This is a genomic window from Micromonospora sp. M61, from assembly GCF_018070245.1.
Classification (GTDB): domain Bacteria; phylum Actinomycetota; class Actinomycetes; order Mycobacteriales; family Micromonosporaceae; genus Micromonospora; species Micromonospora zamorensis.
Genome location: NZ_JAGPYA010000029.1, coordinates 1 through 57,349, shown reverse-complemented (window position 1 = coordinate 57,349; position 57,349 = coordinate 1). Strand labels below are relative to the sequence as shown.

Sequence of the window (57,349 nt, the reverse complement as noted above, 5' to 3'; positions counted from 1 at the left end):
CACGACGGTCGGCGCCACCGAGTGGTCCGGCGGTGGGTTGGCGGGCGGTCGCAGGGCAGCGACAGTGCCGCCACCGACCAGCACCACGGCCACTGCCACCGCGCCGACGGCCCGGCGGGTACGCCGAGTGCGCCGGGCCCGTTCCCAGCCGGTGACCGCGGGGTGGCTGGGCCGGACGTCCTCGACGCTGACTGTCAGCAGTTGACGCAGGTCCTGCTCGTTCACGGGTTCACCTCCAGGCCGTTGGCCAGGTCGGCGGGGCGCTGGCTCGGTCGGGCATCCCGGGCCAGGTCCGGAGCGACCTCGCGGAGTCGGCGCAGCGCCGCGTGACACTGGCTCTTCACCGTGCCGACGGTCACCCCGAGCGCCTCGGCGGTGGCGACCTCGGTCAGATCCTCGTAGTAGCGCAGCACCAGCACGGCCCGCTGCCGTGGTGGCAGCAGGCCCAACGCGTCGTGCAGCGTCAGCCGCAACGCGCCGTCCCGGTCGTGGGCCACCTGCTCGGGAGGTGTGGCGCTGAGCCACTCCCGCCGTCGGCGACGCCACCACGACACCGCATCGCGGTAGAGGATGGCCCGCACGTACGCGGAGGGGTCGCCGTCACGGACCGAGGACCAGCGCAGCGCGAGCTTCAGCAGGGCGTCCTGGAGCAGGTCTTCGGCCTGGTGCCGGTTGCCGCAGATCAGGTAGGCCGCGCGCAGCAGCCGGTGTTGGTGGCTCTCCACGAAGGCGAGGTAGCCGTCGCGTCCGTCGCTTCTCGTGGCTGCCATCCGCCCCCCTTCCGGCCGTCGCGATGCGCGTCACCTGGCAGACGCACGGGAAGGGGGAAAAGGTTGGGTCAGCTCTCCGGCGTTCCGGTCAGGTAGCGCTGGAGGGTCGGTGCGACCCAGGAGACCAGGTCCTGCGGTGTGGTGTCCACCATGGGCGGCAGGCGGACGACGTACCGGGTGTAGGCGAGGCCGAGGATCTGACTGGCCACCAGGCCGGCGCGTCGGGCGGTAATGGTCGGGTCGGTGCCGAACGTGGCCACGGCCGCGGTGAGCTGGTCGGTGAAGATGCCGCGCATCCGTTCGGCGGCACCGGGGTTGGTGCTGGCGGCCCGCAGCAGCGCCACGAGCGTCTCGTCGCCTTCCCAGCGGGTGAGGAAGTGCCGGACCAGCGTCTCACCGAGCTGCTCGGGTGGCACCGCAGCCAGGTCGGGCAGTCGGAGGTCGAACTCGGCCGCCGCCGCGAAGAGCCCCTCCTTGCTGCCGTAGTAGCGCATGACCATCGACGGGTCGATCTGGGCGTCGGCGGCGATGGCCCTGATCGTGGCCCGCTCGTAGCCGTCCGCCGCGAACCGTTCCCGGGCCGCGCGCAGGATCGCCGCCCGGGTGGCGTCCGAGCGACGGGGAGAGGTCGGTTGGGCCGGCGCTGTCATGTCAACGACCGTAGGCCAACACCTGTTGACATGCAATCGACTGGCCTCTAGCGTCGCCAACAAGTGTTTGCCAACAGATGTTGGCAACAGCCTTCTGGAGGTGGCCATGCTGCCCACGAGCACCGACGTCCTGGTGGTGGGCGCAGGTCCCACCGGCCTCGCCACCGCGCTGACGCTGGCCCGGCGCGGGATCGAGGTGACAGTGCTGGACCAACTGGCCGAACCGCCGATCACCTCCCGCGCGGCCGTCGTGCACGCGTACACCCTGGAGGTGCTGGACCGGATCGGCGCTGCGGCGCCGCTGGACGCCCAGGGGGTGCGGACGCCGCGCTTCACAGTGCGCGACCGGGACCGCGTGCTGCTGTCGGTGCCGTTCCACGAGCTGCCGTCCCGGTTCCCCTACGCGCTGCTGGTCTCCCAGTCGGTCACCGAAGCGGTGCTCGCCGGGCAGTTGGCCGAACTCGGCGTCCAGGTGCGACGGCCCTGCCGGCTGACCGGGTTGACCACCAACGGTGACGGGGTGCTCGCGCAGGTCGACGGAAAGACGCTGCGCGCCCGGTTCGTCGTCGGCGCGGACGGCTTGCACAGCACCGTCCGCCAGTTGGTCGGCATCGGCTTCACCGGCCCCAGCGACGAGGAGTCCTTCGTGCTCGCCGACGTACGGGTGCGAAGCGTTCTGCCCCGAGACGAGGCGGCGCTCTTCCTCGCCCGCTCCGGGCCGCTGATCTGGGCCCCGCTCCCGAACGGGGTGGTCCGACTGGTCGCCGCCGTGGCGACGGCCCCGGCCGAGCCGGACGAGGCGTACCTCCAGGCGCTGCTCGACGAGCGTGGTCCGTCGCGACGCCCCGACCGGGTGACCGAGGTGCTCTGGGGCTCCCGGTTCCGGGTGCATCACCGGATCGCCGACACGTTCCGAGCCGGGCCGGTGCTGTTGGCCGGAGACGCCGGGCACGTGCACAGCCCGGCCGGCGGGCAGGGCATGAACCTCGGCATCTGCGACGCGGTCGCACTCGGCACCGCGCTGGCGGACGTGTTCGACGGTGGTCCGGACGCGCTGCTCGACGACTACACCGCCCGGCAGCGGCCGATGGCCGAGGACGTGCTGAGCTTCGCCGCCGGGCTGACCCGGCTGGCCACCGTCTCCCCGGCCCGCCGGCCGGCCCGTGACGTGCTGCTGCGGCTGCTCGGTGCCGTGCCACCGTGGCGCCGACGGATCGCGCTGCGCCTGTCCGGGCTGTCCCACCGGGAACGCACGCCGGGCTAGGAGATCAGGTCTCGTGCGACCGGCACCGGCTGGGCACCCGCGGGCGGGTCGACCGGCCGCAGTGTCCGCCACGCGGCCAGTGTGACCAGCGCGAAGATGCCGGCCGCCGCACCCGCCACCGGCGCCGTCCCGTACGCGGCGGCTGCCAGCCCGGCGAGCGCCGCACCGATCGGGGCGGTGAGCAGGCCGACCATCCGCTGGGCCGATCCGACACGGCCGAGCAGCCCGGCCGGCACGTTCCGCTGCCCGTACGACGCCCACAGGCTGTTCCACACCACAGTGCCGGCGGCGAAGACGGCCAACGCGAAGCCGCCCGGCACCGGATGCCGGGCCAGGGCAAACCCGGTCAGCGCCACGGTCTCCGCGGCGAGCACCACGCACAGCGCCGGCGCCGTGCCGAGCCGGGCGGCGAGCCGACCGGACCCGAGCGCCCCCGCCAGGCCCCCGACGATCGCGGCGGCGGCGAACAACCCGTACCCGGCTGGCGGCACCCGCAGCACGTCCAGCGCATAGAGCACCAGCACCGCCATGATCCCGCTGATCGCCAGGTTGCTCGCGGCGGTGAGCAGAGTGACCCGCCACAGGGTCCGGTGCGCACGCAGCCAGCGCAATCCTTCGACGATCTCGCCCCACACCGACCCGCGTCGAGTGCCGGGCCGCACCTGCACGCTCGCGACGGGAGTGGGGGTGAGGGCCAGCACGAGCAGCGCCGCCGCGGCGAAGGTCACGGCGTCGAGGGCGAACGGGAGGGCCGGGGCGACGGCGAAGAGGACACCGGCGGCCGGCGCCCCGAGGAAACCGCCGGCAACCGCCGACCCCGCCTGGAGTCGACCGTTCGCCCGGGGCAGCGCGTCCGGTGGCACCAGCGCGGGGAGCAGCGCGAACGAGGCCGAGTCGAAGAGCGTCCCCAGTGTGGCGAGCAGGAACGCCGCGACCAGCAGCACCAGGACACCAACGCGGTCGAGTGCGACGGTCACGGCCAGTGCCGCCACCACGACGGCACGGATGCCGTCGACCAGGGCCATCGTCCGACGACGGTCCCAGCGGTCCGCGTACACGCCGCCGAGCAGACCGAAGATCAACGGCGGCAACTGACCGGCCACGGTGACCGCCGCGATGACCCGCGGGTCGCGGGTCACTGTCGCCGCCAGCAGGGCCAGTGCCGGCGTACGCAGCGCGTCTCCGAACCGCGACGAGACGGCGGCGGACCAGAGCAGCCGGAAGTCCCGGCCCAGAGCTGAGGAGGTCATCCGGTGACCGTGCGGGTTCGACCGGGTCGAGGGTCAAGCCGCCGGGCGAAAGGGGGACGCGCGTGTCGGTGATCATCGGTACGGTGGGCGCCGGCATTTCGGGACCGGGGGAGAAGACACGCGTGGATCACACCTTCCAGGTCGACCTTCGTGGCGTGGTCGACCTGCTCAGCCATCACCTCTACGGCAGCCCGCGGGTCTACGTTCGAGAGCTGCTGCAGAACGCGGTGGACGCGATCACCGCGCGACGCTCGACCGAGCCGGACGCGCCAGCCCTGGTCCGCATCGAAACTCCCGAGATCACCGGCGACGGCACGCTGCGGGTGCACGACACCGGTATCGGCCTGACCGAGGCGCAGGTGCATGAGCTGCTGGCCACCATCGGTCGCAGCTCCAAGAGGGACGATCTCGGCTTCTCCCGGCACGAGTTCCTCGGCCAGTTCGGCATCGGCCTGCTCTCCTGCTTCCTGGTCGCCGACGAGATCCAGGTGCTCACCCGCAACGGCGAACACCCCACGGTCCGCTGGACCGGCTACGCCGACGGCCGGTACGCGGTGAGCCTGGCACCACCGGAGGCCGCCCGCGCCGAACCAGGCACCACCGTCACGCTGGTGCCCCGCCGCGACGCCGACCAGTGGTTCACCACACCGACCGTCACCGACCTGGCCCGCCTCTTCGGTTCGCTGCTGCCGGTCACCGTCCGGGTCGGCGACGTGGTCACCACCACCGGTGAGCCGCCCTGGCCCACCGCGCCGGGCGCCCCGGTCGACCGGGCGGCGCTGATCGCGTACGCCCGGGAGACGCTCGGCGTCGACCCGTTCGACGTGCTGCCGTTGACCGTGCCGGAAGCCGGGTTGACCGGTGTCGCCGTCATCCTGCCCACCCCGGTGAACCCGGCGGCCCGTGCGGGGCACCGGGTCTACCTCAAGCGGATGCTGCTCACCGAGCATGCCGACGGGTTGCTGCCGGACTGGGCGTTCTTCGCGCACTGCGTCGTGGACGCCACCGAGCTGCGCCCGACCGCCAGCCGGGAAGCCCTCTACGAGGACACCTTGCTGACCGCGACCCGGGAGGCGCTCGGCGACCAGATACGCGGCTGGCTGGTCCGGCTGGCGCGACACGACCCGCACCGGCTGGCCGAGTTCCTCCAGGTGCACCACCTGGGTGTGAAGGCGCTGGCGCTGTACGACGACGAGATGCTCCAGCTGGTCGACCGGTGGTGGCCGATGGACACCAACGTCGGCACGCTCACCCTCGCCGAGTTCCGGGAGCGCTACGGCGTGCTCCGCTACGCGGCGAGCCTGGACGAGTTCCGCCAGCTCGCCGCGGTGGCTGCCGCACAGGATCTGGCGGTGGTCAACGGCGGCTACACGTACGACACCGAGCTGATCGAGCGGCTGCCGGCGGTGGACCGCTCGGTGCTGATCGAGCGTCTGGAACCGAGCGATCTCACGACCCGCTTCGACAGCCTCGACCCGCACGTGGAGCTGGCGCTGCGGCCGTTCCTCACCGCCGCGCAGCGGGCCGTCGAACGTTCCGGCTGCGAGGTGGTGATCCGGGCGTACGACCCGGTGTCGCTGCCCGCGCTCTACCTGGTCAGCAGGTCGGCGGCGTTCAACGACCAGCTCGCGGCCAGCCGGGACCGGGCCGACGAACTGTGGGGCGGGGTCCTCGACGCGCTCGCCTCCACCGCACCACCGGACCGCCCGCAGTTGGTGCTCAACCACCGCAACCCTCTGGTCCGCCGCGTCACCGCGCTGGCCGACCCGGAGCTGGTGGGGCTCGCCGTCGAGGCGCTCTACGGGCAGGCGCTGCTGCTCGGGCACCATCCGATCCGCGCGGCCGACGTGGCCCTGCTGAACGATTCCTTCCTCGGCCTGCTCGGCCGGGCCGTGCCGGGACAGGAGTGAACGTGAGCGACGAGGATCTGTGGCGGGTGCTGCGCGGCATCGCCGACATGCCGTACGGGGCGGGGCAGATCGCCGCGCTGGAGCAGCTGTTGCGTCGGGTCGACGCAACCGACGACCGACACCTTGCCTTCGTCACCCGGATGCAGGCCACCACCGGCTACATCTACGGCGGCGAGCCGGCGAAGTCCTTCGTGACCTTCTCCTGGTGCCTGTCCGAGTTCGACCAGGATCCGCAGCCCTACCACCAGCGGCACCTGCACAACCTGCTCTGGCACTTCAAGTACATGGTCAACGGCCTGCTGAACTTCCCGGAGGTGCCACTCGACCGCACGTACGCCGTGCTGGACGACATGGAACGCCGCTACCGGGCCGGTGGGCACAGCCTGCAGACCGCCCACAAGCATCGGTTCCGGGTCGCCAACCACGTGGGCGACGCCGAGGCGGCCGCGCACTGGTACCGGCTCTGGCAGACCACCCCGCGCGACGCCCTCTCCGACTGCGCCGGCTGTGACCCGACGAGCCAGGTGAACTACCTCGCCGACACCGGGCGGGACGCGGAGGCGGTGGCGTTGTCCGAGCCGGTGCTCGCCGGCCGGCTCACGTGCAACGAGCAGCCGCAGGCGATCCTCACCGCGCTGCTCCTGCCGTACCTGCGGACCGGGCGGGCCGAGTCGGCGCGGGACGCGCACCGGGAGGCGTACCGCCGATTGCGCGGCAACCTCGCCGACCTGTGGGACATCGGCGACCACGTCGAGTTCTGCACGTTGACCGGGAACGAGGCGCGGGCGGTGGAGTTGGTCGAACGGCACCTGGACTGGCTGGACCGGGCACCGTCGCCGGCCGCCGCGATGCACTTCGCTGCGACGGCCGCCGCAGCGCTGCGCCAGGCCGGTCAGAGCGGTGAGGCGACCCTGTACCGCCGGGCTGCCGAGGGCCGACCGGCCGGCGAGGTGTCGGCGTTGGTGCTCGCCGACGAGCTGACACGGACCGCGACCGGGCTGGCGGAGCGCTTCGACGCCCGCAACGGCACCACCCACCAGTCGGAGTGGATCGCCCGCCGGCTCGCTGTGCGGCCGCGCGGCGAGCACCTGCCGCTGTCCGCGAGCGTCCGCCGTCGCCCGCCACGCCCGACGGAGGGCGAGCCGACCACTCCCACGAGCAAGGCCTCTGCGGCGACCGGCAACGTGGTGCGCTCCGGCATGGCCGTGCCGACCGCCGTGCCGGTGCCCGCCGACGCCGGGCCGGACGAGCTGCTGAACCTCGCCGAGCAGAGCTGGGGTCGGCACGACCCGGCCACGTTCCGAGCGGTGCTGGCCGCCTACGACGAGCGGTTCGGTTCGGCCGACCTGCCCCCGCGTACGCTCGCCCACCGGTTGGCGTTGCGGGCGGCCGAGCGCGGCGACGAGGACGACATCCCGGGCGCGATCGAGATGAGCCGAGCGGCACTGGAGGCGTACCGGACGGCGGGCGAGGAGTTGTCCGCCCAGGTGATCGCCGGGCGGCTCGGCGTGCTGCTGACCCGGTCCGACGACGACGCCGACGAGGGGTTGGCGTTGGTCCAGAAGGCAGCCGAGGTGCTGGACCGGGACGGCGACGCCCGGCAGCGGGCCGCCGCCCACGACCGGGTGGCGTTGGCGCTGCTGCACCGGGAACGCTGGGCCGACGCGCTCGCGGCGCTGGACCGGGTGCCGCCCGACGCGGGTGGTGATCCATACCTGGCGGCCCGGGTCGCACTGCACCGGGCGCACCTGCTGGAGCAGGCGGACCGTGTCGAGGAGGCACGCGCCGCCGCCGACGAGTCCCGTCGGATCGGCCGTGAACTGGGCGTCGGTGAGCTGGTCACGGCGGCCTGCCTGGCGTACGCCCGAACGGTGGACGACCCGGCCGAGGCGGTGGCCGCCTGCGACGAGGCACTGCCGCTTGCACCTGCGGACGCGGAGTTGCCGGTTCGCGTCGCCCGTGCCCGCGCGTTGCTCGCCGCAGGCCGGGCCGCCGACGCGGTGGACGACCTCGTCGAGGCGGTGACGCTCTGCGTGGAGCGGGGTGCCGAGGGAGACGCGTTCCTGCGGTGGGAGCTGGCGAACGCGTACCGGATGGTGGGTCGGCTCGGCGAGGCGGCCGAGGTCGCCGAGGAGGCCGTCCTCGGTCTCGACCGGCTTGGCGCCCAGGCCGAGGCGGACCGTTGCCGGCACCTGCTGGCCGGCGTGTACGCCGGTCTCGGCGAGATCGACCCGGCGCTGACCCTGCTGGAGCAGTTGGCCGACAACCTGAATGGTCCCGACAACCTCCCGTATCGGGCGCAGGTGCTGGAGGAGGCCGGCGACATCCTCTACGACGCGGACCGGGACGCGGCCGGCGCAGAGCGGTTCGCCTCAGCCGCCACGGCGTACCGGCTCGGCGGCATGCCGCTGGACGAGCTGCGGGCGCGTCGGCGCGAGGCGTACGCCTGGTTCTGGGCCGACGACCGGCCGGCAGCGATCCGTGCCGTCGAAAAGGTGGACGAGTTGGCGGCGACGCTGGCCGGACAGGCCGAGCCACCGGTGACGTACGAGCTGGCGATGGCGGCCGAGGCCGGGGCGCGGGTGCTGACGGCCGACGGCCGGCTGGACGAGGCGCTGGCGCGACTCACCGGGGTGCCCGACCAGCTGCGGTCGATCGAGGCATTTGGTGAGGCCGCCCAGGTGGAGGGTCTCACCGGCGAGCTGCTGCTTCGACTGGACCGGCCGGCCGAGGCGGAGCCGCTGCTGCGGCGTGTCCTCGGTGGGCTGCCGGCCGACTCGCAGCCGGTCCGCCAGACTGCCTGGCTGCTGGCCCGTGCCCTGGATCTGCTGGACCGGCCCGCCGAGGCCGCCGCGCTGCGGACGGAGCACGACCTCGATCCGGACGACGACTGAGCGCGCCGAGGTGTGCCCAATCGCTGGGTAACCAGCGGCCCCCCGTGGTCAGGTCGCGGTCTACGCTTGCCCGGTGACGGTGGAACAGCAGGCACGGGGTGCGGCGGGCGCGGGCCGGCGCAGGTCCCGCAAGGACGAGATCCTGGAGATCGCGGTCGGTCTGTTCGCCGCCCGTGGCTACCACGGTGTGTCGATGGACGACATCGGTGCGGCGGCGGGGGTCACGGGTCCGGCGCTCTACCACCACTTCGCCGGCAAGGAGGCCATGCTGGCCGCCGCGCTGATCCCGGTCAGCGACGGGTTGCTGGCCGGTGGGCGGGAACGTGCCGCCGGCCGCCCGGACGACCCGCGCGGTGTGCTGGAGTCGCTGATCGACTTCCACGTCGAGTTCGCGCTGGCCAACCCGGCGGTGATCGCGTTGCACCTGCACGAGTTGGATCGCCTGCCGGAGGAGCCGCGACGGCAGATCCGTCGCCTGCAACGGCTCTACGTCGAGGAGTGGGTGACAGTGCTCACCGCGTTGCACCCGGGCATGCCCGACGGTGAGGCTCGGGTGCTCGCGCACGCCGCGTTCGGTCTGATGAACTCGACCCCGTTCCTCGGTGGCGAGGTGGACCGCCGACGCCGTGCCGAGCTGCTGCGCGGCGCGACCCTGGCCGCACTGCTCGCCTGAGGCCGACTCGCTCGCCTGAACCCGACTCGTCAGAAGCCCGTCGCTCATGATTCCCTGACTACCGTCCCACCATCCGGACGCCGGGAGGAAACATGATCGAGTCACTGCTGGTCGCCAATCGGGGCGAGATCGCCCGCCGGATCATCCGGACCGCCAAGCGGCTCGGCATCCGCGCGATCGCTGTGTACTCGGAGGCCGATGCCGACCTCCCGTTCGTGGCCGAGGCGGACGAGGCCGTTCTCATCGGCCCGCCGAACCCGGCGCAGAGCTATCGCAACGCCGAGGCGATCCTCGCCGCCGCGAAGGCGACAGGTGCGCAGGCCATCCACCCCGGTTACGGCTTCCTGTCGGAGAACGCCGAGTTCGCCCGTACCGTCGAGTCGAGCGGCCTGATCTGGGTCGGGCCCGACGCGGACGCGATCACCGCGATGGGCGACAAGATCAATGCCCGGAACCTGATGGCGGCCGCCGGCGTTCCCGTCGCGCCCGGCACCACCGACCCGGCCGCCGACCTGGACGCGGCGGTTACCGCCGCCGCCGGGATCGGCTACCCGGTGATGGTCAAGGCCGCGGCCGGTGGCGGCGGCATGGGCATGGGCGTCGCCGTCGACGAGGCCGCGCTGCGCACCGAGTACGACAAGGTGCGCGCGTTCGCCGAGCGGATGTTCGGCGACGGCTCGGTGCTGATCGAGCGGTACTTCCCCCGGGTGCGGCACGTCGAGGTGCAGATTCTCGGCCTGGCCGACGGCCGGGTGGTGGCGCTCGGCGAGCGGGAGTGCTCGGTGCAGCGACGCAACCAGAAGCTGGTCGAGGAGTCGCCGTCCCCGGCGGTGTCGCCGGAGCTGCGATCTCGCCTCTTGGCGGCGGCGGTGCGCGCGGGTGAGGCGGTCAGCTACCGCAACGCGGGCACCGTGGAGTGTTTGCTCGATCCGGAGACGAACGAGTTCTTCTTCCTGGAGATGAACACGCGCCTTCAGGTGGAGCACCCGGTGACCGAGTACGTCTACGGCGTCGACCTGGTCGAGGAGCAGTTGCGGGTGGCGTCCGGGCTGGCGCCGACGTTCGACCCGGACGCGTTGGCGCCGAGCGGTCACGCCATCGAGCTGCGGATCAACGCCGAGGACCCGAAGCGCTTCCTGCCCGGCCCGGGTGTGGTCAGGACGTGGGTGGAGCCCACCGGCGAGGGTGTGCGGGTCGACTCCGGTTACACCGAGGGCAACACGGTCACCCCGTTCTACGACAGCCTGCTGGCCAAGCTCATCATCAGCGGCGCCACCCGTGACGAGGTGCTGGAGCGGGCGAAGACCGCGGTCGCCGCCTTCCAGATCGAGGGCCCGAAGAACAACGTCCCCTTCTTCGCCGAGCTCCTGACCAACGAAGAGTTCCTCTCCGGCGCCTACGACACGGGCATCGTCTCCCGAATGCGCTGACCGGCCAGGCCGTCGCCCCTGCGGGGAGGCAGGACTGGTTCGTTCGCCCTTTGCTCTGCTTACCTATAGGCGACAGCGGTTGTCCGGATGACGGACAGTAGCCGTCGCACATAGGGCAGCAGAGCAAAGGGGCCGACATGCTGTCCCGATCCGACGTCACAGCGAGGTGACCGATGAGTCAACTGCCAGATTCCGTCTCCATCCGTGAGGTCGGGCCACGGGACGGGTTGCAGAACGAGGACCCGATCCCGACCGACGCCAAGGTGCGGCTGCTCGACGCCCTCTCCGGCACCGGCGTACGCCGAATCGAGGCGGTGTCGTTCGTGCACCCCAAGGCGATCCCGCAGATGGCCGACGCCGACGAGGTGTGGCAGCGGGCGGTCAAGGCCGACGGGGTGCGGTACTCGGCGCTGGTGCCGAACACCCGGGGCGCCCAGCGGGCCCTCGCCGCCGGCTTCACCGAGATCGAAGTGGTGGTCTCCGCCAGCGACACGCACAACCGGCGCAACGTCAACCGGTCGACCGACGAGTCGCTGGACGACATCGCTGAGCTGATCGACCTCCTGCACGGCGCGTCCGCGCAGGTCGAGGTGATCGTGGCGACCAGCTTCGGCTGCCCGTACGAGGGTGACATCGACCCGGCGCGGGTGGCCGGCATCGTCGACCGGGTGGTCCGCGACGGCGCGGACCGGGTCGCGTTCGGCGACACCACCGGCATGGGCACCCCACGCCGGGTCCGCGAGCTGCTGACCGCGGTACGCGACCGCAACGCGCACGTGCCGGTGCTGCTGCACTTCCACAACACCCGGGGTACGGCGCTGGCCAACCTGTTGACCGCGCTGGAGCTGGGGGTGACCGAGTTCGACGCCAGCGTCGGTGGCCTGGGCGGCTGCCCGTACGCGCCGGGAGCGAGCGGCAACCTGGCCACCGAGGAGGCCGTGCACATGCTGCACGACATGGGCATCGACACTGGCATCGACCTGGCGGCCCTGATCGAGGCGGCGGAGCTGGCCGAGGAGTTGCTCGGCAAGAAGCTCCCGTCCGGCGTGCTGCGGGCGGGCCCGCGTACCCGCCTGACGCCGATGCCGAGCTGAGCGGTTCGGACGCGACGAAGGGGCCGGCGCGCGTGCACCGGCCCCTTCCACGTGCCAGGTCGATCAGCTCACGGAGGTGAGCGCGCTCGGCCAGCTGTCGCGGAAGATGTCCGCGCTGCGGTCGGTGGCGCTGAACGTGCCGGCGAAGAGGTTGCTCACCCGGCTCGCCTCGGCGGAGCTGGGGTAGGCGTTGGTGCAGCTGGTGCCGGCGCTGCCGCCGGACATCAGCAGCGCGCAGTTCCCGTTGTAGTTGTCCGGCAGGCCGAGAATGTGCCCGATCTCGTGGGTCATGATCCGCAGCACGCTGTACTGGGCGGCCTGCTGGGTGTCGATGTAGACCCGGCCGTTGCCGAGGCTGGTCCGCTGGGCGTACGAGCCGCCGCCGGTGATCCGGTAGATCCGGAGGTTGGAGCCGCAGTTCGCCGAGAGGGTCAGGTTCACTGTGGCGTTGTTCCAGATCGATGCGGCCTGGTTGGCGACGCTGGCGTAGCTGCCCGCCTGGCTGGTGTTGTAGCAGATGGTCATGGCGGCGGACGCGGGCGACGGGTTGGCGACCGTGACGCCGAGGGTGGCGAGTGCCGTCGCGAGGAACGCGACCGCGAGCCGATTGAGTCGTGAGGTCATCGCTGACTCCGATCTGGGAGGGGGGTGTCAGGAGCCTAGCGATAAGCATTCATCTTTTTCAATGTCTTGCGTCAAGCTTCGCCGTCTGATTCGCCCGTGGGTCGCCGACGGTCGTGCCGATGCGCTAGCCTAACGATCGTTCAGGTCGTTATGGCGAGGGAGTCGGCGTGACGCTCGACGGTGAGGCACTGGAGCAGCTGCGCAAGCGGGCCCGGTCCGGCGGCGCGGACAAGTACCACGCGGCCAACGCGGCCAAGGGCAAGCTGTTCGCGCGAGAGCGGGTCGCGCTCCTGGTCGACGAGGGCTCCTTCGTCGAGGACGGCCTCTATGCCAACACGATGGCCGAGGGGCTGCCCGCCGACGGGGTGGTCACCGGCACCGCCACGATCGACGGCCGACAGGTCTGCCTGATGGCCAACGACTCCACCGTCAAGGCCGGCAGCTGGGGCGCCCGCACCGTCGAGAAGATCATTCGGATCATCGAGCGGGCGTACGGCGCCGGTGTGCCGATGGTCTACCTGGTCGACTCGGCCGGCGCCCGGATCACCGACCAGGTCGACCTGTTCCCCGGCCGCCGTGGCGCCGGCAAGATCTTCTGGAACCAGGTGCGCGCCTCCGGCTCGATCCCGCAGGTGTGCGCGCTGTTCGGCCCGAGCGCCGCCGGAGGGGCGTACATTCCGGCGTTCTGCGACGTGGTCGCCCTGGTCGACGGCAACGCGAGCATGTATCTGGGCTCGGACCGGATGGTCGAGATGGTCACCGGCGAGAAGACCACCCTGGAGGCGATGGGCGGGGCCAAGGTGCACACCGCCGAATCCGGGGTCGGGCACTTCCTCTGCAAGACCGAGGCCGACGCGCTCGACGTGGTGAAGACCTACCTGTCGTACCTCCCGGCGAACTGGACGCAGGCGCCGCCGACCGCCCCGGCCGTCGCCGCCCCGGCCAAGGCCGACCTTGCCGCGCTCGTGCCGGCCAGCGAGCGGCAGGCGTTCGACATGCGGCGCTACGTCAAGGGTCTGCTCGACGAGGGTTCCTTCTTCGAGATCCAGGCCCTCTGGGCCAAGGAGTTGACCATCGGCTTCGGCCGACTCGACGGCCAGGTCGTCGGTGTCGTCGGCAACAACTCGATGTTCAAGGGCGGCGTGCTCTTCGTCGACTCGGCCGACAAGGCGACCCGGTTCGTGCAGCTCTGCGACGCGTTCAACGTGCCGCTGCTGTTCCTCAGCGACGTGCCCGGCTTCATGGTCGGCAGCGTGGTGGAGAAGCAGGGCATCATCCGGCACGGCGCGAAGATGATCACCGCGATCTCCGAGGCGACGGTGCCGAAGATCTGCGTGGTGGTCCGCAAGGCGTACGGCGCCGGCCTCTACGCGATGGCCGGTCCCGGGTTCGAGCCGGACGCCACGATCGCGCTGCCGACCGCGAAGATCGCGGTGATGGGGGCCGAAGCCGCCGTGAACGCGGTCTACGCCAACAAGATCGCCGCCATCGCGGACGAGAACGAGCGGGCCGCCTTCGTCGCCGCGAAGCGGGCCGAGTACGAGCAGGACATCGACGTCGTCCGCCTCGCCAGTGAGCTGGTGGTGGACGCCATCGTCGAGCCGCAGGACCTGCGCACCGAGCTGGTCCGTCGGTTCGCGGCGGCGCGTACGAAGGACCGGCACTTCTCCCGCCGTCGGCACGGCGTCACCCCGGTCTGATCCTCGATCCGGGCCCCCCACAGCGACCCGCCCCGGCGTCACGAGCGCCGGGCGGGACCGTCCTTACAGGAGGATGAGATGGACTTCCGGCTCACCGACGAACAAACGGCGCTGCGGGACAGCGTGCGGGACTTCGCGCGCGAGGTGGTCGCCCCGGTCATCGCCGAGCACTACGAGCAGCACACCTTCCCGTACGAGGTGATCCGGCAGATGGGCAAGATGGGCCTGTTCGGCCTGCCCTTCGGCGAGGAGCACGGCGGCATGGGTGGCGACTACTTCGCCCTCTGCCTGGCCCTGGAGGAGATCGCCCGGGTCGACTCCAGCGTGGCCATCACGCTGGAGGCGGCGGTGTCATTGGGCGCGATGCCGATCTACCGCTTCGGCACCGAGGAGCAGAAGGCGACCTGGCTGCCCAAGCTGCTCAGCGGCGAGGCGCTGGCCGGTTTCGGTCTCACCGAGCCGGGCACCGGCTCCGACGCCGCCGGCACCCAGACGCGGGCGGTGCTGGACGGCGACGAATGGGTGATCAACGGATCGAAGGCGTTCATCACCAACTCGGGCACCGACATCACGGCCATGGTGACAGTCACCGCGGTGACCGGCACGAACCCGGACGGTTCCAAGGAGCTGTCGACCATCATCGTGCCGTCCGGCACGCCCGGGTTCACTGTGGCGCCGGGCTACTCCAAGGTGGGATGGACCGCCTCGGACACCCACGAGCTGACCTTCGACGACTGTCGCGTGCCGGCTGCCAACCTGCTCGGTGCACGGGGCCGGGGTTTCGCCCAGTTCCTGCGCATCCTCGACGAGGGCCGGATCGCCATCGCCGCGCTGGCCGTCGGCCTCGCCCAGGGCTGCGTCGACGAGTCGATCAAGTACGCGAAGGAGCGGCACGCCTTCGGCCGGCCGATCGGCGCCAACCAGGCGATCCAGTTCAAGATCGCCGACATGGAGCTGAAGGCGCACACCGCCCGGCTGGCCTACTACGACGCCGCCGCCCGGATGCTGGCCGGCGAGCCGTTCAAGCGGCAGGCCGCCATCGCCAAGCTGCACGCCAGCACGATCGCCGTGGACAACGCCCGGGAGGCTACCCAGATCCATGGCGGGTACGGCTTCATGAACGAGTACCCGGTGGCCCGGTTCTGGCGGGACTCCAAGATCCTGGAGATCGGTGAGGGCACCAGTGAGGTGCAGCGCATGATCATCGCTCGGGATCTGGGCCTCTGAGAGATCCAGTCGGACACCCGCACCGGGTGGACCGCCAGTACGGCTGTCGGGTTTCGGCGGGTGGGCGTCAATAGCCCGACGTTCGACTGCCGAGCGTCGGAGTCGATCCGTACTCTTCGTGCCCATGACTCCGGATCATGATCGGTCGCGGAGCCCGGCTGGTCGTACCGCCCTGTCGGAGCTGCTCCGCGAGCATCGACGCGCCGCCGGCCTGACCCAGGCCGAGCTGGCGTCCCGGGCCGGGGTGGGTGTGCGGACGGTGCGTGACCTGGAGCGCGGTCGGGCGGTCCGGCCGCAGCGCACCACAGTGGACCTGCTCGCCACGGCGCTGGCGTTGACCGACACCGGCCGGGCGGCGTTCCTGGCCGCGGCCCGCGGCTCCGCCGGTGAGCTGGTCCGCCCGGACACCACCTCGCCAGCGCTCGCGGTCAGCGGCAGAACCACGTCCGCCGACCGGCCGGTGAACCTCCCACCACCGGTGACGCTGATCGGCCGGGACCGCGACATCACCGAGCTGACCGGAATGCTGACGGCGGAGCGCGGGCCCCGGCTGGTGAGCCTGGTCGGGTTGGCCGGGGTCGGCAAGACCGCCCTGGCGACGTCGATGGCGCACGTGGTGGCCTCGGCCCACCCGGCCGGCGTGACCGGGGTGCTGATCGGCGAGGGCTCGGACGGGCCGGACGTGCTCGCCGCCTCGATGTCGGTGCTTGGCGCGGCACGGCTGCCGGACCTGGTGGCCCGGCTCGCCGGGCAGCCGGCGCTGTTGGTGATGGACGCGGTGGAACGCGCCCCGGGGCCGGTGGCCGCGACGCTGCACCGGCTGCTCGCGGCCCTGCCCTCGCTGCGGGTGCTGGTCACCGGACGGCACCCGGTTGGCCTACCCGGCGAGCGGGTCTGGCCGGTCTCCCCGCTCGACGTGCCGCCACCGGACGCCGAACGCTCCGGGCTGGCCACGCTCGAATCGTGGCCGGCTGTCGCGTTGTTCACCGCCCGGCTCGCTCAGGTCCGCCGGGAGACACCCACACCCGACGAGCTGCCAGCGCTTGCCGCGCTGGTTCGTCGCCTGGGCGGGCTGCCGCTGGCCATCGAGCTGATGGCCGCCCGGGGCCGGCTCCTCGACCTCACCGAGCTCCTCGACCGGTACGGCGACCGGGTGCTCGACCTCGCCACTCCCGCCGATCCCCCCGTCCACCCCGGTTGGGACCCGTTGGACGCGTTCACCCCGGGGTCGAGCGGCCCGGAGACCACCCCGGCGGTGGCCACGGTCACCCTGCGCGACGCGGTGGCGACGAGCTACCGACTGCTGGCGCCGGACGAGCGGGCGGCGCTGCGGCAGCTCGCCGTGTTCGGCAACCGCTGGTCGGTGGAGCTGGCCGAGGAGATGCTCGCCGACGAGGCCGACCGGGACGGCACGGTGGCGATCGATCCTGTTCCGCTGTTGGACCGGCTCGTCGAGCTGGGGCTGCTGGGCGTACGCGGCACCGGGTCGTTCCGGTTCCGGCTGCTCGACGCTGTCCGTGACTATGCCGTGGAGCAGGCGGCCGGCGAGGGTGAGCTGACCTGCATCCGGCGGCGGCACGCGGAGGTGATCGCGCGGTTGGTGGCGCGGACCGCGATCGACCTGATCGGCCCACGAATGTCCGACGCGGTGCACCGGCTGGACGAGATGAGCAGTGACATCAGCTCGTCGCTGTCCCACGCGGCCACCGACGACCCGTTGACCGCGCTGCGACTGGCGGCCTGTCTGACCCGCTGGTGGCGGTTCCGTGGGCGCGACGTCGTCGGACGACAGTGGCTGCACCGGCTGCTGGCCGACCCGCGTACCGCCGACGCCGATCCGGTCCTGCGTGGCTGGGCCGCGCTCGGGGTTGCCCGGCTCGCGGCCGAGCACGGCGCGAGCGCCGAGGAACTGCCGACGGCGCGCGCGGCGTTGGACACCTTCCTGGAGGCCGGCGACGTCACCGGGGAGTTGGAGGCGCGCACCGTGCTCGGCAACCTGTTGATCTCCGTCGGCCGGCACGACGAGTCTCGCGAGCAGGCCGAGGTGGTGCTGCGGCTGGCCGCCCGCAATGGGCGGACCCGCGACCTGGCGGTGGCCCAGAACAGCCTGGCCTGGCACGAGATCCGGGTCGGTGACCTGGCTGCGGCCCGACGCCGGCTCGCCGCGGTGGACCGGCTCGCCGCCGAGAGTGGGGAGCAGCGGCTGCGGGTGCTGGCCTGGGCCAATCGCGCCGAGGTCGCCCGCCTGGAGGGCTGGTACGCGGACGCCGTCGACCATGGTCGGCGGGCGATGGCGGGGTTCTCCGAGCTGGGCGATCCCGGGCACCGCCGCCGGGTGCTGGGAACGGTCGGGTTGGCGCTCGCCCAGGACGGGCGTGCTGCCGAGGCGACCGAGGTGCTCACCGAGCTGCGTACCGGGGTGGCCGAGGCTGCGGCGGCCGGGTCGGGGCGGGTCCTGCCGCGACCGCGCTCCGGTGACGCGGCACTGCCCTGGGGTGGACCGGACGCCGGGCTCTGCGCGCTGATCGAGGGGAATCTCGCGCTGCACCGGGGTGACCGGGAGTTGGCTGCCGAGTGGTTCGCCGCTGCCGCCGACGAGGCGGGCCGGGATCGCCGGGACGTGGTGGAAGCGCTGGTGGGGCTGGCCGCGAGCACTGCCGATCCGGCCGTGCTCGACCGGCTCGCCCGGGCCTGCCAGGAGAGCGGCATCCAGCTGCTGCCGCAGGAGACCGGACTGCTCTACGCGTTGACCACCGCCCGGGAAGGGCCGGCGGCCCAGTAAACCCGACCGTGTCGGCCGCCTCGGGCGCGCCCGAGGCGCCCGGGGGCGAGAGTGGCGCGGGCGAAGAGCCCCCTTGGTGCTACCCCTCGCTGATCGCCCGCGCCGTCACCCCCCGGTGATCCCCGGTGCAAGAAGCCTGCCACCGCTGCGACGGCAGAAAGCCGGCTTCGCCCGGATCATCCAGCTTGGCTCAGCCAGTTCTGCCGGTCTTTCTGCCGGTGCTGTCACCCCGCCCACCCTCGGGTGTGCTCAGGACCGGGCGGCGTCGGTCTGCTGCTCGAAGCTGGTGTCGTCGCTGCCGGCGGTGGCGCACGGATGCGCGGCGTCGCGGACCCGGCGCAGCCCGTCGAGAAGGGCCGCCAGTGCCTCGGGGTCGAGTTGGCCGGTGAACCATTGCTCGATCATCTGCAGGTGCCCGGGCAGCGTCTCGTTCAGTCGCTGCATGCCGGCGGCGGTGACCACGGCGTACGAGCTGCGCCGGTCACTCGGACAGGCGCGCCGGGTGAGCAACCCGTCACGTTCCATCCGGTCCACCACACGGGTCACTCCGCTGGTCGACAGGGAGGTCTGCGCGGCGAGGTCGGTCATGCGTAGCTGGTTGCCCGGTGAGCGGGCCAGACGGGTGATGACCTCGAACTCGACCGCGGAGAGGCCGTGCTCTTCGAGTTGGGCGTTGAACCGGGCTGAGAGCCCGGCGTGTGCCTCGAAGAGCAGGCCGACGGCGGTGATCCGGGGATCGTCGAAGACGTTGGTCACCGGTTCATCGTAGCAGTACTTGACACGGGGAATATTGCAGTGGTTATAGTTGCTCAGGCAGTCGTTGGGCTACTAAACAATCTCCTGGAGGACAGCAGCATGACCAGCAGCATCGATGCGGTTACCCGCGACTGGGACGGCCTCACCATCCCGGCGGCCGGCACCTACGCGCTGGACGTGGCGCACAAGCGGGTTGGCTTCGTTGCCCGGCACATGATGGTGAGCAAGGTTCGCGGTGAGTTCAACGAGGCGACCGCCACCATCACCATCGCCGAGGACCCGCTGCAGTCGTCGGTCGTCGCGACCATTCAGGCGGCCAGCATCGACACCACGCAGGCCGACCGGGACGCACACCTGCGCAGCCCCGAGTTCCTGGACTCGGAGAAGTTCCCGACGCTCGAGTTCCGCAGCACCGGGGTCAAGTCCCGTCGTGGCAACGAGTTCGTGCTCACCGGTGAGCTGAGCATCAAGGACGTCACCCGCCCGGTCGAGCTGGAGGTGGAGTTCGAGGGTGTCGGCCGCAGCCCCTTCGGCCAGGACATCTTCGGTTTCTCGGCGAGCACCGAGATCGACCGCGAGGAGTTCGGCCTGACCTGGAACGTCGCCCTGGAGACCGGGGGCGTGCTGGTCAGCCGCAAGATCAAGATTGAGATCGAGGGCGAGGCCGTCCGTCAGGCCTGATCCCTCCCGGATCAACCACGCAGGGCCCGCGCCGCACGTCGGCGCGGGCCCTGCGTCGTCTCTGACATCCGATGCCGAGGTCGTGGTAATTGTCACGAGTTGTTCTCACCGCCATCGGGTCCTGGCGGCTGACGGCGGGGTACAGATGGCGCCACGAGCAGCGTCCGCTCGGGTCGATGTCGGATCACCGCCATTGGCCTCTGGCCCCGGTCAGGTGGGCGCTCTTACCGTGATGGTTCACAATGCGCTTCCGGGACGGCAGGATCCCGACCGCGCCGGTTGTCGGGAGGACACCACATGGGCAGGGACGTCTCGCAGGGCGCCTTCACCCGGGATGATCGCGTCCGGTACCGGCAGAAGGTGCGGCGGTGCCTGGACGTCTTCGCCCTGATGCTGGACGACTTCGGGTTCGACGCCGACCGACCGATGACCGGCCTGGAGATCGAACTCAACCTGGTCGACTCGGCGGCCGAGCCGGCGATGCGCAACGAGGAGATCCTCGCCGACATCGCCGACCCCCTTTTCCAGACCGAGCTGGGGCAGTTCAACCTCGAACTCAACGCCGAGCCCCGGCTGATCGAGGGCACCGGTTTCGCCGAATACGAGCATGACCTGCGCGGCAGCCTCTCCCGGGCCGACGAGCGAGCGGCCAGGTCCGACGCCAAGATCGTCCTGGTCGGCATCCTGCCCACCCTCACCGAGGGGCACCTGGTCGAGGACAATCTCTCCACCAACGAGCGCTACCGGGTGCTCAACGACCAGATCGTCGGCGCTCGGGGCGAGGACATCGAGCTGGACATCCGTGGCGTCGAACAGCTCCGCACGCACACCGACTCGATCGCCCCCGAGGCCGCCTGCACCAGCCTCCAGTTCCACCTCCAGGTGGCACCGGACAGCTTCGCCGACTACTGGAACGCGTCCCAGGCCATCGCCGGTGTGCAGGTGGCGGTCGGCGCGAACAGCCCCTTCCTGTACGGCCGTCAACTCTGGGCCGAGACCCGGATCGCCCTTTTCCAGCAGGCCACCGACACTCGTCCGGATGAACTGAAGGCCCAGGGCGTACGGCCCCGGGTGTGGTTCGGCGAGCGGTGGATCACCTCGATCTTCGACCTGTTCGAGGAGAACGTCCGGTATTTCCCGCCGCTGCTGCCGATCTGCGAGGACGAGGACCCGGTGGAGGTGCTGCACGCCGGCGGTGTGCCGCAGCTCGGGGAGCTGAGGTTGCACAACGGCACGGTCTACCGGTGGAACCGCCCGGTCTACGACATCATGAACGGCCGTCCGCACCTGCGGGTGGAGAACCGGGTGCTCCCGGCCGGTCCGACGGTGGTGGACATGCTCGCCAACGCGGCCTTCTACTTCGGGCTGGCCCGCGGTCTGGCCGAGTCGGACCGCCCCATCTGGAGTCAGCTCACCTTCAGCTCCGCCGAGGAGAACTTCCACGCCGCCGCCCGGCGTGGCCTCGACGCCGTGCTGCACTGGCCCGGGCTCGGTGAGGTGCCGGTCACCAAGCTGGTGCTGGAGCAGTTGCTGCCCACCGCCGCCGTCGGCCTGGACGGGTTCGGTGTCGCCCCGGCCCAGCGGGACCGGCTGCTCGGCATCATCGAGCAGCGCTGCCGGACCGGTCGCAACGGCGCCGTCTGGCAGACCGAGGCGGTCTGGGCGGCGGAGCGGCGGCACGGCATGGACCGGAAGGACGCGCTGCACCACATGGTCCAGCGTTACGCGGAACTCCAACGCACCAACAACCCGGTCCACACCTGGCCAGTCCCCTAACCCCCACCCCGCCCACACCCGCGTCGATCATGAAGTTGTTGCCACGACACGCTGCGTGGGATGGCAACAACTTCATGGTCAACAGAGCAGGGCAGTCCTCAGTCCGTCGTGGGGCGGGTGGCGCGGCGGGTTGAGCGGGTGCGCCGGGCGCTTGACGTCGGATCCTCGGTGGTGGATGGGGCGACAACCGGAACGTCCGGGTTCACGCGTGGTGCGGGCACCCTGGGTGTCGGACCCTCGTTCGGCGGGGAGGCCGCCTCAGTTGCCTGCGGTGCGGTGTCGGCCCTGCTGCGCCGACCTGTGGTGCGGGTCGACGAGTCGGGGGCCGGTGGCGCGGGATCGGCTTCGGCGACCGCAGTGGGCGTGACCCGGGCGGTCGGAGTCGGCCCGCCGTCGGTAGCCGGGGTCAGTTCGGGCTCAACGGTCGAGGTCGGGCCGGTGGTCGTACCCGGCGAGGCCGCGCCGCGGTGCGCCGCCCGGTGCCGGTCGGCCCGCTCGGCGAGGACGGCGGCCAGCACCGAGCCGCCGACCCCGGCGATCACCGCGTACGGGGCGATCAGTTGGGTGGACAACTGCGCGGGGCCCAGGGTCGACCAGTGCGGCAGTGTGGTCAGGTAGGCGAGCGCGACGAGCACCGGACCGGCAGCGCCGGAGGCTGCCGCGCCGACGCGGTGCCCGGCCGGGCGGGCGGCCCGCCGGGCGGCCAGCAGACCGATCAGCAGCGCGGGTACGAGTGCCAGCAGCGCGCCGGGCCAGTAGAGCTGGTCACCGATCCAGTACCGCGAGTGGTCCGGGTCGAGCTGCCAGGTGCCCAGTTGAGCACCGGTCAGCCCTCGCCCGACGCGTACCCCGTCAATGACCGAGACCACCGCGAGCAGCCAGAGCCAGGCGGCCGTCGCGGTCACGTTGACCGCGGCTGCCCGGGAGCGGAGCGCCCAGATCGCGACGAGTACGCCCAGCAGGATCCCGAGCGTCGCCTGGACGGCGGCGGTCCGTTGCGGTGCGCCGGTGTCCGCGCCGGTCGCGACCCGCGCGGGCACGGCGATCAGCAGCACCGTCACCAGGCCGCCGATCCCGGCGCCGAGCGCGAGGGCGACCCGGCGCAGCAGACCGCCACGGTCGTCGGGCGCGGCCACCTTGCTCGCCTGGGGGTCGGCGGCACCGGTGGCAGGTGGAACTCCGCCACTCTGGGACGCCTGATCGAGCACGGTGGCGGGCTCGGTCACCTGTGGCTCGACCGTTGTCGGTGTGGTGCGTTGGTGCAGTCGCTGCGCGCAGACCGCGCCGAGGACCGTTGAGCTGGCAGCGAGCCAGGTCGCCCAGGCGAGGCCATCCGCCCAGGCGGTGTCGGTGGCTCCGGCATCGGTGGGCGTCCAGGTGATGACGCCCAACCCGTAGCCGAAGCCCAGTTGGGCGGCGCCCGCGCCGGCAGCGACCCCGATCGCCGTGGCGATCGACACTCCCCAGCCCTGTCTGGCCATGCCGGGCAGCGTAACGTCCCGTCGTCGGCGCGGCGAGTCGCACGACCCGCCGGTATGAACGGCCCGGCGCAACAGGTTGGGCGACGGGCGGTACGGTCGCCGGTGATGAGGCGGTGGGCGGTATGACGGACACGAACACGGGCCGACAGGATGCCGTCGGTGGTCAGGACGGCGGCGGCGCCGGCCGGGCCAGCGTGCTGCTGGGCGGTGGGCTGGCCGCTGTGCTGCTCGCCGCGGTCGGCGCGACGGGCGGTTGGCTGCTGGCCGGCGAGGACGGCGCATCCTCGGGGGATCCGTTGGCGGTCGCGACGACCGGTTCGCCGACGAGCCGGGCCACCGCTTCACGGCCGAGCACCGGCCGGGCCACACCGTCGACCGTCCGGACCTCCGCCACCGCGACCAAGGGTGCGGGTCTGACCGTGCCACCGGTGATCGGCACCGACTTCGTGCAGGCTCGGGACGCGTTGCGCAAGCAGCGGCTGGGCTGGCGGTTGGTCTTCGGAGGCGGCACCGGCCGTACGGTCGAGAGCACCTCACCCGCCGTGGGCACCGCGGTCACCCGGGGCACGACCGTGCAACTTCAGGTGTCCGGGCCGGCGCCAGCGGCCGAGGTGCCGGACGTGATCGGGGACAACTGCGACAAGGCCGTCAACGAGTTGATCGACGAGGGCCTCTATCCGCGTTACGTCAGTGGACGCAGCGGAAAGGTCACCCGGCAGGAGCCGGCCGAGGATGGCCCTGCCCGCTGGAACGACGAGGTCAGCATCTGGTGTGGGGCGGACGCCCCCGAACAGCCGACCACGAAACCCACGCCCTGACCTCGGTGGGAGCTGATTCTCGGCGGCGGCTTGCGCGGCCCCGCCGCGGATCGGTAGGCCGCGACCGGCGCGACTCGACACGCTGATCCCCACCGAGGGCGCTACGGCCGGCTAGGTTGACGGTCCGAGGGCCATGACGCCCGTCCGGTCCGGGAAGGGACGAGCGATGAGCGACGACCGCCAGGAGCCTCCCGCCGGCGAGCACGACGACGACCGGACCCGCCCTCTGCCACCGGCCGCCCGGCCGGAACCACCGCAACCGGCTCGACCTGCCCCCGCGCCGGATGAGACCGCACCGGTCACTCGGCCTGCGGCTCCGGATGAGACCACGCCGATCGACCGCACCGAGCCGGCTGGTCCCGCCCTGTCGCCGGACCAGACCATGCCGATCGACCGTTCCGCCGGTATGCCGTCGGGCGCCCCGAGCGACCAGACGAGGCGGATCCCCGCCGAGCCGCCGAGCGCGCCGCCGAACCCGCCGTCGTGGTCTGGACGGGCCGAGGTGCGGCCGCCCCGGTCGGCGGAACCCGCCGGGGAGTGGTACGTGGAGGAACAGGGCGGCCGGCGATGGTGGCTGCCGATCCTCTGGGGTGTGCTCGCGTTGCTGCTCGTCGCCCTGCTCGGGGGCGCCCTCTGGCTGGTGCTCTCCAGCCGGGAGAACGATCGGGACGACCCGGGGTCCACCCCGTCGCTCCCGTCCGCCAGCGCGACCAGCGCCGCGCCGACCAGCGCGTCCCCGACCTCGGCGGCGCCTACCAGCGAGACGCCGAGCAGTTCGGCGACCACCACGGCACCGGAGGAGGTGCCGGTGCCGCCACTCACCGGCCTGCCGCAGGCCACCGCCGAGGGGTTGCTGGACCGGCTCGGCCTGGCCCACCGGGTGGTGTACCGGTCGTCGGAACTGCCGCCCGGGACCGTGGTGGGCACCGAGCCGGAGGCGGGCACGTCGGTGTCGACCGACGACGAGGTGTTGTTGGTGATCTCCCAGGCCCGACCCTCGACCGGGGCGAGCCCGACCACGGCGCGCCCCACGGTGACGAACACGCCGTGACCGGTGGTCACCACATCCGACGGCGGGTGCCGACCAGGCCGAGGCCGGCCAGCGAGATGGTGAGGCCGAAGATTCCGGACCAGAACAGGGAGCGGCGGACGTCCGTCGCGGTGTGTCCGGCCGGGGCTGCTTCGGTGAGTTCCTGACGCCCGTCGGACTGGCCGCCGGCACCGTGGCCGGCCGCCGGGGTGGTCGGGTCGGCAACTCCGGCGTGGCTGCTCCGAGCGTCGGCGCCGATCCAGCCGGGGTCGTCGCGCACCGATGGATCTGCGTCGTAGGGAGGGTCGACGTCGACCACGGTGATCTCCGGTGCGGGCACCGGCGCGGTCAGCCGGGTGGACGACATCGCTGGGTCGCGGACGAGGACCAGCAGTGTGGCCATCGCCCCGAGGAGGGCGAGTAGTCCGAATGCGTAGGCGATACGGGAGCGGTGGTGCCGCCGCAGGGCGGGCTGATTGACCATGACCATCCCAGGGTCAGGGTCCTGGACGTACGGGTGGAACGGTGCCGGGGTGGGCGTACCGATTCTATGGCGACGGCACGCCCACCGGCGGCGGATCGGGTCGGTCAGCCCACCCGGAGTGGGGTACGGGCGACCGGCCGCCGGGCCCGCACGGTGTGCGGACGGGGCTCGGGGGCGGCCTGCAGCTGCTCCAGCCCGGCCCGCTGGACGAAGATCGAGCGTCGGTTGACCGCGTCGCCCGCGGCGTTCAACTCGTAGCCGTCGAGCCAGAGCCAGCCGTCATAGGTGGGCCAGTCGAGCACCCGGATCACCCGGAACTTGATAGGCCTGAGGAACTGGACACTCGCCGCGCGAGTCACGTGCAGTACGTCACCGGTGCGGGGAAGCACATGGGCTCCTGGGGAGGATCGGCCGGCCGTGGTGCCGGCGGTGCCTGAACGGGGGACGTCTCGGCCGGCGACGGGGTCGTGCCTCGTGAACCGGTGGTGCGGATGGTGGTGGTCGGGCCGTACTCCGCTGGTGACGTGCCGCCACCCGACCACCACCCGACTGCTTCCGGGAACCGCGCCCGCCGCCGCAGCTTGCCGGCTTGCAGCGGCGGGGTCATCACCCCGGAGCAGGTCTGGGTATCGTCGGCCGGGTCCGCGTCGTGTCCGGCTTCCCCGGCTCGGTGGGGTAACCACTCCGAGGGACCGGACGGAGACGCTGAGTGATCCGTGCCATACGGACAGACTGCATCAGGGACGTGCTTCATGCAAGTTGCACGTCGACTTTTGCCGATACGTGAGCGTGTCGCGCGAAAGGCCTATTGAAGCCATCCGCGTCCGGACGGCACACTGAGGGCCGGTATCGCCCGTCGCGGCCGGCCGAGGACCGGCACCACCCCCTTCGTCGCGAACGCTCGCCGGTCGACGGTCGCGCCCCCGGCGGGTGTCACCCAGTGGCGCGTGACCGGAGGTAGCCCGAGTGGGGTCGAGCAGCCAGCGGCGGAGACCAGTGGCGCACGGGTTGCGCCATGAGTGAGAGGCGCAGTCCCACCATCAGACGGCGACGGCTCGGTGCCGAGCTACGCCGCCAGCGGGAGTCCGCCGGAATCACCATCGAGGTGGTCGCCGAGCAGTTGGAGTGCTCCGCCTCGAAGGTCTCCCGGATCGAGACCGGCCACACCACGGCCACCCCTCGCGACGTGCGGGACATGCTGCGGATCTACGGGGTGGTCGGCGCCGAGAGCGACGAGCTCGTGCAGATCGCCCGGGAGGCGCGCCAGAAGGGCTGGTGGCACCCGTACAGCACGGTGCTCGTCGGCGCGTACGTCGGGCTGGAGGCGGCGGCGAGTTCGATCAGGGCATACGAGCAGCAGGTCGTGCCGGGTCTGCTGGAGACCGAGGAGTACGCCAGCGCCATGATCCGCGCCGCTCGGCCGGACTTCACCCCCGACCAGGTGCACCAGAGAGTGCGTGTCCGTCTGGGCCGTCAGTCGTTATTGACCCAGGACGATCCGGTCGATCTGTGGGTGGTGCTCGATGAGGCGGTGGTAAGTCGGCCGGTGGGCGGGGACGAGGTGATGCGCGGCCAGCTCAAGCGGTTGGTCGAGGTGGCCGAGTTGCCGAACGTGACGCTGCAGATCCTGCCGTTCGAGGTTGGTGCGCATGCCGGCATGGACGGCACTTTCACGATCCTCAGCTTCCCTGAGCCCGGTGATCCGGATGTTGTGTACGCGGAGAACGCCACGGGTGGGCTTTTCCTCGAGAAGAGCGACGAACTACAGAAGTACAGCTTCATCTTCGATCACATCCGCGCTGCGGCCATACGTCCGGAGGAGTCCGTCGCACACATCGCAAAACTGGCAGAGGAGCCGTTGTGGAAATGGCGACCAAGGGGTTCCCCGTGAACCTGGCGCAGGCAGCATGGTTCAAGAGCTCGAAGAGCGGGCCGAACTGTGACAACTGCGTGGAGGTGGCATACGTGACGGGGGCGGTCGGAGTGCGGGACTCGAAGGACAAGGCGGGCCCAGCCCTAGTCTTCGCGCCGGGTGACTGGCACGCCTTCGTCGCCGGCACGCGAGGCGGTGCGTTCGGCGTGGCCTGACCGAGTGATCAACAAAGTCCCCGTCCGGTCCTCCGGACGGGGACTTTGCCACGGCCGGGGAAAAGCCCTGGTGGGAGGCCGGTTCGTGACGGTGGTGGGTGAGGTTCCGTGGGCGATCCCGTCGCCACAACGCGCCCGTCTCGTTGAACCGGTCGGTACGGCGATGGCCAACGGTCTGCCGCACCGACCCGCAACCGAGCGAGTAGGCGAGACGGATGACGACGATCGGTTCAGAAAATCTCACCAACGGTCCGGCCAAGCCGGAACGATTCGGTGGCAAGTACCGCGGCGCCCGTCGGGACACCGTTCTGACCGAGGTGGTTTCGACGGACCAGGAGTTGAGCGGGCGGGAGGGGTCCTCCGAGTCGACGGACCCGCCGCTCTCGCTGCCCTCGCTGGACCCGAATCCGTTGATCGAGCCGTCGTTTCCGCCGACTGGCTGGCCGATGGAGTCCACCGAGTCCCTTGCCGACCATCCGTTGCTGCGTGGCCTCCTGATGGAGTTGCCGCCGAAGGGCAGTGCGCCGCCGCAGGAGTGGCTGGACCGTTGGTTCGAAGCGACCAGGGCAATCCTGGAGCTGCTATACGTGCAGGGGGTTGGTCGCCCGCGTTGACCGTGGCACGTCGGGCTGGGCCCGCTCGGCGAGACGGCTGTGGCGTAGCGCGTGCCGGACCGCGATGGCGGCCACCGCGAGCGCGCCCACGGTGATCGCCGGCCCGGTGACACTCGGATCGGCGCCGAGGTCGGTGCCGTTCGCCGCGATCACCGCAGGCACCGTGGCCAGGGCGGTCACCTGCAGTGGCAGCCCGAGCAGCGGGTGGGCCGCGGCGGCGCGCAGCCCGTGCGGCGCAGGTGTCGCGGGCGCGCTGGCGAAGGCGCCCGCGCCAGCCCACAGCCGGCGGACCCGGCGTACCGAGCAGACCGCGGCCACGAGCGCCGGCCCGGCCGCCAGGCCGAGCCCGGCGGCGGCCCGGTCGACCGGCGTGGTGCCGGCGCTGAGCAGACCGCCGCCGAGCACGGCCGCGGTGAGCGCCACCCCGGTGAGGGTCAACACCAGCAACCATCCGGTACGTCGGCGCAGCACGCGGGTGTTGTGCAGCCGAGGGAGGCCGTCGGCAACGACGCCGGCGGCCAGCCAGAGGGCGGCGACCGGAAGCAGGATGGTGAGCTGACTCTCCATGTTCGAGAGTCTTTCCCGGATCGACGCGAGGCGAATCCGGGCCGGTCCCCCGTTCGTCCCGGACGTCGTGCCCGTAGGGGGCATCCTCCTGGAGTTATGGACGTTTCGACATGTCCAACTGCCTGTGCCCTGATCTACCCTCAGCTGGATCGGCAATGGTCGATTGATTCAGGGGACCGGCGGTCGCGTTCCGCCGCCGGTCGGAGGGAGGTAGGAAATGGGTCTTCCACGAAGGTCCGTGCTGGTCGGGGTGGCCGCAGCGACCATGCTGGCCGTCGGCGCTCCAGCGCTGGCAGCCGAACCCACCGGAGCGGTCCGGGCCGCGGGCGGTCCCACCGCCGTGCCGGACAGCTACATCGTCGTACTCAAGGACAGCGCGGTGGCCCGGGACCGGGTCGGTGACACCGCGAAGCGGCTCTCCGGCCGCCACGGTGGCACGGTGGCCCGCACCTACGGCGCGGCGCTGCGCGGCTTCGAGGTCAAGGTCAGCGCGAGCGCGGCGGCGCGGATCGCGGCCGACCCGGCGGTGGCGTACGTCGAGCAGAACCACACCGTCTCGATCTCCGGAACGCAGGCCAACCCGCCCTCCTGGGGCCTGGACCGGATCGATCAGCGCAACCTGCCGCTGGACAGCTCCTACACCTACCCGAACACGGCGAGCAACGTGCACGCCTACATCATCGACACCGGCATCAAGTTCTCCCACAACGACTTCGGTGGCCGGGCGACCTCCGGCTACGACGCGGTGGACGGCGGCTCGGCCGACGACTGCAACGGGCACGGCACGCACGTCGCCGGCACCGTGGGCGGTTCCTCGTACGGGGTGGCCAAGGCCGTCCAGCTCGTCGGCGTACGGGTGCTGAACTGCTCCGGCAGCGGCACCAACGCCGGCGTGATCGGCGGTGTCGACTGGGTCACCGCGAACGCGATCAAGCCGGCTGTGGCCAACATGAGCCTCGGCGGCGGCGCGAACACCTCACTGGACAACGCCGTCCGCAACTCCATCGCCTCGGGTGTGACGTACGGCCTGGCGGCCGGCAACGACAGCGGCGCGAACGCCTGCAACACCTCGCCGGCGCGTACCACGGAAGCCATCACGGTCGGCTCGACGACCAACACGGACGCCCGGTCGTCGTTCTCCAACATCGGCACCTGCCTGGACATCTTCGCGCCCGGCTCGTCGATCACCTCGGCCTGGTACACGAGCAACACCGCCACCAACACGATCAGCGGCACCTCGATGGCCACGCCCCACGTGGTCGGAGCGGCGGCCCTGGTGGCCAGCGCCAACCCGGGCTGGACCCCGGCGCAGGTCCGCAACCAACTGGTGGCCAACGCGACCCCCAACGTGGTCTCCAACCCCGGCTCGGGTTCGCCGAACCTGTTGCTCAACGTGGGCACCGGCACCACCCCGCCGCCGCCCACCGGCTGCACCGGCACCAACGGCTCCGACGTGTCGATCCCGGACGCCGGCGCCGCGGTCACCAGCTCGATCACCATCTCCGGCTGTGGACGCAACGCCTCGTCGACCTCCACCGTCGCGGTGAACATCGTGCACACCTACCGCGGTGACCTGGTCATCGACCTGCTCGCGCCGGACGGCAGCGCGTACCGGTTGAAGAACAGCAGCACCTCGGACAGCGCCGACAACGTGAACGCCACGTACACGGTCAACGTGTCCGGTGAGGCCGCCGACGGCATCTGGCGGCTCCAGGTGCGGGACACCTACTCGGCCGACACCGGCTACATCAACACCTGGACCCTGACCGTCTGACCGGTCTCCCACGGCCGAGGCCCCACCGGAAGACCGGTGGGGCCTCGTGCCGTACGGGATCGGGTCAGACCGAGAAGGTGGCCGGCATTTCGGTGGCCGGCACCGGCGGGCGGGCCTTCCACAGGCCGGTCTTCTGGGCGGCGAGCCGGCTCAGGTAGGCCGGGTTGAGGATGACGTAGCGGCGCCAGAGCCTCTTCGGCTCCAGACCCAGACGCCAGAACCACTCCAGGCCGGCGCGCTGCATCCATGACGGGGGCTGGCGGAGCAGCCCGGCGTGGTAGTCGAAGGCCGCGCCGACCGCCATCAGCGGCATGTCGAGCAGCGGTCGCATGGCGTACGCGAAGACCTCCTGGCGCGGGCAGCCGAGCCCCACCAGGACCAGCCGGGCACCGCTGGAACGGATCCGGTCGGCGATCTCGGCATCCTCACCGGGCTGGGCGGCACGGAACTTCGACGGCTCCACCCCGGCGATCTTCAGCGCCGGGAACATCCGCTCCAGGGCCGGGATCAACCTGGCGAGGGTCTCCTCGGTCGAGCCGTACAGGTAGACCGGAAGGCCCTCGTCGGCGAAGCGCGACAGCACGTGCAGCGTCAGAGTCGGCCCGTAGACCCGGTCGGTGAGCCCGGCGTGGTGCAGCAGGTTGAGCGCCCAGCGCACCGGCTGCCCGTCCGGAGTGACCACGTCGAAGGAGTTGAGCCGCGCGTTGTGCGCCGGGTCCAGCACTCCGGTCATCACGCCGTGCACGGCCAGCGCGGTCAGCGCGAGCGGGCGCCGCTCGTGAGCCGCGGTCACCACCGCATCGGTCGCCGTGGCGTAGTCGGTGGCGTCGACCAGGACACCGAGGACGTTGCGCTTGGTCCGTGGCGTGGTCATGACTGGGGCACCCATTTGCCGACGTTGGCCTCGTAGATCTCGCGCAGGATCATCGGCACGTCGTATGTGATCTTCCAGTCCGGGTACTGCTCCTCGAACCGGGCCATGCTGCTGACGTACCACTGGTGGTCGCCGGTGCGGTTCTGCTCGACGTAGTTGATCCGTGCCTCGCGGCCGGTGATCTCCTCGGCGATCCGGAACGCCTCGATGTGGGAGGTGTTGGAGTGCCGGCCGCCGCCGAGGTTGTAGACCTCGGCGGAGCGCGGAGCCCGGAAGAATGCCTCGAACGCGGTCAGCACGTCATGCGAGTGGATCGCGTCGCGGACCATCTTGCCCTTGTAGCCGTACAGGTTGTATGTGCGGCCCTCCATGACGCAGCGCATCAGGTAGGCCAGGAACCCGTGCAGTTCGGCCGCGGAGTGGGCCGGGCCGGTCAGCGTGCCGCCCCGGAAGCAGGCGGTCTTCATGTCGAAGTAGCGCCCGTACTCCTGGACCATCACGTCCGCGGCGACCTTGGAGGCGCCGAAGACCGAGTGCAGCGAGTGGTCGATCGACATCTCTTCGGTGATGCCCTGGTGCCAGCGGTGGTCCTCGGGCAGCTCGTACCGTGTCTCCAGCTCGACCAGCGGCAGGCTGTTGGGCCGGTCGCCATAGACCTTGTTGGTCGAGCAGTGGATGAACGGCGCATCGATCGCGTGCTGGCGGGTGTTCTCCAGGATGTTGAGCGTGCCGCCGGCGTTCACGTCGAAGTCCGTGTACGGCTCCTTGGCGGCCCAGTCGTGGCTCGGCTGCGCGGCGCTGTGGATCACCACGGCGATGTCCGAGCCGTACTTCTTGAAGACCTGCTCCAAGCCGTCCCGGTCCCGGATGTCCACCGCGTAATGGGTGTACGAGTTGCCCAGGTCCCGGCCGAGCCGCTCCAGGCTCCACGAGGTGGAGCCGTCCTCGCCGAAGAAATACCGGCGCATGTCGTTGTCGATGCCGACGACGTCCAAGCCGAGGCCGGCGAAGTGCCGGACCGCCTCGGAGCCGATCAGGCCACCCGAGCCTGTCACCAACGCGACACTCACACGCCACTCCTGGTCCATCGGAGGCAGAATCCAACGCAGCATAGCGTGACGTCCGGCACGTCCCGATATGACGGAAGGGCCCCGCATCAAGCGGAGCCCTCGTCGGTGGTGGGGATGGGGGGAGTTGAACCCCCACGCCCTTTCGGGCACACGGACCTGAACCGTGCGCGTCTGCCATTCCGCCACATCCCCGTGGCACGACCCGGAACACTGTAGCCGCCCCGGTCCCCCTGTCTCCAGTGGGCCTCGGGAATACTACGCTGTCCCTGGCGCTCGCCACGAGCGGTTACCGTTCGTGGCGGACGAAAGATTAGCACGACAGTCCCGGCCCTTCCGAACGGGTCGAGAGCAGCCGGCCGAGCGGCGTGTGAGCTGCGCGCGCGCCGGCCGGATACCATCATGTCCTCGGGACCCGAGGAGGAGCCGGTGAGCGTGCTGCAACGCTTCGAGAAGCGTCTGGAAGGCCTGGTCGAAGGGGCCTTTGCCAAGGTCTTCAAAGGGGTGGTCCACCCCGTGGAGATCCTCAACGCCATGCAGCGGGAGGCCGAGGCGCACAAGGCGATCCTGGCCGGTGGGCGCACGTTGGTGCCCAACCGCTACGTGATCGATCTCTCGCCGTTCGACCACAGTCGGCTGGCGCCGTACGCCGCTGCGCTGGCCCAGGAACTGGCCCAGTCGCAGGCGGAGTTCATCGGCGAGCAGGCCTGGACTGTCTACGGCGACGTGATCGTCGAGATCGAGCGAGGCGAGGGCCTGGACACGGGCATGTTCCGTGTCACGGCCGAGGTCTACACCGGCGGCGAGGTCGCCCCAGTGTCGGCACCCGGCTACGACGCCGGCCCGCCCGCCTACCCCGCGTACGACCAGGGCGGTGGCTACGGCCCCCCGCCTGGGCACGGTGGCGGTCGCAACGTGCGGCTGGTCTCCGGCGACGGTCGCACCTACCCCCTCCAGATGGGGTCGACGGTGATCGGTCGCGGCGACCAGGCCAACCTGCGCCTGCCCGACGTCGGCATCTCCCGGCGACACGCCCGGCTGGATTTCGACGGCGGCCAGGTCGTGCTGACCGATCTGGGGTCGACCAACGGCACCATGGTCAACGGGCAGCGGGTCTCCGCCGTCGCTCTGAACCCCGGTGACATGGTCCAGCTCGGCACCACGACGCTGACCTTCCGCGTGGACGGCTGACCCGCCTTGCCGGAACTGGTCATCACGGTTGCCCGGTTCGGGTTCCTGATCCTGCTGTGGATCTTCGTGTTCACGGTGGTCGGCGTGATCCGGCGGGATCTCTTCGCGGGCGCCCGGTCCGGTCGTCTGGTCGCCGCACCACGCGCGGTCGGAGCCTCGACCGGGCAGGGGGCGAAGCCGGCGAAGGTGAAACGGGGCAGGGCGGCGCACCAGATGGTGGTGACGGCCGGGCAACTGGCCGGCACCAGGATCACTCTGGGTGAAGCGCAGATCACCATTGGTCGGGCCGAGGACTCCACCCTGGTCATCACCGACGACTACGCCTCCGCGCGACACGCCCGGCTCGTGCCACGTGACGGGCAGTGGTACGTCGAGGACCTTGGCTCGACTAACGGCACGTACCTCGATCGCGCTAAGGTCACCGGACCAACCCCCGTCCCCCTCGGCGTGCCGATCCGGATCGGCCGCACTTCCCTCGAATTACGGCCATGACTCTGACCCTGCGCTATGCGGCCCACAGCGACCGCGGTCTGATCCGAGACGGCAATCAAGACTCCGTCTACGCCGGGCCGCGGCTACTCGCCGTTGCCGACGGCATGGGCGGTATGGCCGCCGGTGACGTCGCCAGCAACATCGTCATCGGTGCCATGGCGCCGCTCGACGAGGACGTCCCGGGGGACGCCCTCGTCGATGCGTTGCGTTCGGCCGTCGGCACCGCCAACCAACAACTCCGCGACACGGTGGACGCCAACCCGCAGTTGGAGGGGATGGGCACCACACTGACGGCGACCCTCTTCACCGGCAGCAAGCTGGGAATGGTCCACATCGGTGACTCGCGGGCCTACCTGCTGCGCAACGGCGAGTTCGCGCAGATCACCAAGGACGACACCTACGTCCAGATGCTCGTCGACGAAGGCCGGATCAGCGCCGAGGAGGCGAGCAGCCACCCACAGCGGTCGCTGCTCACCAGAGCGCTGGACGGCCGGGACATCGACCCGGAATATTCGGTGCGCCAGGTTCTGCCCGGCGACCGGTACCTGATCTGCTCCGACGGCCTCTCGGGTGTGGTCAGCGCCGAAACCATCGGCGAGACCCTGCGGGAATACGTCGACCCGCAGAAGTGCGTCGAGCGGCTGGTGCAGCTCGCGCTGCGCGGCGGCGGTCCGGACAACATCACGGTGATCATCGCCGACGCGACGGATCAGGACATCGTGGAGGCGACCCCCATCGTCGGCGGCGCCGCCGCCCGCGACCGGGGAATGGCGACCTCCGCGGACGACTCGACCCCGGCCGCACGGGCATCGGCGCTCTCCGCGCCGCGCCCGCCCGCGCCGGAGGAGCCGGCAGCATCGGACGACGAATCGGACCGGCCGAAGCGCCGCCCGGTGCGGACCGCAGCCATGGCCCTGGCCCTGCTGATCATCGTGGGCGGAGCAGCCTTCGGCGGCTGGACGTACACCCAGCGGCAGTACTACGTGGGAGCCACCGACGAGGGCCAGGTCGCCGTCTTCCGTGGCGTCCAGGGTCAGATCGCCGGGATGGACCTCTCCGCCGTGCACCGGCGCAGCGGCACCCGACTGGACGACCTCACGGTCGCCGCGCAGGACACCGTCAAGGTCGGCATCCGGGCCAAGAACGAGCCGGACGCCGAGCGTCAGCTCGCCGAGCTGACCAGCGACACCCCGAGCAACCCCAACCTGAAGCCGCTCTGTCCCCTCGACCCGACCGGCACGGTGGGCGGCACTCCGACGCCCCCGCCGACCGGCACGACGCCGACCCCGAACGGCAGCCCGAGCGCCGATGCGTCGGTGACCCCCAACGGGGTTGCCAGCGCAAGCCCGACCGTCGGTGCCACCGACGCCGTCGGTGCGACCGGCCCGACCACCACACCCGACGTCACGCCCTCCGATTCGGCCACACCGGCGCTCGACCCGGCCGGTTGCCGGTCTCCTGAGTGAGCGTCGGCTGAGATCCAGAGGACTCCACCCGTGACCGTAGCGGCCACACCGGCACCCTCGCCCGCCACTGCGGGCGAGCAGTCCGGCGTACGCCTGGCGCGGTCGCGCCGCAACGCCGAGCTGTCCCTGCTGCTGCTCGCGATGGTGCTGGTGGCCGCGTACGGGGCGACCGTCGAAGCGAACCTGCTGGACACGGTCACCCCGGATTTCTGGATGCCCGCAGCCGCGCTCGGTGCGGTCTTCCTCGGGTTGCACCTGGTCATCCGATTCCTCGCCCCGTTCGCCGACCCGGCCCTGCTGCCGGCGGTGGCCCTGCTCAACGGGCTCGGGGTGGGCTTCCTGCGTCGGATCGACCTCGGCGACGCCCCCGTGCCCGAGCGCGAGAGCCTGGCCATCTTCGCCGGGATCGGGGGGCGGCAGCTCGCGTGGACGCTCGCCTCGGTGATCCTCGCAGCCGGGCTGCTCGCCCTGATGCGCGACCACCGGTCGATCTCCCGGTACGCGTACACCCTGGGGTTGGCCGGCATCGTGCTGGTGATGCTCCCGGCGGTGCTGCCGTCGAGCATCTCCGAGATCAACGGTGCGAAGCTGTGGGTCCGGGTGGGCGGTTTCTCCATCCAGCCGGGTGAGTTCGCCAAGCTGGCGCTGCTGGTGTTCTTCGCCTACTACCTGGTCCGCAAGCGCGAGGTGCTCTCGCTGGCCAGTCGACGCTTCCTCGGCATCGACTTCCCCCGTGGCCGGGACCTCGGCCCGGTGGTCGGCGTCTGGTTGGTCAGCCTCCTCGTCCTGATCTTCGAGAAGGACCTGGGCACCTCGCTGCTCTACTTCGGCATGTTCGTGGTGACGCTCTACATCGCCACCGAACGGGTCAGCTGGCTGCTGATCGGCCTGGTCCTCTTCTTCGGCGGCGCCTATCTCGCCTACGTCCTCGGTTCGACGGTCGGCGGGCCGTTCGCCAACTTCTACGTGCGTGCCGAGATCTGGCTGGACCCGTTCGCCGACCCGACCGACAAGGGCTACCAACTCGTCCAGGGGCTGCTCGCCCTTGGCACGGGCGGGCTCTTCGGTGCGGGGCCGGGCGGCGGCCAGCCGGAGATCCTGCCCGAGGTGCAGAACGACTTCATCTTCGCCGGCCTCGGCGAGGAGCTCGGCCTCTTCGGCCTCTCCGCGCTGCTGGTCGTCTACCTGCTGATCGTGGAGCGAGGGTTGCGTGCCGCGCTCGCGGTCCGGGACTCGTTCGGCAAGCTGCTCGCCGGCGGTCTGGCGTTCACCCTCGGCCTCCAGGTCTTCGTGATCGTCGGTGGGATCAGCAAGCTCATCCCGCTGACCGGTCAGACCACCCCGTTCCTGTCCGCCGGTGGCTCGTCGTTGATGGCCAACTGGTTGCTCATCGCGGTGCTGCTGCGGGTCTCCGACGGAGCCCGCCGGCCGGTGGGCGGGAGCACCAGCAAGGCTGCCCGACCCACCGGTGGCCGGCCCGAGCAGCTGCACGGTGCTCCCACGGAGGTGATCAAGCCGTGAACGCACCACTGCGCCGCGTCGGCGTTGTCGTCATGGTCCTGTTCGGCCTGCTCTTCGCGAACCTCAACTGGGTTCAGTTCCAGAAGGCCGACGAATACCGCACCAGCGACTACAACGGTCGGGTCCAGGTCGCCGACTACAAGAGCAAGCGCGGCAACATCGAGGCTGGTGGCACCGCGCTGGCCACCAGCAAGGAGACCACCGGCAAGCTGAAGTTCCAGCGCACCTACCCGGGCGGCGCGAAGTACGCACACGTGCTCGGCTACAAGCCGGTCAACCTCGCCGAGACCGGCATCGAGCGCGTGGAGAACGACTTCCTGGCCGGCACCAGCGACAATTTGATCGGCGACCGGTTCAAGGACATGTTCACCGGCGACGACACCGGTGGCGGCAACGTGCTGCTCACGCTCTCCAAGCGGGCTCAGGACACGGCGTACGACCAACTGCGCAACAACCAGGTGGGGGCGAAGAAGGGCGCGGTGATCGCCATCGACCCGCGTACCGGCGCCGTTCAGGCGCTGGTCTCCATGCCCAGCTTCGACCCGAACCCGCTGGCCAGCCACGACGGCAGCGAGGCAACTGCGGCGTTCAACAAGCTGGAAAAGGACCCGGACGGCCCGCTGAAGAACCGCGCGCTCTCCGAGACGCTGCCGCCGGGCTCCACCTTCAAGATCGTGGTCGCTGCGGCAGCGCTGGAGAACGGGATCAGCAAGACCACCCAGATCCCGGCCGGATCCACCTGGACCCCGCCCACCTCGGGCAGCCCGATCCGCAACGCCGCTGCGTCGATCTGCCCGGAGCCGAAGGTGACCCTGATGGAGGCGGTCACCGAGTCGTGCAACACCGGTTTCGCCCAGCTCGGTGTGCGGCTCGGTGCCGAGACCCTCAAGGAGAAGGCCCGGCAGTTCGGCTTCGAGCAGGAGGACCTCACCGTCGGTCAGCTCGGCGAGGGGGGCCTGCGCACGGAGGCCAGCCGGACCGGGGACATGCAGAACCCCGACGGCAGCACCGACCCGGCCGCGCTGGCCCAGTCCTCGATCGGCCAGAACAACGTCCGGATGACCCCGCTCGAAGGCGCCATGATCGCCGGTGCGGTCGCCAACAACGGCAGCCAGATGCGGCCGTACCTGGTGCGGCAGTTGCTCGCTCCGGACCGGACCACCAGCTACTACACCGCCAGCGCCCGTGAGCTGCGCCAGCCGGTCGACGCGCAGGTCGCTACCGACCTGCGCGAGATGATGGTCAGCGTGGTCCAGAAGGGCACCGGCGAAAAGGCCGCGATCAACGGCTACACGGTCGGTGGCAAGACCGGCACCGCGCAGTCCGCTCCGGACCGGCCCGACCACGGTTGGTTCATCGGCTTCGCGCTGGACAAGAACGGCACTCCGGTCTCCGCGGTCTGCGTGATGTTGGAGCAGGCCGGCTCCGGCGGCAGCGCCGAGGCGGCCCGGATCGCCGGGCAGGTCATGAAGGCCGCCATCGCCGACCCCGGGGGTCGCTGATGCTGAGCCCCGGCGTTCAGCTCGGCAACCGCTACCGTCTCGACGAGCGGATCGCCAGCGGCGGCATGGGCGACGTCTGGCGCGGCACCGACCAGGTGCTCGGCCGGACGGTCGCGGTCAAGAGCCTGCTGCCCGCGCTGCTCGACGACCCGGACTTCGCCGAGCGGTTCCGCGGTGAGGCTCGCACCATGGCCACCATCAACCATCCGGGCGTTGTCGACGTCTACGACTTCGGCAACGACCAGCAGATCGCGTTCCTGGTCATGGAGTACGTCGAGGGCGACGCCCTGTCGTCCACGCTGAGCCGGGTCGGCCGGCTCACCCCGGCCCGGACGATGGCCCTCGTCGCGCAGGCCGCGGACGCGTTGCACGCGGCGCACGAGAAGGGCATCGTGCACCGCGACGTGAAGCCGGGCAACCTGCTGGTCCGACCGAACGGCACGCTGGTGCTGACCGACTTCGGCATCGCCCGCTCCGACATGGTCGGCCAGCTCACCGCCGCCGGTTCGGTGCTCGGCACCGCCTCGTACATCTCGCCTGAGCAGGCCACCGGCGGCGTGGCGACCCCGGCATCCGATGTGTACGCGCTCGGCGTTGTCGCCTACCAGTGCCTGGCCGGTCGGCGCCCGTTCGAGGGTGACAACCCGCTCGACATCGCGATGCAGCACGTGCGGGAGAAGCCCCGGCCGTTGCCCGCGGACATCCCGCCGCAGGTGCGCCAGGTGGTGGAACGGGCGCTGGCCAAGGACCCGGCCGCCCGGTGGCCGAGCGCCGCCGCACTCGCCGGGGTCGCCCGCCAGCTCAAGGTCACGCTCTCCCAGCAGGCCAGGGCCGGCGGCAACTCGGGGCCGGTCTCCGTGGCGCCGGCATCGCCCGCCGCGCCTGGCCGCGCCCAGGTGCCGCAGGCACACCAGATGCGCCCGCCAGGCGCCCGCCCACCGGCCGCCGGGCCGAGGCCGACAGCGGTCGCGCCAGCCCAGCAGCAGCCGCGCCCCACCGCCGTCGCGCCGGCAGTCCAGCCCGCCCGGCCGCCGATGGCACCGAACGGGTATCCGCGCGGCGCCGCCTCGGTGCCGTCGGCACCGCCCCGCCAGGAACACTCACCGGCGTACGTCCGGCAGGCCGGCCCGTCGGTGCCGTCGCCCGGTCCCCGCCGGTCCCGGCCCGGGATGGTCCTTCTGGCCATCCTGCTGGCCGTGCTGGTCCTACTCTGCTCCGGCGTGATTTCCTACAACCTGCGGAAGCAGTCGCAGGCCGGTGAACACGCCGGGATGACTCCACGTGCCGTTACGTCCGGCGCGCTACGACTCGACGGGCGCGACGATCCGACCCGAACGTCGTACCGTCGGGAGGTACGACTCCAGCCGGGCAACGGCGGGACGACGACGAGCGAAGGACGACAGACGCGATGACAGCGCAGGCCCGCCTGCTCGGTGGCAGGTACCAGGTCGGCGAGCTGCTCGGCTACGGCGGCATGGCCGAGGTGCACCGCGGTCGCGACCTCCGGCTCGGTCGGGACGTCGCGATCAAGATGCTCCGTACCGACCTGGCCCGGGACGCGACGTTCCAGATGCGATTCCGTCGTGAGGCGCAGAACGCCGCCTCGCTCAACCACCCGGCGATCGTGGCGGTCTACGACACCGGTGAGGAGACCGCGCCGACCGGCGAGACACTGCCGTTCATCGTGATGGAGTTCGTCAACGGGCGGACCTTGAAGGAGGTCCTCGGCGCCGAGGGGCGGTTGCAGCCGCGCCGGGCGTTGGAGATCTGCGCCGACATGTGCGCGGCCCTGGAGTTCAGCCACCGGCACGGCATCATCCACCGCGACATCAAGCCGGGCAACGTGATGCTCACCCAGACCGGCCAGGTCAAGGTGATGGACTTCGGCATCGCCCGCGCGCTCGCCAGCGGTGCGACCACCATGACGCAGACCAGCGCGGTGATCGGCACGGCGCAGTACCTGTCCCCGGAGCAGGCGCGCGGCGAGGCCGTCGACGCCCGCTCCGACGTGTACGCGGCCGGCTGTGTGCTCTTCGAGCTGGTCTGCGGGCACCCGCCGTTCGTCGGGGACAGCCCGGTCAGCGTCGCCTACCAGCACGTACGGGAGACGCCGCCGACGCCGAGCGACATCAACCCGGATGTCACCCCGGCGATCGACGCGATCGTCCTGAAGGCGCTGTCGAAGAACCCGCTCAACCGCTACCAGAGCGCTGGCGAGATGCGGGCCGACCTGCTCCGTGCCGCCGCCGGCCGGCCCGTGCTGGCCACCCCGGTCATGACCGAGGCGGAGACGGTGGCGATGGCGCCGGCCGCGGGCCGGGGCGGCTACCCGGCTCCCGCCGGTGGGCCGCAGACCGGGCAGCTGGCCCGGGTGGGCGATCCGCGCCAACGCAAGGCGTCCTCCTGGCTGATCGCGACGTTCAGCGCGGTCGGCGTGCTGGCGGTGATCGCCCTGGTCGCGGCCCTGCTCTGGACCCAGCAGCAGGACAAGGCCAACAAGTCGGTGCCCGCCCTCACCGGCAAGAGCCAGGCCGTCGCGATCGCCGAGATCCGCAACGCCGGGCTCTCCCCGAAGGTGGGTGACCCGGTGCTGGCAAGCGACTGCACCAAGGGCAACGTCGTCAACCAGGATCCGGCACCAGCCAGCCGACTGAAGCAGAGCGAAACTGTCACCATTCAGGTCTGTGGCGGCGTTCCCGAGGTGCGCGTTCCGGCCGGGCTCAAGGGCAGCAAGCGGGAGAGCGCCATCGCCCGGCTCACCGAGGCGAAGCTCAAGTACGACATCAAGACGGTGGACGACGAGGCCAGCCAGGACGAGGTTCTCAAAGTCGACCCGCCCGAGGGCGAGAGCGTCCCGGAAAACACGAAGATCACGCTCACCGTCTCGAACGGCAAGGTCCGTGAGGTGCCGGACGTCGTGGGGCTGAGCCAGGAGGAGGCCACCCGGGTCCTCCGGAACGACGGCTTCACGGTCGTCGTGCAGAACGGGCCGGAGGTGCCCGCTGCCGAGGCGGGAAAGGTCACCGACCAGAGCCCGAACGGCAGGGAGAAGAAGCCGACCGGCACGAGGGTGACCATCAAGGTGAGTCAGCCGGAGCCGGAGACCGACCCGACGCCCACCGTGACGCCGACGGTCACGCCGACGGCCACGCCGACCACTCCCGGCAACGGGGGCGGCATCGGTCTGCCGTTCCCGCCCCCGCCGACCCGGCTCCCCGAGGACTAGCCCGACGCCCTCGGGCTCGGCCATCGGTATGACGGACGTCGAAGCCTCCGGGCCGGTGAGCGGCCGGTTTCGTCGCCTCCGCCGGGTGGTCATCCTGGGCATCGCCGTGCTGATCCTCGTCAGCCTTCCGTGGCTGTGGACGACCTTCGCCGCGCGTGGCCACGTGCACGACGAGGCCGACGCGCCGTCCGCCGACGTGGTGATCGTCCTCGGCACCGCGGTGTCGGCCGATCGGCAGCGGCCAGGTGATCGGCTCGCCGGTCGCCTGGATACCGCCGCAGCACTGGTGACCAGCGGACGGGCCACTGTCGTCCTCGTCTCGGGCGACGGCGGCGGCACATCGGGTGACGAGCCGGCCGTGATGACGTCGTACCTCACCGAGCGGGGTGTCGACCCGCGACGCGTCGTGGCCGACCCGTTCGGTCTGGACACCTACGACAGTTGCGCCCGCGCGCGTGAGGTGTACGGCGTCGAGCGGGCCCTGATCGTGACCCAGTCCTACCACCTGTCTCGGGCGGTGACGCTGTGCCGCCATCTTGGCCTCGATGTCGACGGGGTGGTCGCCCGGTGCGACGGTTGCGGCCCGGCCCTGCTGGCCGAGAAGTCGGTCCGTGACTACTTCGCCAGTGGCAAGGCGGCGTGGGACGCGCTTCGGGGACGCGCTCCGGCGGTCCGCTCGCCCGCTGACCCGGCGGTCCAGAACGCGCTACGGAGCTGATCCGGGCTCGGGTGGCGGAGCCTCAGCTGGTGGCGAATGCGGCCAGTCGGCGGGCGTCGACCTCGGCGGCGAGCGCGGGTGCCCGCTCCAGCGCCTCCGGGTGACCGCAACCGGCCAGCCAGTTGGCCAGCATCAGGTGGCCACCCTCGGTGAGCACCGACTCCGGGTGGAACTGGACGCCCTCGATGGGCAGCGTGCGGTGCCGCATCGCCATCACCACGCCGGAGCCGGTCCAGCCGGTCACCTCCAGCTCGTCGGGGAGCGTCTCGGGGAGCACGGCGAGTGAGTGGTACCGGGTGGCGGTGAACGGGTCGGGCAGGCCGGCGAGGACACCCACCGAGTTGTGCCGGACCTCGGAGGTCTTGCCGTGCAGCAGCTCGGGGGCGCGGGTCACGGTCGCCCCGAACGCCTCACCGATCGCCTGGTGGCCGAGGCAGACGCCGAAGATCGGCAGCTCGCCCGCGTACTCCCGGATGACGTCCAGGCAGATGCCGGCGCGGTCGGGGCTGCCCGGCCCCGGTGAGAGCAGAACGCCGTCCGCGCCGACCCTGCCCACCTCCGCGACGTCGATCTCGTCGTTGCGGCGGACCTCACAGTCCACGCCGAGCTGGCCGAGGTATTGCACGAGGTTGAAGACGAACGAGTCGTAGTTGTCGATCACCAGAACCCGCATGGTCACCTGCTCGGGGAGGACGGAACGGGATTGTTCTGGTCGGTGTCGTACGGCAGCTCGTGCTCGTCGCCGGCCGGCGTGTCCCCGGTCACCGGGGCGTTGTCGCCCGACTCCGCAGGAACGCCGGACTCGACCTGCACGTCGTCGAAGGGCAGCAGGGGCTCGGCCCAAGGGAAGGCGACATACCAGAGCAGGGCCACTGTGGCGGCCACCAGGAGCACCGAGCCGGTCAGCTTTCCGACCAGGCCGAAGGGCAGCTTGCGCCAGATGAACGCGTACATCGGATCAGCCTCCCAGCTCCGCCGGGCGGCCCGCTGACTTGGGTTGGGTGCGGTCCAGTTCGGCGTGGATGATCAGGCGCTGGTAGTTGTCGAACTTCGGGTTGCACGTGGTCAGGGTGAGCATCCGCTTGGTCGGCTTCTTGTCCGGATCGCCGGGCACCGGTGCCACCACTTCCACCTGTGTCGGTCGGACGATCCGCGACTGCGACACCCGGTAGACGTACCAGTCGGTCTTGCTCTCGACGACGATCGCGTCGCCGTCGTCGAGCTCGTCCAGTCGCCAGAAGGTGGCCCGGTTGCGGTGGCCGGCGACGGAGAAGTTGCCCACCTGGCCGGGTAGAGCACTGGCCGGGTAGTGGCCCGGGGCGTAGCGGATGTCCTGTTGGGTGACGCCCTCGACCACGACCCAGTTCTTGTCGAGCTTGGGGATGTAGAGGCCCGCGAGCGGCTTGCCGCGTACCGGTGGCGACGGTTTGACGCTCGGGCCGACCGACGGAGCCACTGTCGGGTCGTCGGTCGGGCCCCACTCCTGCGCGAGTTGGCTGTTGAGGTCGTTCTGGTGGGCGTCAACGATGGCCGACTTGCCCCAGACCTCGTAGCCGGCGAAGAGCAGCACGACGAGGCCGAAGGTGATCAGGACCTCGCCGGTGACGCGGATGCCAGTGCGGATCCGGGAGCCCAGCGACGGCCGGGTCAGCTCGGAGTAGACGCTCTTGTAGCCCTCGCCGGTCTGGTGTGGCCGGAGTTGGATGACCCGTTCGCCGCGCCGGGGTCGAGGAGGCTCGGCGGGGTTGTCGCCGCCACCGGTCTGATCGTCGGGGACCGAGGCGCGGGGCACGGCACCCATCAGCGCCGTCGAGTCCATGGCAGGCGGCCGGGCTGCGGGGGTGGCGGGCACGGTCGGAATCAACGCCGTGGCACCAGGGTCGACGGCGCGATCCGGCCCGGCCGGCGGGACTCGACCCGGCCCGGCCGGAGGGACTCGATCCGGCCCGGCCGGCGGGACTCGACCCGGCCCGGCCGGCGGGACTCGATCCGGCCCAGCCGGCGGGACACGGCCCGGGCCGGCCGGGAAGAAGTTGTCCTGCCCGGCTGCCGACACGCGGTCGGGGGCGGCCGGTGAGATCGGCGCGGCCGGGGAGCCGGTGGGGCGTGCGGGTCGGGCGGGGACCTGGGGTATGAACGCGGTCGGCGAGTCGGCAACCGGCGGGGTAGAGGGGCCGGACGGGGCAGGCCGGCCCGGCGTGCCCGAGGTCGGGTGGGTCGGCATCCCGCCGGCAGCGCCCGGGCTGGCCGGGACCGCACCCGGCCGGTCGCCGGTCGCCGGTGGCGGAGTCGAGGCGGCTCCGGCCGGTCGCGTGGACGAGGCACTGGGCCAGGAGGGTCGGGTCGGGACGTTGCCGGGGGCAGCGGGTCGAACGGGGCCCTGGTTGATCGGGGTCGGCGGTGGGCCGGGGGGCGCCGAAGGGGGCAGGCCGGCTGCACCGTGCGGGCTCGGCCTGTGCGCCGTGTTGCCCGGCCAGGGCGGAGGCGCTTCGACACCTGGGCGACCCGGGGCCGGGTCGGGTCGGCTGGCGCCCGGTCGTCCCGGATGGTCGACACGTCCGGGATTCTCGGTGCGGCCAGGCGGGGGCACAGCAGGCCGGTCGTCCCGAGGAGGCTCGGCGGCGCGCAGCGGCTCCGGGGTGCGGGGAGGCTCTGGAATGCGGGGAGGTTCGGTGACGCGGGGAGGCTCGGTGGCGCGGGGAGCCTCGGGGTTGGTCAGCGGGCGCGGCGCAGCGGGTCTGCTCGGCAGCACCGGCTCGGGCCAGTTGCCGGTCGGGGTCGGCCGGGGTGCCGGCTCGGGACGGTCGACCTTGGGAAGGAAATCGGTCGGCTCGTCGGTCTGATTCCGGTGTCGCCCGTCGCGACGCTCGTCCGGCCCACTCATTTGGGCACCGTAGCCGAGCGCAGGGCGGTTGAGTCCTCAAATGCCGGGACCCGCACCGTGGAGGCCGTTTCCTTGTAACCGAGCTGGTAGTCGTCGACCGCGTCCTTGAACAACCGGACTCCCTCAGAGCTGGCGAGGGCCTGCTGGAGGGCAGCGGGATCGCCGATCGCCACGATCTTGAACGGTGGGGAGTACACCCGGCCATGGAGCAGCAGGGTGTTACCGACGCAGCGTACCGCGCTGGTCGCGAGCACGCGGACATTCATGATTGACATGGCCTCCGCTCCGCCGGCCCAGAGCGCGTTGACCACCGCCTGCACGTCAGACTGGTGCACCACCAGGTCGTCGTTGCTGGCGTCCGACTGGGTCTGGTCGAGCTGCGGCGCGTCGTTCAGCTCCACTGTCACCCCGGGGCCGGCGAGGGCGGTGAACCCGGCGGCCTGGAGGCTGCCCTGGGCGCGATTCTGCTGACTCTTGATCGGGGTGTCCGAGCCGGCGAGCGTGTTGGTGCGTTGCTCGACCTCGCCGCGTAGCGTGGCGGCCCGTCGCTCGCTCGCCGCCACCTGCTCGCGCCGCTCCTCGATGAGCTGGTTGAGCTGGGGTCGCCGGTCCTCGCGCAGGGCGGTGCCGTCGGCTGTGGTCGCGGAAGTGGTGAAGAGCAGCCCCGCCGCGGCGGCGATCAGGGGCACCCCGATCGACCAGCCCGGACGCCGTTGACGCGGTCGCCGGGGCAGCAGCCCGGCGGCGGCCCGGCGCAGGACCTTCTGCCAGGAGGTTGCGCCGGATGTGTACTCCACCGAGCGTTCCTTCCGCGTATCAGGGATCGGTCCGCTCCGGCCGGGCCGGTGATGCGAACAGTCCCGCCTCTTTCGGTCACTCCGTGCACCGGCCTGACCCCATTCGTGGTCCGGGCGGGCAATCGGGACTACGCTAGCTCTCGAACATTATTGGCCATGGACCGTCGCCCCGGCGCCCGGTTGTCAGGCCGGACGAGGTCGTCACCCCTCTGGAGAGCGCCGTGCCCAAGTCTCAGGTCCGTAAGAAGAAGGTGTACACCCCGCCGACGGACGTCCGTCCGACGACGACGGCGTCGTCGCGCAAGCCTAGCCCGGTGTGGTTGCCGGTCACCGCGGTCGCCTTGATCGTCGCCGGGATCGGCTGGCTGGTCGTCTACTACCTGTCTGAGCAGGAGTACCCGGTCATGGCGTGGGGTTACTGGAACCTTGCGGTCGGCTTCGGCGCGATGGTCGCCTCGCTGGCGCTGCTCTCCCGCTGGCGCTGAGCCGGCTCGGCGTCGCCGCACCGGCGGTTTCGCATCACCTCATCGAGCCCCTGCCCGGCAAGATCGGGTGGGGCACCCTATGGTGTCCGCAGGCAGCGTGGCCTACTGCGAGATGACTCACGTTACTGCTGGGTAACCTTCGCGTAGGCTGCACTGCATGACCGAGCGCAGCGAGGTCATCAGGTAGCAGACCGGGGAGGCCAACTCGATGGGCAGCGTCCAGATCGTCACCACGATCCTCGCGGCCGCCATCACCGCTGTGGCGGTGTGGCTTGCGGTGCGTGCGGTCCTGAAGATGACGGCAGTCATCCGGCTCGGTCAGCCCGCGCCGGAGCGGTTCACGGACAAGGGCGCCCGCACGAAGACGATGCTGGTGGAGACCGCCGGCCACACGCGGATGCTCAAGTGGGGCGTGGTGGGTGCCGCCCACTGGTTCGTGATGGTCGGTTTCATCGTGCTGTCGCTGCTGGTGCTCGAGGCGTACTTCGAGGTGGTCACTCCGACCGGCGGGCTGCCGATCATCGGGCACTGGACGATCTTCGGCCTGGCCACCGAGGTCATCACCGTGCTGGGCCTGGTCGGCATCCTGGTGCTGATGGCGATCCGGCTGCGCAACCGGCCGAACCGGCCGGGCGGTCGCTCCCGGTTCACCGGCTCGACGATGTGGCAGGGCTACTTCGTCGAGTGGATCGTGCTGCTGGTCCTGATCTTCGGCTTGCTGATCCGCGGTTTCAAGGTCGCCACCGACCACTTCGAGTACCCGTTCTGGGCCACTCCGGTCAGCCACGCCGTCGGCGCGGTGCTGCCCGACTGGCAGGACGGTACGAGCGTCGCCGCTGTCATCAAGATCATTATCTCGATGACCTGGCTGATCGTCATCTCGCTGAACGTCACCATGGGTGTCGCCTGGCACCGTTTCCTGGCGTTCCCCAACATCTTCTTCAAGCGCGAGCCGGCCCGGCCGGCCGGCTCCGGCCTCGGGGCGCTGCGCCCGATGACGAGCCAGGGCAAGCCGCTCGACTTCGAGGAGGCCGACCCCGAGAAGGACCAGTTCGGCGTCGCCCACGTCGAGCAGTTCAGCTGGAAGGGTCTGCTGGACTTCAGCACCTGTACCGAGTGCGGTCGCTGCCAGTCGCAGTGCCCGGCCTGGAACACCGGCAAGCCCCTGTCGCCCAAGCTGCTCGTGCTGAGCCTGCGCGACCACGCCTACGCCAAGGCGCCCTACCTGCTGGCCGGTGGCGGCAAGGACCTGACCGGCGAGGAGAAGGCCACCCAGGCGCAGCTCGCGCACCTGGACGTGCTGGCCCTGGCCGAGGCCGACAAGCCGTTGATCGGCACCGCCGAGGAGGGCGGTGTCATCGATCCGGACGTCCTCTGGTCCTGCACCACCTGCGGCGCCTGCGTCGAGCAGTGCCCGGTGGACATCGAGCACATCGACCACATCGTCGACATGCGCCGTTACCAGGTGCTGATCGAGTCGAGCTTCCCCTCCGAGGCCGGCGTGATGCTGCGCAACCTGGAGAACAAGGGCAACCCGTGGGGCGCCCCGCAGAACACCCGCGAGGACTGGACCAAGGGCCTGGACTTCGAGGTGCCCCGGGTCGGCGAGGTGGACGACTTCGAGTACCTGTTCTGGGTCGGCTGCGCCGGCGCGTTCGAGGACCGGGCCAAGAAGACCACCCGGGCCGTGGCCACCCTGCTCAACGAGGCGGGGGTGAAGTTCGCGATCCTGGGCGAGGGCGAGACCTGCTCCGGTGACCCGGCACGGCGGATCGGCAACGAGTTCGTCTTCCAGATGCTCGCCCAGCAGAACGTCGAGACGCTGAACGAGGCGTTCGAGGGTCGGGAGAAGGCCAAGCGCAAGATCGTGGCGACCTGCCCGCACTGCTTCAACACCCTGGGCAACGAGTACGGCCAGCTCGGCGGCGAGTTCGAGGTGGTCCACCACACCCAGTTGCTGGCCCACCTGGTGTCCACCGGCAAGCTCACCCCGGTGCAGCCGGTCGACGGTGGGGTCACCTACCACGACCCCTGCTACCTGGGCCGGCACAACCGGGTCTTCGCGGCCCCCCGCGAGGTGCTCGGGGACGCCATCGAGGGCGACCTCACCGAGATGCCGCGCAACAGCGAGCGTTCCTTCTGCTGCGGCGCCGGCGGTGCCCGGATGTGGATGGAAGAGAAGATCGGCAAGCGGATCAACGTGGACCGGGTCGAGGAGGCCATGGCCACCGGCGCGAAGACGGTCGCCGTCGGCTGCCCGTTCTGCTCGACGATGCTCAACGACGGCGTCAACGGCAAGGGCGCCGGCGAGCAGGTCGAGGTGATCGACGTGGCGAGCGTGCTGCTCCGCTCGGTCAAGCCGGAGCAGCCGCAGGGCGGCAAGGAGACGGCGCCGGTCGGCTGAGGCGCGTACATCTGGGATCTGAACATCGACGGCGGCGGCCCCCGAGGGGCCGCCGTCGTCGTGCAAGAATCTCGCCGAGGTGAGGCGACATCGACGGCCTACTCTTGACGACGCTGCTGCCCCTGGTCGGGTTCGTTGCCCTGACCGCGGGCAACGCGTTCTTCGTCGCGGCCGAGTTCGCCCTGGTCACGGTCGACCGCGCGGAGATCGACCGGCGGGCCGCCGCGGGCGACCAGGCCGCCCTGACGGTACGCGCTGCGCTGCGTGAACTCTCCTTCCAGCTCTCCGGCGCGCAGCTCGGCATCACCATCACCGCGCTGCTCACCGGCTACCTGGCCGAACCGGCCCTGGCCCGGCTCTTCACCCCGCTGCTGCGCCCGCTGGTGGGGGAGAACACCGGGCGCTACACCCCGTTCCTCGCGTTGGCCCTGGCGACGCTGATCTCCATGCTCTTCGGTGAGTTGGTGCCGAAGAACGCGGCGCTGGCCCGACCCATGCCGGCGGCGCTGGCCACGGCCGGGCCGATGCACACCTTCTCCCGGACGTTCGGCTGGCTGATCCGGGGGCTGAACGGCTCGGCGAACCGACTGGTCCGGGCGCTCGGTGTCGAGCCGCAGGAGGAGCTGGCCAGCGCCCGCTCACCGGAGGAGCTGGGCCTGCTGGCGGCCATCTCGGCCCGGGCCGGTGCGTTGCCGACGGACACCGCCATGCTGCTGCGCCGCACGATCCGGTTCGGCGACAAGCGGGCCGCCGAGGCGATGACCCCCCGGGTGGACGTGGTCGCGCTGCGCGTCACGGCCACCGTGGCCGAGCTGCTTGAGGAGTCCAGGCGGACCGGACGGACCCGCTTCCCGGTGTACGAGGAGACGCTGGACCTGGTGACCGGCGTGGCCGGGGTGCCCGACGCGCTGGGCGTGCCGCTGGCCGAGCGTGCGTCGACCATGGTCGGGTCGGTGGCCCGCGAGCCGGTGTACGTGCCGGAGAGCCTCGACCTGGACGGCGTCCTGGCCGCGTTGAAGGCGGCAGGCGCCGATCTGGCCATCGTGGTCGACGAGTACGGCGGGACGGACGGCGTGGTGACGATCGAGGACCTCGTCGAGGAGTTGGTCGGGGAGATCGCCGACGAGTTCGACCCGGCCAGCGTGGACGACGCTGACGCGGGCGAACTGACCGTGCCCGGCGGTGAGCGCACCGTGCTGGTCGACGGGGTGCTCCGCTCCGACGAGGTGGCCGAGCAGACCGGCTTCCGGCTGCCCGAGGGCCCGTACGAGACGTTGGCCGGGTTCCTGATGGCTCGGCTCGGGCACATCCCGCTGGCCGGCGAGACGGTCGAGGCGGACGGCTGGGAGTTCACAGTGGTGGAGGTGGAGCGGCACCGGATCGAGCAGGTCCGGGTGTTGCGCCCGGCGGAGCCGGACGACGATGACTGAGCTGTTGGTGACAGTGCTGCTGCTGCTCGGCAACGGGTTCTTCGTGGGCAGTGAGTTCGCGCTCATCGCGTCCCGCCGGACGGTGATCGAGCCGCTGGCCGCCGGATCGAAGCGGGCCCGCTGGGCGTTGTCGGCGATGAACCAGATCCCGCTGATGATCGCGGGCGCGCAGCTCGGCATCACGGTCTGCTCGCTGGGTCTGGGCGCGATCGCCGAGCCGGCGCTGGCCCACCTGCTGGAGCCTCCGTTCCACGCGGCCGGGCTGCCCGAGCGGGCGGTGCACCCGGTGGCGTTCGTGCTGGCACTGGGCGTGGTGGTCTTCCTGCACACCGTCGTCGGCGAGATGGTGCCGAAGAACATCACGCTGGCCGGTCCGGAGGTCTCGGCACTGTGGCTCGGCCCGGCGATGCTGGCGTTCTGTGTGGCCACCAAGCCGCTGCTGCTCGCGATGAAGTGGGCGGCCCGCCGCGTCCTCGCGTTCTGGCGCATCGAGGCGTCCGAGGCGGTGAAGACGGTGTTCACCGCCGAGGAACTGGCCGGGCTCGTCTCCCAGGCGCGTACGGAGGGTCTGCTCGACGAGGAGCAGCACGCCCGGATCACCGGCGCCCTGGCCCTGCACAGCCGCACGGCGGCGGACGCGCTACAGCCGTGGTCGACGGTGGTGACGGTGGCCGAGGACGTCTCACCGGCGTCGCTGGAGGTGTTGGCGACCCGGACCGGCCGGTCCCGGTTCCCGGTGGTGCAGCGGTCGACCCGTCGGGTGCTCGGCTTCGTGCACGTCAAGGACGTGCTCGGGTACGCCGGGCAGGGTCGCCGGTCGCCGGTGCCCGCCCGGGTCTACCGACCGCTGGCGGTGGTGCCGCCGGAGCGTACGCTGGCCGATCTGCTGCTGGCCATGCGCCGCGAGCGGCGGCACATGGTGCTGGTCAGCGACGGCCGGCGCCCTCTCGGCGTGGTCACACTCGACGATGTATTGACCGCAATCGTTGGCTAATCGGCGAATACCCTTGGTGTGCAAGCGGTTGCACGACAGTGATGGTTACTGCGCTCACCTTGATAACCGCTCCGAGCTTCCCTAATGTGAGGCACCGACCGCTGTGGGTCGTCTGCCTCGGCCCTTCCCTCACGCGAGGCGCCCGGCGGTCGGTTGCAAAGGAGTCGATGCCGGTGGCAACCATGCCCCCTCATCGTCACGGCCTGAACACGTCTGCTCGGCCAGGTGGCCTGCGCCGCGGCGTCCACCGTCTGCTCGTCCTGGTCGCCGCCGCCGCAGTCGGCGCCGGTCTGCTCGCCGCACCGGCTCACGCCGATCCGACGGTCGACGAGATCGAGGCGCAGATCGACAAGAAGTGGGAGCAGCTGGAGCCCACCATCGAGCAGTACAACAAGGTCCGGGCGCAGCTGAAGGTCAATCGACAGAAGTCGGCGGGCCTGCAGAAGAAGATCGAGCCGCTGGCGCTCCAGAGCGAGCTGGCGCTCAACCGGGTCGGCGACCTCGCCTCCCGCTACTACATCTCCGGACCGTCGCACGACATCGGCTCGCTGCTGGTCAGCGTCAAGCCGGACACGCTCGCCGAGCAGCTCACCGTGCTCGATCGGCTGGCCGCGCAGGAGCGCAAGGAGGTCGAGGGCGTGCTGGCCGTGCGGGCCAAGTACGACGGCGAGAAGCAGAAGCTGGACGAGCTGATCGTCACCCAGACCAAGCAGCAGAACGACCTGGCGGCCAAGAAGAAGCAGATCGACGCCGAGATCAAGCAGCTCGAGGCGTCGATGCCCAAGACCACGGTAAAGACCGCGGCCTGCCCGACCATCAACGGAGTGGTCAGCGAGGCCGCCCGCACCGCGATCAAGACCGCCTGCGGCAAGGTCGGCAAGCCGTACGTCTGGGGTGCCACCGGCCCGAACTCGTTCGACTGCTCGGGGCTGACCCAGTACGCCTACAAGGCGGCCGGGATCTCCCTGACCCACCACACCGGTGACCAGTGGAACGAGGGCAAGGCGGTTGCGCGAGCTGATGCTCGCCCCGGTGACCTGGTCTTCTTCTTCTCCGGGCTGAGTCACGTCGGGCTCTATCTGGGTAACAACCAGATGGTGCACGCGCCACGTGCCGGCAAACCGGTGCAGGTGTCCAGCATCAACACCATGCCGGTCGCCGGGTTCCGCAGACCTGGCTGATCCAGATCACGCACTGACGGCCCCCGGTCACCGACCGGGGGCCGTCGTTGTTCGTCAGCGGGGCGCGCCCACCGGGGAGGGCAGCAACTGCACGTCAGCGAGATCGACGTACATGATGCGGTGGCCGAACTGGATCTGCGCGTAGCGGTTCTTGCCGCGGATCACCGTCCAGTCGCCCGGCGACGAGCCGTCGAACGTGCTGGCCCGGTAGTACTCGCCGGCCAGCACCGCGCCGACTGCGTACCGCTGTCCGGCGGCCAGGGTGTACTGCAACGGCGAGATCGTCTGGTAGGGCACCCCGTCCGGGTACGCCGCCTGCTCCGGGTACGCCCTTCCGTACACGGGGATGGTCGTCCGACCGGGCTTCGGCGTGGCCACGACGCCGACGGTCCAACTGGCGGTCGGCGCGGACGCCGGGTTGTGGAACCAGGCCCGCTGCCCGAGGTACCAGATGGCGGTCCAGTCGCCCTGCCGTCCGGCGAGCGCGTACGTCTGCCCGGCTGATGCCCGGGCCCCGTGGTCCGACACGGCCATCGTGTTCGGGGTGCCGTCCGGTCGGAGCGCGATGTCGTTGACCAGCGGCGCGTTCTCGGACGGTGCGCTCCGCAGCACCACCGACGAGGAGCCGCGCGGCGCGCACGGGACGCCCACGGTGACGCATCCGGTGAACGCCGGCTGGTTGGTGGCGTAGTCCGGGTCGATCCGGACCAGCCCGGTGGCCGGGGTGCCGGTGTCCAGCCGAGGTGCGTGCAGCAGGTCGAAGTAGTGCGTCCAGTCCCAGTACGGGCCCGGGTCCCAATGCATCCCCCGCACGGTCGAGGCGACGGTGCCGGGCACGTTGTCGTGGCCGATGATGTGCTGGCGGTCCAGCGGGATGCCCAACCGCAGCGCCAGGTGCCGCACCAGTTTCGCCGAGGTCCGGTACATCGCCTCCGTGTACCAGGTGCCCTGCGCGGCGAAGCCCTCGTGTTCGAGACCGATCGACTTGGCGTTGACGTACCAGTTGCCCGCGTGCCAGCCGACGTCCTTGGTCTTGACGTGCTGGGCGATGTGCCCGTCGACCGAGCGCAGCGAGTAGTGCCAGCTCACGTACGTCGGGTCCTGGACGAGTTTCAGGGTCGTCGCCCAGCTCGCCTCGGTGTCGTGGATGACGATGTACTCGATCTTCTGCCGGGCGGGCCGGTCGGAGAGGTCGTGGTTGCCGTAGTCCCCGTCGCCGAACGCCTCGTAGGGTGCCGGGATCCACTCGCAGGAGATGGTGCGCGGGCACTCCAGCCCGTCCGGGCGGGCCAACCGGCGCAGGCCCAGCCGGTCCAACCAGGAGCGCTCGGGCTGAACCGCGCGCGCCGGCAGGGTGATCCGCTGGCCGTCGTCGGTCATCCGGGACTCGCCCGCGGCGATGGTGGTGAAGACCTCGTCGGCGAAGGCCGCGGCGGCGTCGGCGCTGTCCGCACCGGCGTAGCGGGCCACCGCCCCGTACCAGGCCGCCGGGTCGGTGTCCGCTCCGACCGGCGCACCCAACTCCCGCTGGTACGCGCTGAGCAACGCGGCCCCACCCCGGATGTTGACCGCCGCGTCGGTGCGCAGCGCCTCGGGGGTGGCACCGGTCAGTGCGGCCGCCGCGTCCACGGTCTGCAACGCGGCGGCGGTCGGTGCGGGGGCCTCGACGGGTCGGGGCGCGGGCACCCGGGAGGGCCGGGAGTCGTCACCGCGTGGGTCCTCGGCGCCGGCGTCGTGGTGGCCGCGCCCGGGTAGAGCGGCAACGTGGCGGGCATCGGTCAGGTGCATCGGGCCGTAGCCGCCGCTCGTGCTCGGTGTGCCGGCGTTGCTGTCCCAGCGGGACTCCAGATAGGAGACGCCGAGCAGCACGCCCGTCGGCACGCCGTACTCGGTCGCCGCGGCGGCGTACTGCTGCTGGCGATCGGCGGTGGGTGCGGCGTTGGCGGCCGTGGAGAGTGGCACCGCGCTCGCGGCGGCGACGACGGTCGTGGCGAGCAGCGCGCGCCAGCCGGCCGACACGGTTGGATGGTGCATCGAACCCCCTAGATTCTCGCGGGTAGAGGTCAGGTCACCATCGCGCCGCTGGAGAGTCCGCGTCAATACCTTTCCATCTATCTACTTGTTCAGAAAGAATTCTTCACACACGGTCGGTGACCCCCACCCAATCGGTACGGAGTGTCACGGCCGTACGGGTTGCGGATCGGTAACGGGCGTCTCTACTCTGGTCATTTGTCGGCCCGACAGCAGCTCCGCCCATCCCGGGCGGTAACGGACCGACACCGCCGAGTCGTTTCCGAGCGAACCGGGGACCCACGTCCCTCGGGGTGAATCCGCAGCCACTGCGGTAGGGCGCCGACTTCCCGCCCGAACCCGTCAGCTAACCCGGTAGGCGGTCAGGAAGAAGGAGTACGGAACCCCGGTGGCACTCCATGCCCCGCGGCCGTCGTCCGAGCGGTCGGCATTCGCCGTCCCGACGCCGATCGTGCCGCGCCCACGCTGGTCCCGCTTCACCACCGCTCTCGCCGCACTGGTCGGCGTCGCCGTCGTCCTGACGGGCAGCGCCACGGCCGCCCACGCCGACCCGTCCGTCGCCGAGATCGAGCGCCAGATCGACGCGGACTGGAACACACTCGAACCGATCATCGAACGGCACAACGCCACCCGGGCCGACCTCGCCGTCAAGCGCAAGCAGGCGGACGCGCTGGCCGCCCGCATCGCCCCGCTCGAGCGGCAGGTCGACGCCGCGATGGACAAGGTCAGCGCGCTGGCCGTGCGCGCGTACAAGGGCGAGACCGTCTCGACCGTCAACGCGATGCTCGGCAGCCGGTCACCCAGCGAGGTGGTCAGCCAGCTCGAAATGCTCGACCGGTTCGCGCACAACCAGCAGCAGGACGTACGCGAGGTCGCCGACCTGCGCGACGAGCTGGCCGCGCAGAAGGCGCCGCTGGACGAGATGGTGGCCCAGCTGGCCCGCACCGAGGCCCAGTTGGCGGCCAAGAAGAAGCAGATCAACGAGGAGATCGACCGGCTGCAGAAGCTGCGCCTCAAGGTGTACGGCAACGGGGGCGGCGGTCCGCTGCGTCCGGCGCCCTGCCCCGGCAGCTATCCCGGCGGCGCTGCGGGCACGGCGGTCAAGTTCGCCTGCGCGCAGATCGGCAAGCCCTACGTGTGGGGTGCCGAGGGCCCGAACTCGTACGACTGCTCCGGGCTGATGCTGGCCGCATGGGCGAAGGCCGGGGTGTCGTTGCCGCACAACGCCGCCCAGCAGAGCCGCGTCACCAAGGACGTCAGCAAGGCCGACCTGCGCCCCGGCGACCTGGTCTTCTACTACAGCGACATCCACCACGTCGGCATGTACGTCGGCAACGGCTGGGTCGTGCACGCCTCGCAGGCCGGCCAACCGGTCAAGATGAAGAAGGTCGGCGACGGCCCGATCCACAGCTACGGCCGCCCAGGCTGATCCTGGGTGACCAGGAGGGCCCGTCGCGATCGGTCGCGGCGGGCCCTCGTCGTCTGACCGTGGTGCCTCAGCCCGTCAGCGGGTGGGCCAGGTGCGCCAGTGCTGCCAGGCGCGGCTGGGCGTCGGACCCCGCTGGCCCTGGTAGCGCGAGCCGTAGACCGCCGAGCCGTACGGGTGCTCGGCCGGCGAGGAGAGCCGGAAGATGCAGAGCTGCCCGATCTTCATGCCCGGCCAGAGGGTGATCGGCAGGTTCGCCACGTTGGAGAGCTCCAGCGTCACGTGACCGGAGAACCCCGGGTCGATGAAGCCGGCGGTGGAGTGCGTGAGCAGCCCGAGCCGGCCCAGGGAGCTCTTACCCTCCAGTCGGCCGGCGAGCTGGTCGCCCAGCGAGATGACCTCCAGCGTCGAGGCCAGCACGAACTCGCCCGGGTGCAGCACGAACGGCTCCCCGTCGGGCACCTCGACCGAAGAGGTCAGGTCGTCCTGCTGCATCGCCGGATCGATGTGCGTGTAGAGGTGGTTGTTGAAGACCCGGAACAGCCGGTCGAGTCGGACGTCGATGCTGGAGGGTTGGACCAGGGTGGGCTCGAACGGCTCCAGGCCCAGCGTGCCGGCCTTGATCTCGGAGACCAGGTCGCGGTCGGAGAGCAGCATCGGACCACCATAGCTGCGTTGCCGAAAGTGCCAGGATTCGGTGCCGATGACCAGCGAGTCGAGGTCGCTGCTCGTACATTTGTTCGATAGAATGCCCACATGGCTTCCTGGTCCGAATTCGCCGCCGACGAGCCCCGACTCGCCGACGGGATCCGCGTTCTCCTCCAGCAGTACGGGCCAGGCTTCGGCTACCTGGCCACGGTCCGCGCCGACGGCGGGCCCCGGGTCCATCCGGTCTCCCCGGTCATCACCGACGAGGGCTTGTTCTGCTTCATCGTCGACTCTCCGAAGCGCCGCGATCTCGAACGCGACGGCCGTTACGCGCTGCACTCGTTCCCGCCGGAGGAGAGCGACGACGAGGCGTACGTGGCGGGTCGCGCCCGTCCGGTGACCGATCCGCTCCGGGTCGCACGGTTGGCGCAGGGCGCCCGGGCGGAGCCGCAGGTCGACTGGCGGTTGTTCGAGTTCACCGTCGACGTGGCGATGTTGGCCCGCCGGGAGCAGCACGGCCTCGGTGTCGCCGTCGGCGGGCCGGAGGTGCAGGTGTGGCTCGACCCACTGGCCCCGGCCGCACCTTCAGCCGTACCGCAGGCTCGCCCGGCCCGCCGCAGCCGCAACGTCCAGTGTTCGGCCGCCTGACCTGGTCCTGGGGAGAAAGCGACCGGT

50 protein-coding genes, 1 tRNA gene and 1 riboswitch (1 of these 52 cut by a window edge) are annotated in these 57,349 nt (G+C 71.1%); of the genes, 32 read left to right on the top strand and 19 right to left on the bottom strand.

Going from position 1 to position 57,349, the window contains the following annotated elements:
* The 3 genes from KBX34_RS18300 to KBX34_RS18290 all read right to left on the bottom strand — a co-directional run.
* Positions 1–225, bottom strand: partial view of a hypothetical protein gene (locus tag KBX34_RS18300; RefSeq protein WP_210925989.1) — the 5' end (the start) only. Its footprint begins 960 nt before the window's first position; 225 of the gene's 1,185 nt are visible here — the first part of the coding sequence; its start codon is at positions 223–225; the stop codon falls past the left edge of the window.
* Complete coding sequence (locus KBX34_RS18295) at positions 222–770, bottom strand: SigE family RNA polymerase sigma factor (protein ID WP_088950827.1); 549 nt, start codon at positions 768–770, stop codon at positions 222–224. Before KBX34_RS18295 ends, KBX34_RS18300 begins: the two co-directional genes overlap by 4 nt.
* Positions 771–838: 68 nt before the next feature.
* Positions 839–1,420 carry a TetR family transcriptional regulator gene (locus tag KBX34_RS18290; protein WP_210925987.1) on the bottom strand — a complete coding sequence of 194 codons (582 nt, stop codon included), beginning with the start codon at positions 1,418–1,420 and terminating at the stop codon, positions 839–841.
* A gap of 106 nt (positions 1,421–1,526) precedes the next feature.
* Between KBX34_RS18290 and KBX34_RS18285 the strand changes: the two genes are divergently transcribed.
* Positions 1,527–2,684 (top strand): FAD-dependent oxidoreductase, encoded by a 1,158-nt coding sequence (locus KBX34_RS18285; RefSeq protein ID WP_210926009.1) that lies wholly within the window; start codon positions 1,527–1,529, stop codon positions 2,682–2,684.
* On the opposite strand, the gene KBX34_RS18280 is transcribed toward KBX34_RS18285, so the two are convergent.
* Positions 2,681–3,934, bottom strand: a complete 1,254-nt coding sequence (locus tag KBX34_RS18280; RefSeq protein ID WP_210925985.1) for an MFS transporter — start codon at positions 3,932–3,934, stop codon at positions 2,681–2,683. The two genes, KBX34_RS18285 and KBX34_RS18280, sit on opposite strands and share 4 nt — an antisense overlap.
* Positions 3,935–4,056: 122 nt before the next feature.
* On the opposite strand from KBX34_RS18280, the gene KBX34_RS18275 reads away from it, so the two are divergent.
* From KBX34_RS18275 to KBX34_RS18255, 5 genes are all read left to right on the top strand, one after another.
* Positions 4,057–5,844 carry an HSP90 family protein gene (locus KBX34_RS18275; RefSeq protein ID WP_210925983.1) on the top strand — a complete coding sequence of 596 codons (1,788 nt, stop codon included), beginning with the start codon at positions 4,057–4,059 and terminating at the stop codon, positions 5,842–5,844.
* A gap of 2 nt (positions 5,845–5,846) precedes the next feature.
* Positions 5,847–8,738: a hypothetical protein gene (locus KBX34_RS18270; protein ID WP_210925981.1), complete on the top strand. Its 2,892-nt coding sequence runs from the start codon at positions 5,847–5,849 to the stop codon at positions 8,736–8,738.
* A gap of 73 nt (positions 8,739–8,811) precedes the next feature.
* Positions 8,812–9,411 (top strand): TetR/AcrR family transcriptional regulator, encoded by a 600-nt coding sequence (locus tag KBX34_RS18265; protein WP_088950830.1) that lies wholly within the window; start codon positions 8,812–8,814, stop codon positions 9,409–9,411.
* Positions 9,412–9,503: 92 nt separating this feature from the next.
* Complete coding sequence (locus tag KBX34_RS18260; RefSeq protein ID WP_210925979.1) at positions 9,504–10,841, top strand: acetyl/propionyl/methylcrotonyl-CoA carboxylase subunit alpha; 1,338 nt, start codon at positions 9,504–9,506, stop codon at positions 10,839–10,841.
* A 182-nt stretch (positions 10,842–11,023) separates the two neighbouring features.
* On the top strand, positions 11,024–11,935 hold the full coding sequence (locus tag KBX34_RS18255; protein WP_172862251.1) for a hydroxymethylglutaryl-CoA lyase: 912 nt from the start codon (positions 11,024–11,026) through the stop codon (positions 11,933–11,935).
* Positions 11,936–11,998: 63 nt separating this feature from the next.
* Here KBX34_RS18255 and KBX34_RS18250 read toward each other — a convergent pair whose 3' ends face one another.
* Positions 11,999–12,559, bottom strand: coding sequence for a snapalysin family zinc-dependent metalloprotease (locus tag KBX34_RS18250; RefSeq protein WP_088950833.1), 561 nt, complete (start codon positions 12,557–12,559; stop codon positions 11,999–12,001).
* Between the two features lie 167 nt (positions 12,560–12,726).
* On the opposite strand from KBX34_RS18250, the gene KBX34_RS18245 reads away from it, so the two are divergent.
* The 3 genes from KBX34_RS18245 to KBX34_RS18235 all read left to right on the top strand — a co-directional run bounded on the left by KBX34_RS18245 (position 12,727) and on the right by KBX34_RS18235 (position 18,268).
* Positions 12,727–14,259, top strand: a complete 1,533-nt coding sequence (locus KBX34_RS18245; RefSeq protein ID WP_210925978.1) for an acyl-CoA carboxylase subunit beta — start codon at positions 12,727–12,729, stop codon at positions 14,257–14,259.
* A gap of 78 nt (positions 14,260–14,337) precedes the next feature.
* Entirely contained in the window at positions 14,338–15,486 is a 1,149-nt protein-coding gene (locus KBX34_RS18240; protein WP_210791830.1) for an acyl-CoA dehydrogenase family protein, read from the top strand.
* Between the two features lie 124 nt (positions 15,487–15,610).
* Positions 15,611–18,268 (top strand): helix-turn-helix domain-containing protein, encoded by a 2,658-nt coding sequence (locus KBX34_RS18235; protein ID WP_210925977.1) that lies wholly within the window; start codon positions 15,611–15,613, stop codon positions 18,266–18,268.
* 249 nt (positions 18,269–18,517) lie between these two features.
* Here the strand turns inward: KBX34_RS18235 and KBX34_RS18230 are convergent, their stop codons facing one another.
* Positions 18,518–19,024: a MarR family winged helix-turn-helix transcriptional regulator gene (locus tag KBX34_RS18230; RefSeq protein ID WP_099849546.1), complete on the bottom strand. Its 507-nt coding sequence runs from the start codon at positions 19,022–19,024 to the stop codon at positions 18,518–18,520.
* Positions 19,025–19,123: 99 nt separating this feature from the next.
* Between KBX34_RS18230 and KBX34_RS18225 the strand changes: the two genes are divergently transcribed.
* Both KBX34_RS18225 and KBX34_RS18220 read left to right on the top strand, forming a co-directional pair.
* The gene (locus KBX34_RS18225; RefSeq protein ID WP_088950838.1) at positions 19,124–19,705 is read left to right on the top strand and encodes a YceI family protein; all 582 of its coding nucleotides are present in this window, start codon (positions 19,124–19,126) and stop codon (positions 19,703–19,705) included.
* Between the two features lie 297 nt (positions 19,706–20,002).
* Positions 20,003–21,481 (top strand): glutamate--cysteine ligase, encoded by a 1,479-nt coding sequence (locus KBX34_RS18220; protein ID WP_210925976.1) that lies wholly within the window; start codon positions 20,003–20,005, stop codon positions 21,479–21,481.
* A gap of 98 nt (positions 21,482–21,579) precedes the next feature.
* Here KBX34_RS18220 and KBX34_RS18215 read toward each other — a convergent pair whose 3' ends face one another.
* On the bottom strand, positions 21,580–22,962 hold the full coding sequence (locus KBX34_RS18215; RefSeq protein ID WP_210925975.1) for a hypothetical protein: 1,383 nt from the start codon (positions 22,960–22,962) through the stop codon (positions 21,580–21,582).
* 122 nt (positions 22,963–23,084) lie between these two features.
* On the opposite strand from KBX34_RS18215, the gene KBX34_RS18210 reads away from it, so the two are divergent.
* Together KBX34_RS18210 and KBX34_RS18205 are read left to right on the top strand one after the other, a co-directional pair.
* Positions 23,085–23,780 carry a PASTA domain-containing protein gene (locus KBX34_RS18210; protein WP_099849551.1) on the top strand — a complete coding sequence of 232 codons (696 nt, stop codon included), beginning with the start codon at positions 23,085–23,087 and terminating at the stop codon, positions 23,778–23,780.
* A 166-nt stretch (positions 23,781–23,946) separates the two neighbouring features.
* A complete protein-coding gene (locus KBX34_RS18205) occupies positions 23,947–24,831 on the top strand; it encodes a PASTA domain-containing protein (protein ID WP_210925974.1) in 885 nt (294 codons plus the stop codon).
* A gap of 7 nt (positions 24,832–24,838) precedes the next feature.
* Here the strand turns inward: KBX34_RS18205 and KBX34_RS18200 are convergent, their stop codons facing one another.
* A complete protein-coding gene (locus KBX34_RS18200; protein ID WP_088950843.1) occupies positions 24,839–25,300 on the bottom strand; it encodes a hypothetical protein in 462 nt (153 codons plus the stop codon).
* 98 nt (positions 25,301–25,398) lie between these two features.
* Positions 25,399–25,683 carry a hypothetical protein gene (locus KBX34_RS18195; protein ID WP_088950844.1) on the bottom strand — a complete coding sequence of 95 codons (285 nt, stop codon included), beginning with the start codon at positions 25,681–25,683 and terminating at the stop codon, positions 25,399–25,401.
* 626 nt (positions 25,684–26,309) lie between these two features.
* On the opposite strand from KBX34_RS18195, the gene KBX34_RS18190 reads away from it, so the two are divergent.
* The 3 genes from KBX34_RS18190 (at position 26,310) to KBX34_RS18180 (ending at position 27,996) form a co-directional block, all read left to right on the top strand.
* On the top strand, positions 26,310–27,185 hold the full coding sequence (locus tag KBX34_RS18190; protein WP_088950845.1) for a helix-turn-helix transcriptional regulator: 876 nt from the start codon (positions 26,310–26,312) through the stop codon (positions 27,183–27,185).
* Positions 27,161–27,382 (top strand): DUF397 domain-containing protein, encoded by a 222-nt coding sequence (locus KBX34_RS18185; RefSeq protein WP_088950846.1) that lies wholly within the window; start codon positions 27,161–27,163, stop codon positions 27,380–27,382. The genes KBX34_RS18190 and KBX34_RS18185 overlap by 25 nt, the downstream gene beginning before the upstream one ends.
* A gap of 215 nt (positions 27,383–27,597) precedes the next feature.
* Positions 27,598–27,996, top strand: a complete 399-nt coding sequence (locus KBX34_RS18180) for a hypothetical protein (protein WP_141912017.1) — start codon at positions 27,598–27,600, stop codon at positions 27,994–27,996.
* Here KBX34_RS18180 and KBX34_RS18175 read toward each other — a convergent pair.
* Positions 27,964–28,563, bottom strand: a complete 600-nt coding sequence (locus tag KBX34_RS18175; RefSeq protein ID WP_141912018.1) for a hypothetical protein — start codon at positions 28,561–28,563, stop codon at positions 27,964–27,966. The genes KBX34_RS18180 and KBX34_RS18175 overlap by 33 nt on opposite strands.
* A gap of 217 nt (positions 28,564–28,780) precedes the next feature.
* Between KBX34_RS18175 and KBX34_RS18170 the strand changes: the two genes are divergently transcribed.
* The gene (locus KBX34_RS18170) at positions 28,781–30,337 is read left to right on the top strand and encodes a S8 family serine peptidase (RefSeq protein WP_088950849.1); all 1,557 of its coding nucleotides are present in this window, start codon (positions 28,781–28,783) and stop codon (positions 30,335–30,337) included.
* A 64-nt stretch (positions 30,338–30,401) separates the two neighbouring features.
* Here KBX34_RS18170 and KBX34_RS18165 read toward each other — a convergent pair whose 3' ends face one another.
* From KBX34_RS18165 to KBX34_RS18155, 3 genes are all read right to left on the bottom strand, one after another.
* Entirely contained in the window at positions 30,402–31,211 is an 810-nt protein-coding gene (locus tag KBX34_RS18165; protein ID WP_374223697.1) for a WecB/TagA/CpsF family glycosyltransferase, read from the bottom strand.
* On the bottom strand, positions 31,208–32,323 hold the full coding sequence (locus KBX34_RS18160) for an NAD-dependent epimerase/dehydratase family protein (RefSeq protein WP_210791844.1): 1,116 nt from the start codon (positions 32,321–32,323) through the stop codon (positions 31,208–31,210). Before KBX34_RS18160 ends, KBX34_RS18165 begins: the two co-directional genes overlap by 4 nt.
* A 64-nt stretch (positions 32,324–32,387) precedes the next feature.
* Positions 32,388–32,473 (bottom strand) — tRNA-Leu (locus KBX34_RS18155).
* A gap of 207 nt (positions 32,474–32,680) precedes the next feature.
* On the opposite strand from KBX34_RS18155, the gene KBX34_RS18150 reads away from it, so the two are divergent.
* Genes KBX34_RS18150 through KBX34_RS18115 form a run of 8 tightly spaced genes read left to right on the top strand, consistent with a single transcriptional unit; the run spans position 32,681 to position 42,394 of the window.
* Positions 32,681–33,469 carry a DUF3662 and FHA domain-containing protein gene (locus KBX34_RS18150; RefSeq protein ID WP_007454122.1) on the top strand — a complete coding sequence of 263 codons (789 nt, stop codon included), beginning with the start codon at positions 32,681–32,683 and terminating at the stop codon, positions 33,467–33,469.
* Between the two features lie 6 nt (positions 33,470–33,475).
* Complete coding sequence (locus tag KBX34_RS18145; protein WP_088950851.1) at positions 33,476–33,961, top strand: FHA domain-containing protein; 486 nt, start codon at positions 33,476–33,478, stop codon at positions 33,959–33,961.
* On the top strand, positions 33,958–35,427 hold the full coding sequence (locus tag KBX34_RS18140; protein WP_210925973.1) for a PP2C family serine/threonine-protein phosphatase: 1,470 nt from the start codon (positions 33,958–33,960) through the stop codon (positions 35,425–35,427). The genes KBX34_RS18145 and KBX34_RS18140 overlap by 4 nt, the downstream gene beginning before the upstream one ends.
* Positions 35,428–35,457: 30 nt before the next feature.
* The gene (locus KBX34_RS18135) at positions 35,458–36,948 is read left to right on the top strand and encodes an FtsW/RodA/SpoVE family cell cycle protein (RefSeq protein WP_088950853.1); all 1,491 of its coding nucleotides are present in this window, start codon (positions 35,458–35,460) and stop codon (positions 36,946–36,948) included.
* Complete coding sequence (locus KBX34_RS18130) at positions 36,945–38,450, top strand: penicillin-binding protein 2 (protein ID WP_210925972.1); 1,506 nt, start codon at positions 36,945–36,947, stop codon at positions 38,448–38,450. The genes KBX34_RS18135 and KBX34_RS18130 overlap by 4 nt, the downstream gene beginning before the upstream one ends.
* Entirely contained in the window at positions 38,450–39,862 is a 1,413-nt protein-coding gene (locus KBX34_RS18125) for a serine/threonine-protein kinase (protein ID WP_210925971.1), read from the top strand. Before KBX34_RS18130 ends, KBX34_RS18125 begins: the two co-directional genes overlap by 1 nt.
* Positions 39,859–41,676, top strand: coding sequence for a Stk1 family PASTA domain-containing Ser/Thr kinase (pknB, locus tag KBX34_RS18120; RefSeq protein WP_210925969.1), 1,818 nt, complete (start codon positions 39,859–39,861; stop codon positions 41,674–41,676). Before KBX34_RS18125 ends, pknB begins: the two co-directional genes overlap by 4 nt.
* A gap of 28 nt (positions 41,677–41,704) precedes the next feature.
* The gene (locus KBX34_RS18115) at positions 41,705–42,394 is read left to right on the top strand and encodes a vancomycin high temperature exclusion protein (protein WP_210925967.1); all 690 of its coding nucleotides are present in this window, start codon (positions 41,705–41,707) and stop codon (positions 42,392–42,394) included.
* Positions 42,395–42,416: 22 nt separating this feature from the next.
* On the opposite strand, the gene KBX34_RS18110 is transcribed toward KBX34_RS18115, so the two are convergent.
* The 4 genes from KBX34_RS18110 to KBX34_RS18095 form a co-directional block, all read right to left on the bottom strand.
* Entirely contained in the window at positions 42,417–43,067 is a 651-nt protein-coding gene (locus KBX34_RS18110) for an aminodeoxychorismate/anthranilate synthase component II (RefSeq protein ID WP_210925966.1), read from the bottom strand.
* Positions 43,068–43,069: 2 nt separating this feature from the next.
* On the bottom strand, positions 43,070–43,348 hold the full coding sequence (locus KBX34_RS18105) for a hypothetical protein (RefSeq protein WP_088950858.1): 279 nt from the start codon (positions 43,346–43,348) through the stop codon (positions 43,070–43,072).
* A 4-nt stretch (positions 43,349–43,352) separates the two neighbouring features.
* Complete coding sequence (locus KBX34_RS34445) at positions 43,353–44,246, bottom strand: class E sortase (protein WP_308159410.1); 894 nt, start codon at positions 44,244–44,246, stop codon at positions 43,353–43,355.
* A gap of 1,028 nt (positions 44,247–45,274) precedes the next feature.
* Positions 45,275–46,075 carry a DUF881 domain-containing protein gene (locus KBX34_RS18095; RefSeq protein ID WP_210791869.1) on the bottom strand — a complete coding sequence of 267 codons (801 nt, stop codon included), beginning with the start codon at positions 46,073–46,075 and terminating at the stop codon, positions 45,275–45,277.
* A gap of 221 nt (positions 46,076–46,296) precedes the next feature.
* Here KBX34_RS18095 and KBX34_RS18090 point away from each other — a divergent pair, with 221 nt between their 5' ends.
* The 5 genes from KBX34_RS18090 (at position 46,297) to KBX34_RS18070 (ending at position 52,569) form a co-directional block, all read left to right on the top strand.
* Entirely contained in the window at positions 46,297–46,560 is a 264-nt protein-coding gene (locus tag KBX34_RS18090) for a cell division protein CrgA (protein ID WP_088950861.1), read from the top strand.
* A gap of 208 nt (positions 46,561–46,768) precedes the next feature.
* On the top strand, positions 46,769–48,964 hold the full coding sequence (locus KBX34_RS18085; protein WP_210925964.1) for a (Fe-S)-binding protein: 2,196 nt from the start codon (positions 46,769–46,771) through the stop codon (positions 48,962–48,964).
* 104 nt (positions 48,965–49,068) lie between these two features.
* Entirely contained in the window at positions 49,069–50,394 is a 1,326-nt protein-coding gene (locus tag KBX34_RS18080; protein WP_231927178.1) for a hemolysin family protein, read from the top strand.
* Positions 50,387–51,388, top strand: coding sequence for a hemolysin family protein (locus tag KBX34_RS18075; protein ID WP_088950863.1), 1,002 nt, complete (start codon positions 50,387–50,389; stop codon positions 51,386–51,388). Before KBX34_RS18080 ends, KBX34_RS18075 begins: the two co-directional genes overlap by 8 nt.
* Positions 51,389–51,555: 167 nt before the next feature.
* Positions 51,556–52,569, top strand: a complete 1,014-nt coding sequence (locus tag KBX34_RS18070) for a C40 family peptidase (protein ID WP_099849580.1) — start codon at positions 51,556–51,558, stop codon at positions 52,567–52,569.
* A 54-nt stretch (positions 52,570–52,623) separates the two neighbouring features.
* Here the strand turns inward: KBX34_RS18070 and KBX34_RS18065 are convergent, their stop codons facing one another.
* Complete coding sequence (locus KBX34_RS18065; protein ID WP_307871424.1) at positions 52,624–54,588, bottom strand: peptidoglycan recognition family protein; 1,965 nt, start codon at positions 54,586–54,588, stop codon at positions 52,624–52,626.
* 251 nt (positions 54,589–54,839) lie between these two features.
* A riboswitch (cyclic di-AMP (ydaO/yuaA leader) is annotated at positions 54,840–54,975 on the top strand.
* Positions 54,976–54,988: 13 nt separating this feature from the next.
* On the opposite strand from KBX34_RS18065, the gene KBX34_RS34280 reads away from it, so the two are divergent.
* The gene (locus KBX34_RS34280; RefSeq protein ID WP_210925960.1) at positions 54,989–56,029 is read left to right on the top strand and encodes an NlpC/P60 family protein; all 1,041 of its coding nucleotides are present in this window, start codon (positions 54,989–54,991) and stop codon (positions 56,027–56,029) included.
* Positions 56,030–56,104: 75 nt separating this feature from the next.
* On the opposite strand, the gene dcd is transcribed toward KBX34_RS34280, so the two are convergent.
* Positions 56,105–56,683 carry a dCTP deaminase gene (dcd, locus tag KBX34_RS18055; RefSeq protein ID WP_099856866.1) on the bottom strand — a complete coding sequence of 193 codons (579 nt, stop codon included), beginning with the start codon at positions 56,681–56,683 and terminating at the stop codon, positions 56,105–56,107.
* Positions 56,684–56,782: 99 nt separating this feature from the next.
* Between dcd and KBX34_RS18050 the strand changes: the two genes are divergently transcribed.
* Positions 56,783–57,322 carry a pyridoxamine 5'-phosphate oxidase family protein gene (locus tag KBX34_RS18050; protein ID WP_088950868.1) on the top strand — a complete coding sequence of 180 codons (540 nt, stop codon included), beginning with the start codon at positions 56,783–56,785 and terminating at the stop codon, positions 57,320–57,322.
* Positions 57,323–57,349: the final 27 nt, after the last annotated feature.

Coding starts and splice junctions, on each gene's coding strand:
- KBX34_RS18295 (WP_088950827.1), bottom strand. CDS start 770: ATGGCAGCCACGAGAAGCGACGGACGCGACGGCTACCTCGCCTTCGTG.
- KBX34_RS18290 (WP_210925987.1), bottom strand. CDS start 1,420: ATGACAGCGCCGGCCCAACCGACCTCTCCCCGTCGCTCGGACGCCACC.
- KBX34_RS18285 (WP_210926009.1), top strand. CDS start 1,527: ATGCTGCCCACGAGCACCGACGTCCTGGTGGTGGGCGCAGGTCCCACC.
- KBX34_RS18280 (WP_210925985.1), bottom strand. CDS start 3,934: ATGACCTCCTCAGCTCTGGGCCGGGACTTCCGGCTGCTCTGGTCCGCC.
- KBX34_RS18260 (WP_210925979.1), top strand. CDS start 9,504: ATGATCGAGTCACTGCTGGTCGCCAATCGGGGCGAGATCGCCCGCCGG.
- KBX34_RS18250 (WP_088950833.1), bottom strand. CDS start 12,559: ATGACCTCACGACTCAATCGGCTCGCGGTCGCGTTCCTCGCGACGGCA.
- KBX34_RS18240 (WP_210791830.1), top strand. CDS start 14,338: ATGGACTTCCGGCTCACCGACGAACAAACGGCGCTGCGGGACAGCGTG.
- KBX34_RS18235 (WP_210925977.1), top strand. CDS start 15,611: ATGACTCCGGATCATGATCGGTCGCGGAGCCCGGCTGGTCGTACCGCC.
- KBX34_RS18225 (WP_088950838.1), top strand. CDS start 19,124: ATGACCAGCAGCATCGATGCGGTTACCCGCGACTGGGACGGCCTCACC.
- KBX34_RS18220 (WP_210925976.1), top strand. CDS start 20,003: ATGGGCAGGGACGTCTCGCAGGGCGCCTTCACCCGGGATGATCGCGTC.
- KBX34_RS18215 (WP_210925975.1), bottom strand. CDS start 22,962: ATGGCCAGACAGGGCTGGGGAGTGTCGATCGCCACGGCGATCGGGGTC.
- KBX34_RS18210 (WP_099849551.1), top strand. CDS start 23,085: ATGACGGACACGAACACGGGCCGACAGGATGCCGTCGGTGGTCAGGAC.
- KBX34_RS18205 (WP_210925974.1), top strand. CDS start 23,947: ATGAGCGACGACCGCCAGGAGCCTCCCGCCGGCGAGCACGACGACGAC.
- KBX34_RS18200 (WP_088950843.1), bottom strand. CDS start 25,300: ATGGTCATGGTCAATCAGCCCGCCCTGCGGCGGCACCACCGCTCCCGT.
- KBX34_RS18190 (WP_088950845.1), top strand. CDS start 26,310: ATGAGTGAGAGGCGCAGTCCCACCATCAGACGGCGACGGCTCGGTGCC.
- KBX34_RS18185 (WP_088950846.1), top strand. CDS start 27,161: ATGGCGACCAAGGGGTTCCCCGTGAACCTGGCGCAGGCAGCATGGTTC.
- KBX34_RS18180 (WP_141912017.1), top strand. CDS start 27,598: ATGACGACGATCGGTTCAGAAAATCTCACCAACGGTCCGGCCAAGCCG.
- KBX34_RS18175 (WP_141912018.1), bottom strand. CDS start 28,563: ATGGAGAGTCAGCTCACCATCCTGCTTCCGGTCGCCGCCCTCTGGCTG.
- KBX34_RS18170 (WP_088950849.1), top strand. CDS start 28,781: ATGGGTCTTCCACGAAGGTCCGTGCTGGTCGGGGTGGCCGCAGCGACC.
- KBX34_RS18165 (WP_374223697.1), bottom strand. CDS start 31,211: ATGACCACGCCACGGACCAAGCGCAACGTCCTCGGTGTCCTGGTCGAC.
- KBX34_RS18160 (WP_210791844.1), bottom strand. CDS start 32,323: ATGCTGCGTTGGATTCTGCCTCCGATGGACCAGGAGTGGCGTGTGAGT.
- KBX34_RS18150 (WP_007454122.1), top strand. CDS start 32,681: ATGTCCTCGGGACCCGAGGAGGAGCCGGTGAGCGTGCTGCAACGCTTC.
- KBX34_RS18140 (WP_210925973.1), top strand. CDS start 33,958: ATGACTCTGACCCTGCGCTATGCGGCCCACAGCGACCGCGGTCTGATC.
- KBX34_RS18125 (WP_210925971.1), top strand. CDS start 38,450: ATGCTGAGCCCCGGCGTTCAGCTCGGCAACCGCTACCGTCTCGACGAG.
- pknB (WP_210925969.1), top strand. CDS start 39,859: ATGACAGCGCAGGCCCGCCTGCTCGGTGGCAGGTACCAGGTCGGCGAG.
- KBX34_RS18115 (WP_210925967.1), top strand. CDS start 41,705: ATGACGGACGTCGAAGCCTCCGGGCCGGTGAGCGGCCGGTTTCGTCGC.
- KBX34_RS18110 (WP_210925966.1), bottom strand. CDS start 43,067: ATGCGGGTTCTGGTGATCGACAACTACGACTCGTTCGTCTTCAACCTC.
- KBX34_RS18105 (WP_088950858.1), bottom strand. CDS start 43,348: ATGTACGCGTTCATCTGGCGCAAGCTGCCCTTCGGCCTGGTCGGAAAG.
- KBX34_RS18085 (WP_210925964.1), top strand. CDS start 46,769: ATGGGCAGCGTCCAGATCGTCACCACGATCCTCGCGGCCGCCATCACC.
- KBX34_RS18075 (WP_088950863.1), top strand. CDS start 50,387: ATGACTGAGCTGTTGGTGACAGTGCTGCTGCTGCTCGGCAACGGGTTC.
- KBX34_RS18070 (WP_099849580.1), top strand. CDS start 51,556: ATGCCGGTGGCAACCATGCCCCCTCATCGTCACGGCCTGAACACGTCT.
- dcd (WP_099856866.1), bottom strand. CDS start 56,683: ATGCTGCTCTCCGACCGCGACCTGGTCTCCGAGATCAAGGCCGGCACG.
- KBX34_RS18050 (WP_088950868.1), top strand. CDS start 56,783: ATGGCTTCCTGGTCCGAATTCGCCGCCGACGAGCCCCGACTCGCCGAC.